This window comes from Methylosinus sp. sav-2 (assembly GCF_004366495.1).
Taxonomy (GTDB): domain Bacteria; phylum Pseudomonadota; class Alphaproteobacteria; order Rhizobiales; family Beijerinckiaceae; genus Methylosinus.
In genome coordinates, this window is record NZ_SOEJ01000004.1 from 226742 (window position 1) to 269140 (window position 42399).

A 42399-nucleotide genomic window follows, 5' to 3' on the forward strand; every position below is an offset into this window, starting at 1 on the left:
GAAGCCCGTGTGATGATAGTAGACCTTCTGGTCGCGCTTGCGGCCGGTGAGGATCACCTTGTCGGCGTTCACGACGATGATGTTGTCGCCGTCGTCGACATGGGGGGTGAAGGTCGCCTTGTGCTTGCCGCGCAGACGCAGCGCGATGAGGCTGGCGAGGCGGCCGACGACGAGGCCCTTGGCGTCGATCAGCACCCATTTCTTCTGCACTTCGGCGGGCTTCGCCGAATAGGTCTTGCCAAACATGGGAGAGCTATTTCCGTTCTTTACGGGTCCACGCCCGTGGGATCGCTGCGTGATAAGCGACCGCGCCGCCCCTGTCAAACGGAATCGGGCGCCCGTGAGCGCCCGAAAAGCCCGCATTTCCCGGCGATAGACCGCATAGGTATTATCATACCTGCAATCTCACGGCATGACGATCGGCTTGCCGCGCGGGAATTTGGCGATTGTCGCCTCGTCTATGTTGAGATGCTGGGCGACCATGGCCGGCGGCGTATGGGTCAGCCAATCGACGAGCGAGACGTCGCGGAAATGCGCGGCGCGGAACACTTCCAGGAATTGCAGCTCGCCGTCGCCCACATTCTGCACGTAATGCCCATGGGCGCGCTTCACATAGCCTATGTCGCCGGCGTGGAAATCCTGCGTCACCGCCTTCGGCCCGGCGTCGAACAGCGTCATGCGGCCATGGCCTTTGATCCAATATTGCCATTCGTCGCCATTGGGATGCCAATGCATCTCGCGCAGCGCGCCCGGCGCGAGCGTGACCAGCGCCGCAGCTATGGTGGAGGAGACCTTGAAATTGTCGCTGTCGGCGACGCGCACCTCGCCGCCTTTGGTCTTCTTGGCGGCGGCGCTGCCTTTCAGCGAGAATGTATAGGGATAGGGCGGCGCCCCCTCCCCTTGCGCCGATGAGGCCTGATCCGCGGCCAAGGGACCGGGGACCTCGCCTTGGAAAATATAGAGCTGATTGAGCGGGATATTGGCGAAGGTCTCGGCCGGGAGGCCGAAATTGGCGGCGAGAATCTCGGGCGGCGTGTGGGCGATCCAGTCGGTCACGAGCAAGGTGTTGTATTCGGTCGCCTTGCCGTCGTCGAAACAGAGCAGGAACTCGCAGCCGTCCGGCCCCAGCCCCTGCAGCGAATGCGGCTGGCCGGCGGGGAAATACCAAATGTCCCCTTCCTTCACATCGGAGACATAGGCGCGGCCCTGATCGTCGAGCACGGTGATGCGGCAGGAGCCATAGGAGACATAGCCCCATTCGGCGGCGAGGTGCCAATGCATCTCCCTTATCCCGCCGGCCGTCAGCCGCATATCGACGCCGGAAATCTCCTCGGCGATGGCGAAATCATATTGCGTCACCTGCCGCGCCCAGCCGCCGTTCTGCACGCGCTTCGGCGCATTGTTGAAGGAGGCCCAGAACATGGGCATGTCGCTAACGTCGGTGGGCGGCGGAAACTGAGCCGAAGGAAACTGCCCGCCGATCGCCTCGCTGCGGGGGCCGGGATCGGTGAGGCTGGCCTTGTTCTGCGCATTGATCGCGCCCTGGGGCGGAAGATCGGGATTGCCGAAGGAGGGGATCGGGCGGCGCGCGGCGGTCTCGCGCTTCGATGCAGTGGCCATTTGCTTCTTTCTCCGGGGGAAAAGGGAAGGCGACCGCTTCTGTCAGATTGCGCCGACAGCGCGAGGGTCAACGGCGCGGTGAAAAACGCGGCGATCGCTAAAATCCGAGCGTTCAAATTGGCGGGTGGGCAAAAAGGCCTCGCGCATTCTCGGCCTCGATGGCGAGGGACGCCGCAGCGGCGGGCTGCGGCGCTCCACGCCGGCTTCGGGGGGTCGCGTGGCCTATTTTCTCATTCGCGTCTTGAGTCCGCTCGCTCTGGCGCTCATCGTCTTCAGCGCCTCGGCCGCGCGCGCGGAGGTTCCGCGCGCGAGCTTCGTCGTCACCGGCGAGCCGACCTCCATTCCCTATGGCTGGATGGATTTTTGCGGCCGCCAGCCGCAGGAATGCCGACAGACGGTCCTGCCCGCCGCCGATCTCGATCTCTCGCGTGAAGCCTGGGCGCGGCTGAACGAGATCAATCGCGCGGTGAACGCCTCGATCCAGCCGCTCTCCAATCTCGAGCATTGGGGCACGATGGCCGATCATTGGGATTATCCCATCGACGGCAAGGGCGACTGCAAGATCTACGCGCTGCAAAAGCGCCGGCTGCTGATGGAGCTGGGCTTTCCGCGCCAGGCGCTGCTGATGACGATCGTGCGCGACAGGAACGACCAGGGCCATGCGATTCTGACAGCGCGCACCAATCGCGGCGATTTCATCCTCGACAATCTCACCGACGAGCTGAAGCCCTGGGACGCGACCGGCTATCGCTTCGTGAAGCGCCAGTCGCAGCAAGACCCGAATGTGTGGGTGACGATAGAGACGCGGCGGCGCATCGGCGCGCGATAACGACCGCAAATTCCCTCTCCCGCGAGTGGGAGAAGGAGACTCGCCTCTTTTTTCAAGGACTCTTATTTCGGCTACTGCTCCTAGCGTATAGTCCCCCTGCGCCTCTCAGCGCATCGACGCAATCGGAGCCCGATTCTTTGACCACCCCTCCCCGCCGACTGGTGACGCCCGAAAAACGCGACGACGATCCGGACGCCTCGCTGCGTCCGCTCTCGCTCGGCGATTTCACCGGCCAGGAGGCGGCGCGCAAGAATCTCAAAATCTTCATCGAGGCGGCCAAGACGCGCGGCGAGGCGCTCGATCATGTGCTGCTCGTCGGTCCGCCCGGCCTCGGCAAGACGACCATGGCGCAGATCGTCGCCCGCGAGCTGGGGGTCAATTTCCGCTCCACCTCCGGCCCGGTCATCGCCAAAGCCGGCGATCTCGCGGCGCAGCTCACCAATCTCGAGCCGCGCGACGTTCTCTTCATCGACGAGATCCATCGCCTCAATCCGGCGGTGGAGGAAATCCTCTATCCGGCCATGGAGGATTTCCAGCTCGATCTCATCATCGGCGAAGGCCCGGCGGCGCGCTCGGTGAAGATCGATCTCGCCAAATTCACCCTCGTCGGCGCGACGACGCGCGCCGGCCTGCTGACGACGCCGCTGCGCGATCGCTTCGGCATTCCGATCCGGCTCAATTTCTACACGGCGGAAGAATTGGAGCTGATCGTGCGGCGCGGCGCGCGCGTGCTCGGCGTCTCCATGAGCGAGGATGGCGCGCGCGAGATCGCGCGGCGCTCGCGCGGCACGCCGCGCATCGCCGGCCGGCTGCTGCGCCGCGTGCGCGATTTCGCCATCGTCGAGAATGCGGGACAAATCACGCGCGAGCTCGCCGACCGCTCGCTGGCTCTGCTCGAGGTCGACAGCATAGGGCTCGATGTGATGGACCGCCGCTATTTGGAAATGGTGGCCGTCAATTTCGGCGGCGGCCCGGTGGGGATAGAGACGATCGCCGCCGCCCTCTCCGAGCCGCGCGACGCGATCGAGGACATTATCGAGCCCTTCCTGCTGCAGCAGGGTTTCTTGCAGCGCACGCCGCGCGGCCGGCTGCTGACGCCGCACGCCTTCCGCCATCTCGGCCTCGCCGAGCCGTCGCGCCCGGCGGCGCAATTCGGAATGTTCGACGAAGAGGAAGATTGAGCGAGGGCCGCTTCCCCAAGCTCTCAATCACTCACTCACGCACGGCCGCCGCATCGAAATCCAACAGCTCGTTCGTATAAGTCTCGCGCACTTCCGAGACCGGCTTGCCGTCGCCGCCATGCACGATGGCGCGATGCTCGAACAGCGCGTGCGGCGGATCGAGGTCCGCCTTCTTCGGCCGCTCCCGCATGATCGCCTCGCGCGTCTCGCCTTCCCAGCCCGGAGGCAGCGGCGACCATCGCATCTCCGCCGAGAATGTGCGGCGGAACGGCCGCAGCGGCGCGATCACCTTGCCGAAGGGCGCGTCGCTCGTCTCCAGCGCGCGATTCATCTCCGGCGTCAGCCGCGAGGGCACATACCAATTGTCGGCCTCGGAAAGCGTATGCGCGCCGCAGCGAAGAGCGACGCGGCGATATTTCACGGGCTCGTCCGCGCCGACCGCCAGCCGCTCGCGCTGCTCGGCGCTCGGCTCGGCGACGGTGCCCGACGCGACGCGCGCGACGATCTTCGGCTCCGCGGCCATGTGATGGTCGGCGCACCATTTCTCCAGCACCAATGTGGCGCTGCGGCCGGCGAGCAACTCGGCGTTCAGCGTCTCGACCAGCGCCAGCGCCTCGAGACGGCCGACGAAATCATCCGGCCAGGGCGCGCGCGCCAATGCCGGCGCCGCCGACAGAAAAGCGAGCCCCGCGAAAGCCGCTCGTCTCATCCTCGCTCGCATCACAGCGCTCCTCCGCCCGGTCTCGATGTGAATAGCGCAAGCAGCCGCCCCTGTCCCGCGTCGCAGACGGCGGCGATTTCGCGGCGGCCGTGTCGCTGCGTGGCGACTCTGTGACGCTTCGAAGGTATTCCGGCGAAGTCCGTGTTTTTGCTTACTGCCAAGCTTGTGAACCGCAATGCCCTCGCATAGTCCTAGTCACGAACGAGACAAGAGGACGCGATGAAGAACGTCGAATATCGTCTTTTCGCGGCTGCCCTTTGCTTGGCGGCTGCGCCACTATCCTCCTCCACCGCGGAAGCCGGCGTCACCCAGCAGGCGAAATTCTCCGCCGCCGCGCGGCTCGAGCCGACGAAAGTGCTGGTGCTCGGCTCCGAGCGCCGCGCCAACGCCGACCAATACGCCGCGCGTCAAAAGCTCGACGCCGGCTCGCTGAAGCAGTCGCACGCAGCTTCCGGACTCATCCAATGCGGACGCGCGCATGGCGCCGGGCAGCTGACGCTCTCCAACAATGTCATCACCACTGCGGCGCATGTCTTCTTCGACGAGCGCGGCGCCAAGCGCGCGCGCGTCTGCCAATTCGTCACCGAGGTGGATGGCAAGAAGCGTCGCATAGCGGTTGATATGTCGTCGATCGTCGCCGGCTCCGCCAAGCCCTACGCCGTCAAGGCGATCAATGATTGGGCGGTGGCGCGGCTCGCGCAGCCGCTCGACGATGTGAAGCCCTATGAGCTCGCCGATCAGCTCGCCGTCGAGCAGACGGTGGAGTTCGTCTCGCGCGGCCATTCCGATTGGCGCGACGCCGAGACAATGTCCTTCGAGGCCTGCCGCCTGCGCGCGCAGACCAATCAGCTGAAGGGCGGCGCGCGCGAGTTCGCTTTCGATTGCGGCACTGGCGACGGCGCCTCCGGCGGCGCGGTTCTCGCGGGCGAGCAGCGCGCCAAGCTCGGCGCCATTCTGGTCGGCTGGCGCAGCAATGATCCCTCGCACATCGGGCCTTATTCGACGTCGAATTACAATTTCGTCGTCTCGGTCGAAGGCGCCTTCCGCGAGGCGGTGCTCGCCGCCGCCGGCAATGGAACGCCGCCCGCCACCGCCAGCGCGACGCCCGCCGGCGAGAAGGCCGAGGGCGACAAGGCTGCGGACAGCGAGCAGCGCCGCTCCGCCGGCCGCGACTGACAGCAAAGGGATTTGCGAGCCTGAAGGCTCGCGGTCCAGGGCGCGGGTCGGACCGCGAGCCTTCAGGCTCGCATCCCGGACCACGCATTCAAAACGCCCGGCGTCGCTCTCAGCGGCCGCCGGGCGTTTCGATTCCGCCCCCGATTCCGCCCCATGAGTCCTTCACCGCATCGAAATGCGCGGAAGCGTCATAGGCCGCGACGGAGAGGCCGAGCTGCTGCGCCGACAATCGGCCCATCGCCGCCAGCACGGCGTAGGAGGCGACGACCCGGTCCCGCTGCGCGACCACCAGCGCCAGACGCGCGCCGAGCAGCTCCTGCTGCGCGTTCAAAATCTCCAGCGTGGTGCGCTTGCCGGCCTTGGCCTCCTCGCGCACGCCCTCGAGCGCGCGCTCGGCCGCGGCGATCTGCGCGCTGGCGGCGGCGATCTGCGCCTTGGCGGCCTGCAGCCCGCCCCAATTGGCGCGGGTCAGCGCCATCAGCTCGGCGCGCGCGGCGTCGACGTCGAATTTCTTCTGCCCCGCCGTCTCTTTCGCCTGGCGCAGCCGCGCCGAGGTCCCGCCGCCGGAATAGATCGGCACGGATAATTTGCCGAGCACTTGCGCGCCGAGCGCGCGATTGCCGCGGCCGTCGATATCGGACTCGGTGTAGACCTTGCCGACCATGGAGAGGCTGGGCAGAAAATCGCTCTCGATCACCCTTATGTCGAGATCGGCGGCCTCGGCGTCATGCTGCGCCGCGCGCACCACCGGATGCTCGGCGAGCGCGATGCGCTCCGCCGCCTCGCGCGATTTCGGCAGCAGGCGATCGATCGGCTCGGCCGGCGCGAGGCGCCGCGCCTCTGCTCCCATGATTTGCGCATAACGCGCGAGGCCGGCGTCGAGCTCGGCGCGCGCCGTCGCGGCTTGCGAGCGGCCGGCGGAGAGGCGCGCCTCGGCTTGCGCAATGTCGGTCGGCGTGATCTCGCCGGCCGCATAGCGCTCCTTGGTCTGGCGCAGCTGCTCCTCGAGCACGGAAACATGGTTCTGCTGCAAGCGCAGCGCAGCGGTGTCGCGTAGCACGTTCATATAGACGGAGACGGCCTCGAACAGCAGGCGCTGCTCCATGAGCCGCAGCCGCTCGCGTCCCGCATGCACATTGGTCTGCGCGGAAAGCGCGGCGTTATGCGTGCGAAAGCCGTCGAACAATGGCTGCTCGACGCTGAGCACGGCGGAACGCGGCGGCCCGCCGCGATTGTTCTGAATGCTCTCGACCCAGAGCGGCTCGAGACGATTGCCATTGTCGTATTCGAAGGACTTCTGCACCGAACGCCGCCGCTCGACGCCGAGAAAGGCGTCGGTCCTCACGCTGGGGCGGAATTGCGCGAGCGCGCGCGGCACATTCTCGTCATTGGCGCGCTGGCCGGCGCGCGCGGAATTGATCGTCGGATTGAGCTCATAGGCGCGCGCCAGCGCGCCGGCGAGGGTTTCTCCCGAGGCGGCGGCCGGCGTCAGCAGAGCGAGCCCCAAAGCAAAGACGGAAACGCCTCTCATGCGTCGGCGCCTCGCGGCTCGGCGACGACATCCTCCTCCGGCGCAACAACCGCTTCATCGCGGCCGAACAGCGCATAGAGCGCCGGCAGCACGAAGAGCGTGAGCACCGTCGCGCTGACCAGCCCGCCGATCACCACTGTCGCAATGGGCTTTTGCACCTCCGCGCCCGTGCCGGTCGCAAAGGCCATGGGCAGAAAGCCGAGCGAGGCGACGAGCGCCGTCATGGCGACAGGACGCAGGCGCGTCATCGCGCCTTCGACAATGGCCTCACGCGGCGCGCGGCCCTGCTGCACCAGCTGCAGAATATAGCTGCGCATGACGAGGCCATTGAGCACGGCGACGCCGGAGAGCGCGATGAAGCCGACCGCGGCGGAGACCGACATGGGCATGCCGCGCAGCCATAGCGCGGCGACGCCGCCGGAGAGCGCCAAAGGCACGGCGCTGAACACGATGAGCGCATCACGCGCCGAGCCCAGCGCCGAATAGAGCAAGAGGAAGATGAGGAAGAAGCACAGCGGCACGACGAGAACGAGCTTTTGCCGCGCGGCGGCGAGATTCTCGAACTGGCCGCCCCAGGAGAGCCAATCGCCGGCGGCGAGCGTGACTTTCGCTTTCACCTTGTCCTGCGCCTCGGAGACGACGGAGGCGATATCGCGCCCGCGCACATTGGCGGTGACGACGACGCGGCGCTTGCCATTCTCGCGCGAAATCTGGTTCGGCCCCTCATGGAAGGAGAAGGAGGCGACCTGCTTCAGCGGCACGGTGCGCGTCTGCCCCGTGTCATGCCCGCGCACGGAGACGGGCAGATTCTCGAGCGCGCGAATGTCTCGGCGCAATTCGTCCTTCAGACGCACGATGATCGGAAAGCGCCGATCGCCCTCGAAGACGACGCCGGCGCGCTGACCGCCGACAGCAGCGCCGATGACGTCCTGCACTTCCGCGACGCTGAGGCCGAGATGCGCGATCTCGGTCTTGTCGATCTTGATCTCGAGGAAGGGCAAGCCCGCGATCTGCTCGACCTTCACATCCTCGGCGCCGGAGACGCCGCGCAGCACGCCGGCGATCTGCTCCGCCTCCTTGAGCATAGGCTCGAAATCCTCGCCGAACACCTTTACCGCCAGATCGCCGCGCACGCCGGCGAGCAGCTCGTTGAAGCGCAGCTGAATGGGCTGCGAAAACTCATAGAGATTGCCGGGCAGCTCGGAGACATGGCCGTCGATGCGGCGGATCAGCTCCTCCTTGGGGAGCTTGGGATCGGCCCATTCCTCGCGCGGCTTCAAGAAAATATAGGTGTCGGTGAGATTGGGCGGCATGGGGTCCGTCGCCGCCTCCGCCGTGCCGGTCTTGGAGAAGACATAGGCGACCTCGGGCGCGCGATGAATGGCGTTCTCGACGTCGTTCTGCATCGCCTGCGATTGGGTGAGCGAGGCGCTCGGAATGCGGCCCGCCTGCATCGCGAGATTCTTCTCGTCGAGCGTCGGGATGAACTCCTGGCCGAGACGCGCGGCGAGCAGCAGCGCCAGCAGAAAAGCCCCGGCGCCGATGGCGATGGGCCTGCGCGGCGACGCGATGGCGCTCTGCAAGCGCGGCAAATAGGCGCGCTTCAGCGCCGCGATGAATTTGTTCTCGCTCTCCTCGACGCGGCCGGAGACGAGAATGGCGATCATCGCCGGCACGAAGGTGAGCGAGAGAATGAAGGCGGCGGCGAGCGCCAATATCACCGTCAGCGCCATGGGGTGGAACATTTTGCCTTCGACGCCCGAAAAGGACAGCAGAGGCACATAGACGAGGATGATGATCGCCTGGCCATAGACGGTCGGTCGGATCATCTCCACGGCGGAGGCGATCACCGTCTGCAGCCGATCCTCGAGCGAGAGCGCGCGGCCGAGCGCATGGCGCCGCTCGAAGAGATGACGCAGGCTGTTCTCGGCGACGATCACCGCGCCATCGGCGATCAGGCCGAAATCCAGCGCGCCCATGCTCATGAGATTGGCGCTGATGCGGCCATAAACCATGCCGGTGGCGAGCAGCAGCATGGTGACGGGAATGACCAGCGCGGTGATGAGCGCCGCGCGGAAATTGCCGAGCAGCAGAAACAGCACGACGATGACCAGCAGCGCGCCCTCGGCGAGATTGGAGGCGACCGTGCGGATCGTCGCATCGACGAGCACGGTGCGGTCGAGAATCGTCTTCGCCTCTATCCCCGGCGGCAGCGACGCCCTTATGACGTCGAGCTTGGCGCCGACGGCGGCGGAGACCGAGCGGCTATTGCCGCCGATCAGCATCAAGGCCGTGCCGATGACGACCTCCTCGCCATCCATGCTGGCGCTGCCGACGCGCATCTCGCGGCCTATGCCGACCTCGGCGATGTCCTTCACGCGCAAAGGCACGCCATTGCGCGTCGAGACGACGACGCGTTCAATATCGTCGATCGTCTCCAGACGGCCGCCGCTGCGCACCACATAGCCTTCGCCATTGCGCTCTATATAGCCGGCGCCGCGACTCTGATTGTTGCGCTCGAGCGCCGTCGCCACATCGCCGAAGGAGAGGCCGAGCGAATAGAGCTTCATCGCATCGGGCCGCACGTCGAACTGCTTCACAAAGCCGCCGAGGGAATCGATGCTCGCTATATTGGGCACGGTTTTGAGCTGCGGCTTGACGATCCAATCCTGCACCGTGCGCAGATAGGCGGCGCGCTCGAGCTCGTTGCGCAAGAGCTGCCCGTCGGGCGTCAGATAGGAACCGTCATTCTGCCAGCCCGGCTCGCCGTCGAGATATTTGCGGCCCGGCGTCTTCGGCGCATAGCGGATCGCCCACATATAGATTTCGCTGAGGCCGGTCGCGATCGGCCCCATGCGCGCCTCCACGCCGACGGGGAAATTCTCCTTGGCTTCCGCGAGCCGCTCATTCACCTGCTGGCGCGCGAAATAAATGTCGAGCTTCTCGGCGAACACCGCCGTCACCTGCGAGAAGCCGTTGCGCGAGAGCGAGCGCGTATATTCGAGGCCGGGAATGCCGGCGATCGCGTTCTCTATGGGGAAGGTGATCTGCTTCTCGACCTCGGTCGGCGACAACGCCGGCGCGATGGCGTTGATCTGCACCTGATTATTGGTGATGTCCGGCACGGCGTCGATCGGCAGGCGATCGAGCGATGAGGCGCCAATGAGGCAGGCGAGCAGAGTCAGCAGCGCGACGAGCCACCGCTGGCGAACCGAAAAGGCGATGCAACGCTCGATCATCTACTGTCACACATTCCCCGTCGCGCGCCGCCGTCATCGACGAGGCGGGCGGTCAGTCCAACCCTTCGAGCCGCGACTTGCCGAGCTCCGCCTTCAGCACGAAGACATTGGTCGCGGCCGCCTGCTCTCCCTCCTCGATCCCGGAGACGATCTCGATCGCCTCATTGTCGCTCGCCCCGGTCTCCACCTTGCGCTTCACGAAGCCTTCGGGCGTGCGCACGAAGACGACCGTCTCGCCCTCGAAAGTGAGCAGCGCCGAGCGCGGCAGGCGCAAGCGCGCGTTCTTCTCCTCGAGGGTGATGCGCGCCGTCATCGCCGTGCCGGGACGAAGAGCGAAATCCGCATTGGGGAAAGAAGCGACGGCGCGGCCCGAATGCGTCTCATGGTCGAGCATGGGGCCGATGAAGACGATGCGGCCCTCGGCCTCGTCCTCGCCGTCATGCGAGAGGCGCACGCTCTGCCCCTCGCGCACCGACGGCAGGTCGGCGATGGCGACGGCGATATCGGCGAAGACGGTGGAAAGATCGGCGACGACATAGATCTGCGCATCGCCGCCGACCGGCTGGCCGAGATCGGCGCGGCGCTCGATCACCTTGCCGGAGATGGGCGCGCGAATCTCCTTGCGGCGCAATTCGCCGACTGGCTGGCCGGCGAGAGCGGCGATCTCGCCTTCCGAGAGATCGAGCGCGGCGAGCTTCTGCCGCGCCAACTCGACGCGGAGCTTGGCCTCCTCATAGGCGCCGCGGGCTTTCAGAAAATTCTGCTCGGCGGAGATCTTCTTGTCGAAGAGCCCCTTCTCGCGCTGGAACAGCGCCGATTGTAGATCGAGGCCCACTTTGGCGGCGAGATAGTCGCTCTTGGCGTCGGCGACCTCGCGGCTCTCGACAATGGCGATCACCTCGCCTTTCTCGACCGGATCGCCGAGCCTCTTGCGCAATTCTGCGACCGCGCCGACGACCTTGGCGGCGACGCGACCGATGCGGTCGGGATCGACCGAGACGACGGCGGGAGCCGCCACATCGCGCGTCAACACGCCGGGGGCCGCCGCGACCGTGGCGATCTTGGCGGCGGCGATCTGCTCGACCGTCAGCTTGACGAGGCCCTCCGCGCCCTTGGCGGCAGCGCTCTCGGCGGCTTTCTCGCCAGCGGCGAGCAACGCGCGAATCGGCGCGGAGATTTGCGGAAACAGCGAGCCGAGCATGGCGCTCGTCAGCGTTGCGGCGACGAGGCGCAGAGCGCGCGAGCGCCCCGAATTAGAAGTGCTCCAAACAGGAATGACGCTCGGCCGTCGCGCTTCTGCGTCGGTCGGAACGACGTCGGATACCGCCAGTCGGCGGAGCAAGTGGGCCAAGTCTCGCGCGCGCATCTCGAGACTTCTTTAACCCGTACGGCCGGCTGCGTCCACGCCAGAGCGCCGGAAAAATGGGCGCCGCGCCTGCTTCTCGAACAGGAATCACGCGCAGGACTCACGCGAACGAAAAAAGCCCGGCGCGATGCGCCGGGCTCCTCTCCCCCCAATGTCGGAAGAGATCAGTATTTCGCGACCACCGGAGCCGGCGCGCCGAACAGATTGCAGTGATAGTTCAGGCCGACGCGAACGGAGTGGAACGTGTTCTCCACGCCGCGCTGGCCGACGAACAGCACGGGCGGGAAGGTCGGGGTTCCGATCGCATTGCCGCGCTCGAGCTCCGTGTAGAGATACTCGACCTTGGCCGACCAGCTCGGCAGAAAGGCCCATTCCACGCCGCCGCCGGCGGTCCAGCCGGTGCGCGTGCCGGACTCGGAGCCGAAGGCGGCGAAGCCGGCGCCATCCGCATAAGAGAAGGTCGTCGAGCCCTGGCCATAGGCGAAGCCGCCCGTGCCATAGACCAGCAGGGTCGGCAGAACGGCGTAGCCGACGCGGCCGCGCACCGTGCCGAACCAGTCGAGACGCTGATTCACGGTCACGCCGGACGGCAGCAGGCCGAAGCCGAAGCCGCCGGTGGAGCCCTTCAGATCGGCGCCCTGGAAATCGGCCTCGAGGCCGACCACGAAGCCCGTGCCGGCGAACTGATAATTATAGCCGAGCTGCACGCCGCCGAGCACGCCGTCGGCGTTGGAGGCGCCATAGGACCAGGCCGAAACCGGCAGCAGGCCGAAGGACGACAGGCCGCTGACATTGTTATTGTCGGTCCAGCCATAGCCGATGTTCACGCCGGCGTAGACGCCGGTCCAGCTGAAGGCCGGCGCGGCCGGAGCGACGAAGGCGGGCGCGCCCTTCTGCGACGGAAGGTCGGCCGCGAAAGCCGGAGCGGCGGCGATGGCCAGCGCGATAGCGCCAACGGCGGAAAGAGTCTTCATAGGTTCCCCTCACAGGATCAGTGCGACCGTCGCTCGTGTCCGTTGCGCCCCCCGACGCCGGAACCGAGCGGCCGCTGGTGTTGCCGATCGAGCGTGATCTAGGCCCCGGTGCAAAGCCGCGTCAACGCTGGCAGCGCCAATTTGCTTCGCCGCTGCTCCGATTTCATTATGGTTGTGACAATTTCGTCACATTGAATACGCTCTATCGAAATCTATGCTTGACATCTTGGAATGCGCAGATTTCCACTTGCGCGAATCGTGATAGTGTCTAATTTATATAATATTATCAATTATATAATACAGCGACCACGACGCGCCGCAGCAGCGGAGGCGCAGAGGCGGCCGCCGAAGACGACGAGCGCCATAGAGGCTCGAACAGCGAATGTGAACAAGCGCTTGAAGATAAGTCGCGGCGCGATGGAAGCATCGGAGATGAATATCTCGCCCCGTGCAGCGAGTTTCGCCATCCGAGAACGACTCTTCTTTCAATGATTTGCGCGCTATCAGCCGCCGCGCCGCTCGCGCCGCAGCCGCTCCCAATAGTCGAGCCGCTTGGCGATCTCGCGCTCGAAGCCGCGCTCCACCGGACGGTAGAGATTCTGCCGGCCGAGCGCCTCCGGCCAATAATCCTGTCCGGAGAAAGCGTCCGGCTCATCGTGATCGTAGCGATAGCCGTCGCCATAGCCTTCGCTCTTCATCAATTTGGTCGGCGCATTGAGGATGGTCTTGGGCGGCATGGGCGAGCCGCTCTCCTCGGCGAGGCGGCGAGCGGCCTTATAGGCGACATAGCCGGCGTTGGATTTGGGCGCGGTCGCCACATAGAGGACGGCCTGCGCGAGGGCCAGCTCGCCCTCCGGGCTGCCCAGAAAATCATAGGCGTCCTTGGCGGCGTTGGCGACGACCAGCGCCTGCGGATCGGCGAGGCCGATATCCTCCACCGCCATGCGGACGATTCGCCGGGCCAGGAACAGCGGATCCTCGCCGGCGACCAGCATTCGCGCGAAATAATAGAGGGCGGCGTCCGGGTCCGAGCCGCGCACGCATTTGTGCAGCGCGCTGATGAGATTGTAATGGCCTTCCTGCGCCTTGTCGTAGATGGGCGCGCGCCGCTGCACGATCTCGGCGAGCCGGGCGCGATCGAAGACCTCGCCCTCCCCCGCCGCGCGCCAGACATCCTCGGCGAGGGTCAAAGATGCGCGGCCGTCGCCATCGGCCATGGCCACGAGAGCGGCGCGGGCGTCCTCATCGAGCGGCAGGGGCTTGCCCTCGGCCTGCTCGGCGCGCTGCAGCAGCTTCTCGATCGCCTCGGCGCCCAGCGACTTGAAGGTCAGAACGCGGGCGCGCGACAACAGCGCGGCGTTGAGCTCGAAGGAGGGATTTTCGGTCGTCGCGCCGATGAGCGTGACCGAGCCGTCCTCCATCACCGGCAGGAAGGAATCCTGCTGGCCGCGGTTGAACCGGTGAATCTCGTCGACGAAGAGCAGAGTCCCCTGCCCCATGCCGCGACGGGCGCGCGCCGCCTCGAAAGTCTTTTTCAAATCGGCGACGCCGGTGAAGATCGCCGAGATTTGCACGAAGGAGAGATCGGTCTCATGGGCGAGAAGGCGCGCCACCGTCGTCTTGCCGGTGCCGGGCGGCCCCCAGAAGATCAGCGAGCCGATCGAGCCGGAGCGGATCGCGCGCGTCAGCGCTCCGTCCGGGCCGACGAGATGGTCCTGGCCGGCGACTTCCTCCAGCCGCTGCGGACGCAGGCGGTCGGCCAGCGGATGCGGCGCATTGCGATCGAGCCCGGCGGCGGCGAACAAATCACTCATGGGGCGCCTTTATAGACGATCGTCGGCGCCGACGCCCCGCCCGCGCGCCCGCGCCGGCTTAGTTCGTAGTTTCCGAACCTTTACCTTTGCCGGGGCCTATTTAACCGCCGGTTAACCATTCGGAGGCTATTACGATTCTGTAAAATTCTAGCGACCTTCCCCTGTTCTCTCGTGGCGTCCTGGCGGCGTAGGAGCCCTAAACTTTCAACCACAGGTCGATCAGCATGCGCACTATCGCATTCGTCACGCAGAAGGGCGGCGCCGGAAAGAGCACGCTCGCTAGCAGCATCGCCGTCGCCGCAAGTTGCGCGGGCGAACGTGTTTTCATTATCGATTTGGATCCGCTCCAATCATTGGTCAAATGGTCGAAGGCGCGTGAGGCGACCGATGTTCCGGTCGAGCATGTGCCGCCGGCCAAGCTCGGCAAAGCGCTCGCCGCGCTCGAGAAGAAGGGCGTCACCCTCGTCGTCATCGATGCGCCCGGCGCCGACAGCGAATATTCGGACGCCGCCATTCGCGTCGCCGATCTCTGCATCATTCCCGCGCGCCCCAATGTCTTCGATCTGTGGGCATGCGAGCTGACCCGCGCCAGCATCAAGGACAAGAAGAAGGATTACGCCTTTCTTCTCAACCAGTGCCCGCCCGCGCAGCAGAACGCCCGCGTCGATCAGGGCGCGCAAGCGCTGCAGTCGATCGGCGCGCTGCTCTCCCCCATGGTCTCGGCGCGCGTCGATTATCAGGAGGCGGCCCGCCTCGGACTCGGCGTCTGCGAGCTCAATCCGGAGGGCGTCGCCGCCCAGGAGATGCGCGAATTGTGGCAGTCGGTGAAGCGCCGCCTCAAGAAGGGCTTCACGCCCGTGGCCGCCGCCAAGCCGGAGACGAAGGCGGAAGCTCCGGCCAAGGTCGAGGCGAAGCCTGCCGTCAAGGCGGAAGCCAAGGTCGAGGCCAAGGCGGAGGCGAAGCCTGCGGCCAAGGTCGCCGCCAAAGCGCCCGAGAAGGCCGCGCCCGCCAAGCCGGAGAAGGTCGCGGCCAAGGCGGAGCCGCAGCCCGCGGCGCGCAAGCAGACCGCCGCCGAGGCCGCTGCGGCCGAGAAAGCCGCCAAGCCGCAGGCCAAGCCCGCGGTCAAGAAAGCGGCCTGACGCAAAGACGAACCGCGCGGTCGCCGCGCGGTTCCTCGCCCAAAAGTCAGCCGATCTCGACGATTTTGGCGCTGTGGTGGATCACCTCGACGCCATCGCCGACGCTCTTGCCGAGCAGCGCCTTGGCGAGCGGCGCGACATAGGGGATGAGCCCTTTGGCGGGATCGGCCTCGTCCTCGCCGACCAGGCGAAAGCTCTGACGCTTGCCGGTCTCGTCCTCAATGACGATGCGATGGCCGAAGCGCGCCTGCTCGTGATCGGCGATCGGCCGCACGACCTCGGCGGTGGCGCGCCGCGCCGACCAATAGCGCAGATCGCGCGCCGCCCGCGCCACGGCGCCCTTGTCGTCCTTCGCCTGCGCCGCATCGAGCTCCCCATGCAGACGCGCGAGCTCCGCATCGATCATCGCGAGGCCCTCCGGCGTGACGAGATTGCGATACGGGCTGATGGGACGATCGGGCAGCTCCTGGCGGAGCTCGTCGTCGTCCTGCTCTTTGGTGAAGGCGCTGCTCATTTCATCACGTCCTGTTCGACGCCGCTGCGCGTCAACCGATCTCGATCACCAGCCGGCCTCTGATTTTGCCGGCGACGATCGATCGCGCGCGCTCGAGCGCCTGCGCGAAAGGCGCCGTCTCGGTCATTCTCGCGAGCAATCCTTTGTCGAGATCGCGCGCCAATCGTTCCCAGCCCATGCGTCGCAAGGGCAGACTGGGCCGAACGCTTTCGACGCCGATGAGCGAAACGCCGCGCAGGATGAACGGCGCGACAGTCGTCGGCAGCTCCATTCCCTGCGCATTGCCGCAGGCCGCGACGACGCCGTCGATCGAGGTCTGCGCCAGCACATTGGCGAGCGTCACCGAGCCCACCGTATCGACGCCGCCAGCGAAGCGCTGCTTTTGCAACGGCTTGCCGGGAACGGAAAGCTCGGCGCGATCGACGATCTCCGACGCGCCCAGACCTTTGAGATAGGATTCTTCCTCGGGACGTCCAGTGGATGCGACGACACGCCAGCCGAGCGCCGCCAGCAGCGCCACCGCCACGGAGCCGACGCCGCCCGCCGCGCCCGTCACCACCACCGGCCCGCGCGAGGGCTCGAGCCCCTGTCGCTCCAAGGCCATCACGCAGAGCATGGCCGTGTAGCCGGCGCTGCCGATCGCCATCGCCTGATGCGGCGTCAGCCCCTGCGGCAAATGCACCAGCCAATCGCCGCTGACCCGCGCGCGCTGCGAGAAACCGCCGAAATGCTGCTCGCCGAGCCCGCAGCCGCCGGCGATCACTTGCTCGCCCGGCCGGAAATTCGGATGGCTCGAGCGCGTGACGACGCCCGCGAAATCGACTCCCGGAATCATCGGAAAGCGCCGCACCACCGGCGCCTTGCCGGTGACGGCGAGGCCGTCCTTGTAATTGACGGTGCTGTGCGTGACCGCGACATCGACGTCGCCCTCCATCAGCTCGCTGTCGGCGAGCTGCGCATAGGCGGCGCGATAGCCGGCCTCGTCCTTGTCGATGCGTATGGCGGTGAATGCGCTCACTTTTCCAAGTCTCCTCTCTCGCCGAGACGCGACGTGGCGCGCCGCCATCCGTGTCTATACGTAAAACTCTATGTAAACGAAAGGTTTCTAAAGCAGGACATTACCAAACATTAAGTTGCTTTTCGGCTGCCGAGAACGAATTGTCTAAGCGTCAAGTCCACCCATTCCCCCCAGGTGAACGCTCATGAAGAAACATCTCCTCGCCGCCGTCGCTGCGGTCGCTCTCACCCTTCCGCTCTCGGCTGGAGTCTTTGCAGAGCCGGCTCCCGGCGAGCATCATCATCCCCAATTCTCGGCGGAGGATCATGCCGCCTTCACCGACGCCAAGATCGCCGCTCTGAAGGCCGGCTTGAAGCTCACCCCCGCCCAGGAGAAGAACTGGCCGGCGGTGGAAGCCTCGCTGCGCGATATCGCCAAGGCGCGCGCCGCCCGCTTCGCCGAGGCCAAGGACAAGATGAAGGAAATCCACGAGCATCGCAGCGTGATCGAAGGCTTGCAGTGGCGCTCCAAGGCGCTCGCGGCGAAAGCCGCCGAGACGGAGAAGCTCGCCGAGGCGGCCAAGCCGCTCTTCGACAGCCTTGACGACGCCCAGAAGCGCCGCTTCGCCGTTCTGCTGCATACGATCGCCAAAGGCCCGCATCACGGCCATGAGTGGGGCGGCCCGCACGACGGCCCCGAGCACGACTGACGCTTCTCTAGAAACCTCGACGCCCCGCACGGCATTCGCCTGCGGGGCGTTTTCGCGTCAATAGGCGCGCTCGACGCAGAAATCGACGACCTCGAGCAGCGCCGACTTCCACGGCGAGGCCGGGAAAATCTCCAGCGCATCGCGCGCGATGGCGCCGTAGTGGCTCGCCCGCTCGACCGTGTCCTTGATGGCGTCGTGCTTTTTCATCAGCGCGCAGGCGGTCTCGACGTCGCCGTCGTTGATCTCGCCCTTCTCCAGCGTGCGGCGCCAGAACTCGCGCTCCGTCTCCGAGCCGCGGCGGAAGGCGAGCACGACCGGAAGCGTGATCTTGCCCTCGCGGAAATCATCGCCGACATTCTTGCCGAGCTTGGACGATTGTCCGCCATAGTCGAGCGCATCATCGATGAGCTGGAAGGCGATTCCGAGATTCATGCCATAGCTGCGGCAGGCCGCCTCGTCAGCCTTGGAGCGGCCGGTCAGCATGGGGCCGACCTCCGCCGCAGCGGCGAACAGCTCCGCCGTCTTGGAGCGGATGACCGCCATATAGGCGTCCTCGGTGGTCTGCGTGTCCTTGGCGGCGTTGAGCTGGAGAATCTCGCCCTCGGCGATGACAGCGGCGGCCTGCGACACGACGGAGAGGCAGGAGAGCACGCCGGGCTCGACCATCATCTTGAAGGCGTGGCCGAGCAGAAAATCGCCGACCAGCACGCAGGTCTCATTGCCCCACAGCATTCGCGCGGCGATCTTGCCGCGGCGCATGTCGCTCTCGTCGACGACATCATCGTGCAGCAGAGTGGCGGTATGCATGAACTCTATGCCGGCCGCGAATTTGATGTGACCGTCGCCTTGATAGCCGGACATGCCGGCAGTGGCGAGCACGAGCATCGGCCGCAGGCGCTTGCCGCCCGCAGAGATGAGATGATTCGCGACCTCGGGGATGGTCGTCACGTCCGAGCCGGTGCGCTGCAGGATCAGCTGGTTGACGCGCTGCAGATCGGGGCCGATCAGCGAAAGCAGATTATCGAGGCCGGCGGACTTTTTTTCCTTTTCCTCCAGCGGTATGACGATGCCCACGTAGACCCCTTTGGCTTGCCTCTGTCGAATGTGAAGGGAACTTAAGGCTTTGCAGGTCTCGCGGCAAGCCGGGATGCGCGCAGGCGCCTCCCGCGCCAAAAGCCTCGCCCGCTCCGCGGCTCGTCGCTGCGGAGGCGGCGTCTCCTCCGTGCGCAGACCAAATCGGCGCAGATCATGAGCGCGCCCGCCGCGCCGCGCGCCGACGGCTTTCTCGGCGGCAAATTGCGGCTGCTGCAGCCCTCGCGCGGCCATAGGGTGGGAACGGACGCCATTCTGCTCGCCGCCGCCGCGCCACGCGCGCTCGGCGGCCTTTTGCTCGACATAGGGGCCGGCGTCGGCGCCGTCGGCCTCATCGCCGCGCTGCGGGCGCCGCTGGCGACGATCGGCCTCGTCGAGATCGACGCTTTGTCCGCTTCGCTCGCGCGCGAGAATGTCGCGGCCAATAGGCTCGGCGAGCGCGCGCGCGTTTTCGAATGCGATGTCCTCTCCGCCGCCGCGCGCCGCGCCGCCGGGCTCGAGGGCGCGAACGCCGATCTGATCCTCACCAACCCGCCCTATCTCACGCCGGGCCGCGCGCGCGTCTCTCCCGATCCGCGACGCGCGCTCGCCCATATGAGCGCGGGCGGGCTGGAGCCCTGGCTGCGCGCCTGCGTCGCGCTGCTGCGCCCGGGCGGCGCGCTCGTGATGATCCATCGCGCCGACGCCCTGCCCGATTGCCTCGCCGGCGTCGGCGCACGGCTCGGCTCGCTCGCACTATTGCCGATCGCACCGCGCGAGGGCGAAGCGGCGACGCGCATGCTGCTGCGTGGCGTCAAAGGCTCGAAGGCGCCGCTGGCGCTCTACCCGCCGCTGATTCTGCATGGCGCCGACGGCGCCTTCACGCCAGAGGCCGAGGCGCTCCATCGCGGCGACGGCGAGCTGCCTTGGCCGTTCTAGGCTATCACATATGTATATACCACAGATGGACTAATTGTTGCGGCATAGCTGAGACTGTGGCTATATTCTAGGTATCTCTACGCAGTCGCGCTGCTCGGCAGGCGCTAAAATCACATTTTTCTAGTATGTTAGAGGCACTAATGCACCATAAGCGGCTCGTCGGACGCAATCCATCGCTCGAGGCTTCCAAGCTCGTTCTCGCTCTCATTCTCGCGGCTTCCGCCTCACGCGACGCTGCGCGCGCCCAAGCGGCGCCGGAAACTGCGCAAATCCAGGACGTGCGCGTCGGCGCCGACGTCAATGACGCAGGACTGACGCGCCAAGAGGAGAAGGTCCTCGTCAAGACGCCGCGCTCCGGCGATTTCGTCAGCGGCCAGAAGGCGCAGGTCGAGCATTTGGAGCGGCTGTCGGATTTCTCGCAGCTCGTTCCCAATTATCGTCCGAACGTCTCCAACCCGCAGACGTCCCGCCCCGCCATTCGCGGCGTCGGCCAGGGCGCCGGGACCGGCAATGGCTCGGAGAACGACACCGGCTTCATCATCGACAATGTGTTCTGGAAGGCCGTCGGCTTCCAATGGTCCGATTTCGTCGAGATCGAGAATTTCGAGCTCGGCCTCGGACCGCAGGGAACCGCCGGCGGCAAGAACACCACTGTCGGCAACATCATCGTGCGCACGCAGCTGCCATCCTTCGAGCGCAAGGCGACATTCGAGACCTCCTTCGGCAATCACACGCATCTCATCGAGAAGCTGAATGTGACCGGGCCGATCATCGACGAGAAGCTCGCCTATCGCGTCACCTTCTTCTACGACAAGGACAATGGCTTCGTGAAAGACCAGGTCACGGGCGCAGGCATTTCTAACGCCAATCGCTGGGGCGCGCGCGGGCAATTATATTACGTCGGCGAGGACGTGACGGACAGGCTCATCTTCAGCTATGCGCGATCGGCCGAATACAACAATAACAATAGCGGCCCCTTCTCCGACTCGCTGCAGATTTTCGCCAATGGCACAGTGGCGTCGAGCTATTCCTCGACGCTCTTCAGGCGGCTCGGCCGCATGGTCCTCACTTTCGATCGCTATCGCCCCTATTACACTCATCTCGGCACGCTGAGCTCGCGCACGATCACCGCCTCCAACGAGCTGAATTGGCAGATCGGCGAGAACACATTCACCTCGATCTCCGCCTGGGGCGAGTTCCGCCTGCTTCCCTACAATAATACCGGCAATCAGCTGATCGACATCAGCGACAGCCACACTAATCAATGGACCGATCAATTTTCGCAGGAGTTTCGCCTCACCTCGCCCAAGGATCAGCCGCTCGAATGGAGCGTCGGACTCTTCGGCCTCTATGAGAAGGTCTTCAACTACAGCGAAACGGAATATGGCTCGGACGCCGCGCAATGGTTCGGCACGCCGACGACCGACAAAGGTCTGCTGTGGGGCGTCGATTATCATACGAACGGCAAGGCGCTGACGATCAACGGCGCCGCCTATGGACAGGCCACCTATCACGTCGACGAGCAGCTCGCTCTGACCTTCGGTCTGCGCAACGGCTATGAGGTGAAGGGCGGATCGAATTTCGGCTGGATACAGCCCGGCTATCTCAGCGGCAATTTCACCTTACAGCAATTGGCCAACGCCGTGCGCGGCGCCAGCTCGACCCAGCAATTCTTCGACACCGGCGGAACGTCGAAGGGCGCCAATCTGCTGACCGGAATCTTCAATCCGTCCTATCGCTACAACGACAATATATTGGTCTATGGGCTCGTCGGGCGCGGCGAGAAGGCATCCGCCGTCAATTTCGCCGTTCCGATCTACGAATCGACCAACGCCTTCAAAGGATTTCAGCCGATCCTCACCAAGCGCGAAGTCTCCTGGGACTATGAGCTCGGCGCCAAGACCAATTGGTTCGACGGCAAGCTCATCGCCAATATCAATCTCTATTGGAACGATCTCTATAATTTCCAATCCAATCAGACCGACACCAGTTATGTCGACGCGACCGGCGCGCCCATCCGCTCCACCTATCTCGGCTCCGTCCCGCATGTGCGGCTGAAGGGCGTCGAATTCACCGGACGGTGGAATCCGATCGAGCGCTTGTGGATCAACGCCTCCGGCGCCTTCACAGAGGCGCGCTATGTGAGCTATCCCGACGCGGCGCCGCCGGCGGACTGGATTTGGACGACCAATATCAACGGGGTGAAGCCGCCGCTCACCATCTCGCGCTCGAACACGCGCTGGGAGAATCTGCCGATATGGGCCTTCAACATCGGCGCGAATTACGAGCATCCGCTCGGCGCCGCCTTCGCCGAATGGGGCGAATGGACCAAGCAGCCTGTGACGGCCTTCGGCTATGTCAATGCGAGCTGGTCGGACAAGATCCTCTTCACCAGCCCGGTCGCGACCAATACTTATTGGCAGGCGCCCTTCACCATTCTCAACACCGGCTTCGGACTGCGCAGCGACGACGAGCGCTGGAGCATCTCGTTCTGGGTGAAAAACCTGCTCGATCGCCGCGAGGTCACCAACGCCACGACCTCCACCAACACCAACGCCGCCAACAACAATAGCGGCTGGTCGCCCGGCTCCGCGACGACGCCCGCGACGATGGCCTTCACCAATCAGCCGCGCAGCTTCGGCGGCAGCCTGCTGGTGAAGCTCTACTGAAGCGCAGCTCTCACGCCGCGAGATCGGCCACCACCGCGTCGAGCACGGGAAACCCTTCCGAGCTCACGCGGATGCGATTGTCGCGGGTCAGCTCCACGAGCCCGTCGCCGATCAGCTCGGCGACGCGCGATTGCGACAGCTTCTTGCCGGTGAGGGCGAAGAAGCGCGCGGGATCTATCCCCTCGCGCAGGCGCAGGCCCATCAGCAGAAACTCGTCACCCTCCTGCTCCGCGGACAGCAGATCGTCCTCGACGAGGCCATGGCCCTCCGTCTCGACGCAGGTGAGCCACATTTCCGGATGCTTCTCGGTCGCTTGGGCGCGGCGGCCGCGCGGCGTGATGAGCCGCCCATGCGCGCCGGGGCCGACGCCGGCATATTCGCCATAGCGCCAATAGACGAGATTATGCCGGCATTCCGAGCCGGGCCGCGCATGGTTGGAGACCTCATAGGCCGGCAGGCCGGCGCGGGCGGTCACTTCCTGCGTCACGTCCCATAGCGCGCGCTGCGTGTCGACATCGGGCAGATCGAGCTTGCCGGCGTCCACCATGCGCTCGAACATCGTCTCCGGCTCAATGGTGAGCTGATAGAGCGAGACATGCTCCGTCACCCGCCCCAGAGCGAGTTCCAGCTCCTTGCGCCAGGCCGCCGGCGTCTGCTGCGGACGGGCGTAGATCAGATCGAACGAGGTGCGCTCGAAAATCTTATTGGCGACATCGAGCGCGGCGAGCGCCTCCGCCACCGAATGCTGGCGGCCGAGCGCGCGCAATTCTATGTCGTTGAGCGCCTGCACGCCGAGCGAGGCGCGATTGACGCCAGCCGCCTTGAAGCTGCGGAAGCGCGAGGCCTCGACGCTGGTGGGGTTCGCCTCGAGCGTGACCTCGCAATCGGCGGCCATGGGCCAATGATCGGCGATCGCTCGGAGGATCGCCTCCAGCGTGGATGGGAGCATCAGCGAGGGCGTGCCGCCGCCGAAGAACACCGAGCGCACCTCGCGTCCCGGCGCCAGAGCGGCGCGATGGGCGATCTCCGTGCGAAAGGCGTCCACAAAGCGATCTTCATCGACCTCGCCCTTGCGGACGTGGCTGTTGAAGTCGCAATAGGGGCACTTCGACAGGCAGAACGGCCAGTGCACATAGACGCCGAAGCCCGGGTCGAACGCGTTTCGAATCGTCGCAGCCATGGGGGCTTTATGCCACGGTAGGCCGAGAAGGTCACGCTGCTGAAACGCGGCCGGAAGCTTTGCCGGGACGAATGGTTTCGCATTGCCGCATTGAAAGGCGTGAAAGCGGCGTTAATTGCCGCTTCGCGGGACGTCCCGCTCGAGATGCCGCGCTGGACATGACCTATTTTCTCAGCTTTTACGGACTTTGGCTCGCCAGCGCTTTCCTCGTCGGCGCCCTCTCCGGCCTCGCCAGCCTGCGCCGTGCGGACGACGATCCCTCGTTGCTGCGCGAAGGAGACTTCTTCCTCGCGCTGACGCTGTGCCTCGTCGCCATTCTCGCCAAGGCCGCGCTCGGCCGATTCGCGCTCTATCTCGAGGGCGTGTTCGCGCTCTACGCCGCCTTTCTGGCCGGGCTCGGCGCGGCGGCGCTGTGGTCGGGGCCGATCGCGCGCGATCATCTCGGCTGGCGCATCGGCGCCGGCATGGTCGCCGTCATCGCCATTCTCGCCAATAGCGAGGCGGCCAAGAGCCTCGAGGATGCGCTGGGGCATCGCCTCGGCTCGCTGGTGCAGCGGGAGGGCGGCGATCCTTTGAATTTCGAGGTCAGCGGCCGCGATGTCTTCCTGCCCGCCGACGCTTCCGGCCATAGGGCGCTGGCCGAGCGGCTGGCGAGCGCCGCCGGCGTGCGGACGGTCTGGCGGGTAGACTCCCTCTCGCCAGACGCCGCCTCCCAGCGCGAGGAGGCGCTCGCCGCCGTCTCAGCGGAGCAGGACGCCCATCGCGCCGCCGCGGCCGCCTGGGCGGAGCGCGAGCAGGAGCGTGTCGCCGCCGCCCTCGCCGCGCCGCCCCGGCTGGTCGAGGCGCCGTCTCCCCCCAAAAAAGGCCGCAAGGTCTCGGAAGGCCGCTCGGCCGAGCGGTCCGCGCCCCCCGCCGCGCCGCCGCCGCCGCCGGCCGCGCTCGTCTGGAACAGCCCCAATGACCCGACGCTGCCGGCGCCGGAAGGGCCGAGCCTGCCGCCGCCCGCGTCCGCCGAGGAAAGCTCGCCCTGCCGCACGGCGCTCGCGGCGCTCGCCGCATCGGACAAAATTCGCTTCTCGGCCAAGAGCGTCGCGCTCGGCGCGGGGGCGGAGAAATTCCTCGCGCGGCTCGCCGGCTCGCTGAAGCAATGCCCGGATGCGACGCTCGAGCTGCGCGGCCATTCGGACTCGGTCGGCTCGCCCGAGGACAAGCGCGATTTGTCACAGCGCCGCGCTCGCGCGGTGTTCGACTATCTGCGCCGCATCGGCGTCTCGCGCGAGCGGCTGACCAGCGCCGGCGTCGGCGACGAGCAGCCCATTGTCGCGGGCGATGATCCCGCGAGCCGGGCGGAGAATCGGCGGGTGGAGATTCTGCTGCGCTGAAGCGCCCGCTTTTGTCGGAGCCTCGGCGCGAGCGACGGCCTTGCCGCTTCGCTCGAATCTCCCCAAAATGCAATGGAGCCTTGGATCGAGGCCAGGGCGCTCGGGTGAAGGTTTCCTCATCCTGAGGAGCCGCGAAGCGGCGTCTCGAAGGACGAGGGAACCTTCATGCGCGGCCATCTGGAACTCCCCATCGCGCTTCGAGACGCGCCCTTCGGGCGCTCCTCAGCATGAGGGGGAGGATTATTGACCTTCACCCGATCGCCCTGGGATCGACGCCGTTGTTTTCGGCGACGGACGTCGAACGGAGGCTTCCATGCCCAGAACCAACTCACGGCAAGAGCAGCGGCGGCTCGCATCTGAAGCATTGACGCGCGCAAAGCTCGCGCGCGTCCTTCACGAAGCCCCTGCCCGCCGCAGCGCCCAGGGGCTTTCCTCATGTCAGGCGAGGCAGGCCCGCGCCAAAGCCTGAAAGGCGCGAGCCCGATGCGACAGCGCGCGCGAGCCGTCGCCCGGCAACGCATGCTTTTCGGCCGACATCATCTCGCCGAAGGTGCGATCCAATCCATCCGGCAGAAAGATCGGATCATAGCCGAAACCCTTCTCGCCGCGCGGCGGAAACACCAGCACGCCATCGACGCGGCCCTCGAACTCTTCCACATGTCCGTCCGGCCAGACGATGGCGAGCGCGCAGATGAAATGCGCGGCGAAAGGCGCCGTCGCGCCGCGCTCATTCAGCTCGCGCTCGACGCGGCGGATGGCGGCGGAAAAATCGCGATTGTCGCCGCCCCAGCGCGCCGAATAGACGCCCGGCGCGCCATCCAGCGCATCGACGCAGAGACCGGAATCGTCCGCGAAGGCCGGCAAGCCGGTCGCCGCGCAAGAGGCGCGCGCTTTCAAAAGCGCATTGCCGGAGAAGGTCGTCTCCGTCTCCTCCGGCTCGGCGACGCCGAGCTCGCCGGCGGAGACGGCGTCGACGCCATGCGGCTCGAGCAGCTGGCGCAGTTCCCAGAGCTTGCCGGGATTATGCGTCGCGATGACGAGACGACCTTCGATTCTGCGCGTCACGCCAGCGCCGCCTTCTGCATTTGCACGAGCTTCTCGATGCCGCCGCGCGCCAGCGTCAGCATGGAGCCGAGATTATCCTCGGAGAAAACGGCGACTTCCGCTGTCGCCTGCACCTCGACGAGCCCGCCCGAGCCGGTGATGACGAAATTGGCGTCGGTCTCGGCGGTCGAGTCCTCCGTGTAATCGAGGTCGATCACGGGAGCGCCGTTGCAGACGCCGCAGGAGACGGCGGCGACATGGTCGCGCAGCGGATTGTCCTTGATGATGGAGCGCGAGCGCATCCATTGGAAGCAATCATGCAGCGCCAGCCAGGCGCCGGTGATGGAGGCCGTGCGCGTGCCGCCGTCCGCCTGGATGACGTCGCAATCGACGACGATCTGACGCTCGCCCAGCGCCGGCAGATTGGTGACGGCGCGCAGCGAGCGGCCGATGAGACGCTGAATCTCCTGCGTGCGGCCGGACGGCTTGCCGGAGGTCGACTCGCGGCGCGTGCGCGTATGGGTGGCGCGCGGCAGCATGGCGTATTCGGCCGTCACCCAGCCCCGCCCCTGCCCGCGCAGCCACGGCGGCGGCTTGTCCTCGAGCGTCGCGGCGCAAAGGACATGCGTGTTGCCGAATTTGACGAGGCACGAGCCCTCGGCGTAGCGGGCGACGCCCCGTTCGAAACTGACGGGACGCATTTCGTCTGGCGCGCGTTTGCTCGGCCGCATGAAGGCTCCTTGCTAGAGAAGCGGCCTTAGTAACGCGGTTCGGCCGCCAGTGGAAGCCGGGCGGACGGGCAGCCCGCGCGCGCCGGCCCGCCGGTCAGGCTCTGCTGTATTTCTCGAAGAGACGATCGGCGTTGGACCAGCCGGCCGCCGCCATGACGACCTTGACGTAATCGGCCGCTTTCGCGCCGAAATCCATCTGATAGGCGTGCTCGAACATGTCGAGCACGAAGATCGGATCGCCGCCCGCCAGACATTGCGTATGATCATTCGCCCAGCTGTTGACCAGCCGCCCGCCATGCTTGTCATAGGACAGAACCACCCAGCCGGAGCCGCCGCCGAGCGCCTTTCCCATGGCGACGAATTCGGCGCGCCAGCGGTCGAAAGAGCCGAAATCGCGGTCGAACGCCGCGGCGAGCGCCGCCCCCGGCTTGCCGGAGGCGCCGAGCCCGGCGAAATAGACCTCGTGCAGGATCATCGAGTTGGCGGCGATCAGCTCTTCGCGCTTCAGCCCGTTGATCTGAAATCCGGGGGCTTTGTCGAAATCGACGCCAGAGAGCTGATCGAGGATCGCATTCAAACGCTTCACTGCGCCGATGTAATTATTTTCGTAATGCGAGACGAGGATCTTCTCCGACATTCCTTCGACGCGCTGGGGATCGAAGGCCATCGGCTTCGGCTGATGGACGACGGCGGCGCGCTTCACGACGGCGGCTTTCTCCTCGGCGCGCGCTGCGCCGGCCGCCAGTGCGGCCCCGGTCGTCGCCGCTGCGCCCAGAAATTGTCTGCGATGAAAATCCTGCGTCACGCTCAGCCTCCTCGAACCGACGATCTTTCATTCTCCGCGCGCCGGAGCGAATTTGCTCCGAATGACATTCGGCCGCTTCGCGGACGGAGGGGGAGATCGTCTCAAAGTGAATTATCGCATAATTGAGCGCAGGAACGACCGATTTCTCGCCGCCGCGCCGGATTACGAAAATCGCCTATGGAGGCCTGGGAGAAATGACGAAACGCCTGCCCGATGAGATCGCCGACGCCTTTTCCTTCCAAGCGAAGGCATGCCGCGATCTCGCCTCGCCCTTCACCGCCGCGCTCTGCGAGACGCTCGCCGCCGGGCTCGACGAGAGCAGCGCCTTCGGCCGCAGGATTTGCGCCTGGGGTCCGCGCGCCAAGGCCGATGCGCTGGCGCTGCGCGCTTGCGGCGCGCTGCATTTTCTGGCGCGATCAGGCAAGGCGCGCGCGCTCGCCGCCGTTTACCCGCCCCATGCGCTCGATGAAGCGCGGCTCGCGCGCGAGGTCGCATGCGCGATAGAGGCGCATGATGATTTTCTCGCGGGCTTTCTCGATCGTCCGCCGCAGACCAATGAAACGGGCCGCTCCAGCGTTATTCTAGGCGGCGCGCTGATCGTCGCCGCGGCGACCGGCCTGCCGCTGGAGACATTCGAGATCGGCGCCAGCGCCGGCCTCAATCTGCATTTCGATCGTTATGGATATGATCTCGGCGTCGGCGCTTTCGGCGATCCTTCCGCGCGTCTTCGCCTCTCCTGCGACTGGCGCGGCGCGGCGCCTTCGCTCGATGCGCCGTTGCAGATCGTCGCGCGCGCCGGCTGCGATGTCGATCCGCTCGATCCCGGCGACGCCGCGCATCGCGCGCGGCTGCTCGCCTATGTCTGGCCGGATCAGAACGCACGTCTAACGCGCATGGAGACCGCGCTCGCTCTCGCCGCTCTGCATCGCGAGCGCGTCGAGCGCGCCGACGCCGGCGATTGGCTCGCCGCGCGACTCGCCGCTCCACCTCACCCCAATGTCACGCGCTTCGTCTATCACTCGGTCGTCTGGCAATATTTGCCGCTCGAGACCAAGCGCCGCGCCACCGCCGCTCTCGAAGCCGCAGGCGCCGCAGCGAGCCGCGAGACGCCGCTCGCGCGGCTGCAAATGGAGGCCGACGGCGACACGCGCTCCGCCGCGCTCACGCTGACGCTCTGGCCGGACGGCGAGAGCTTTGCGCTCGGCCGCGCGGATTTTCACGGGCGCTGGATCGAGTGGAGCGGCGCCGTCCCGCATCCCGCCGCATAGCTTTCGCCCTGCTCGCATCCATCCGGCGCCGCAGCGCTTTTCATCGCTTGCGCGCCGACCCATGTGGTGGGAGCATCAACCTCGACGGAGCCGACAAGGTTTCCACTCGCCGGCGCCGGGAACGGGAGCAGGACATGAGTGAAACGAGAACGTCCGGCGCGGCGCGAGCCGAAGGCGCGCGACTGATCGCGCTTGTCGGCCCTTTTCAGAGCGGCAAGACCAGCCTTTTCGAGTGCCTGCTCGCGCGCTGCGGAGCCGTGCAGCGGCAAGGGCTGGTGCGCGACGGCTCCACCGTCGGCGACGCCTCTCCAGAAGCGCGCGCCCATGCGATGAGCGTCGAATGCAACATCGGCCGCGCCGACTATCTCGGCGATCGCTACACTTTCGTCGATTGTCCCGGCTCGGTCGAATTCACCCATGAGCAACGCCGCGTCCTCGCCGTGGCCGACGCCGCGATCGTCGTCGCCGAATCCGATCCGCGCAAGCTGCCCGCCTTGCAGCTCGTGCTGCGCGCGGTGGAGGAGGCGCGCGTTCCGCATTTTCTGTTCCTCAACAAGATCGACTCCGCCACAGGCAATCTGCGCGACTCGCTCGCCCTGCTGCAATCGGCCTCGCGCACGCCGCTGCTGTTGCGGCAAATCCCGCTTTGGAACAATGGCATTGCGGTCGGCTTCATCGATCTCGCGCTGGAGCGCGCCTATGTCTATCGCGAGCACGCGCCCTCCGAGGTCGTCGCAATGCCCGACGGCAACGCCGTGCTGGAGAAGGAGGCGCGCTATTCCATGTTGGAGCGGCTCGCCGATTACGACGACGCGCTAATGGAGGAGTTGCTCAGCGACATAGAGCCGCCGCGCGACCAGATTTTCGACGATCTCGCCAAGGAGCTGCGCTTCGGCCATGTCGCGCCCGTGTTCATCGGCGCGGCGGAGCGCGGCGCCGGCGTGACGCGGCTGCTGAAAGCGTTGCGCCACGAGGCGCCGAGCGTCGCCGCGACCAGAGCCCGGCTCGGCGTCGCCGATTCAGGCCCCGCCCTCGCCCATGTGTTCCGCTCCGTCCATACGCCGCATGGCGGCAAGCTGTCGCTGGCGCGCGTGCTGCGCGGCTCCTTCTCCGACGGACAGACAGTGATCGGCTCATCCGGCGCGGAGGAGAAGATCAGCGGCGTCTCCTCCATGCTCGGCGCCACGGCGACGCGCCAGGCCAAAGCGGAGGCGGGCGAGACCGTGGCTTTCGGCCGGCTCGACGGCGTCGTAGCGGGCGAGGCTCTGCAGGATGCGCGCGCCGGCGCGCCGCCCGCCCCGGCGCCGCTGGCCGCGCCCCGCCCCGTCTATGCGCTGGCGCTGTCGGTCGGCGATCGCAAGGACGAGATGCGCCTCGCCGCCGCTCTGGCCAAGCTCATCGACGAGGACCCTTCGCTCGTCTTCCTGCATGATCAGGCGCTCGGCGAGATGAAGCTGCTCGGCCAGGGCGAGATGCATATTCGTGTCGCTTTGGAACGCCTCGCGACGCGCTATGGCGTGACCGTCTCCACGCACGGTCCCGCCATCGGCTATAAGGAGACGATCCGCCATCCGGTGAGCGTGCGCGGCCGCCACAAGAAGCAGTCCGGCGGCCATGGGCAATTCGGCGATGTGGTGCTGGAGGTGGCGCCGCGCGCACGTGGCGAAGGCTTCGCTTTCGCCGAGCGCGTCCATGGCGGCACTGTGCCAAAACAATACTTTTCCTCGGTCGAGTCCGGCTGCCGGGACGCGCTGGCGCGCGGGCCGCTCGGCTTTCCGGTCGTCGATGTGGAGGCGGTGCTGGTCGACGGCTCGTATCATAGCGTCGATTCCTCCGACATGGCCTTCCGCACGGCGGCGCGCATCGGCATGATCGAGGCGCTGGGCAGAGCCGAGCCGGTTCTGCTCGAGCCCATGCTCTCCGTGGCGATATTCGCGCCGAGCGAGGCGGTCTCACGCGCGACAGGCATTGTCTCGGCGCGGCGTGGGCAAATATTGGGCTTTGGCCCGCGCCCGGGATGGGAAGGCTGGGACGAGCTCGACGCGCTCATTCCGGAGGCGGAGATCGGCGATCTCATCGTCGAGCTGCGCTCGGCCACCTCGGGCGCCGGATTTTTCGAGGCCGCCTTCGATCATCTGACCGAGGTGGTCGGGCGACAAGCGCATGAGGTCGTGGCCGCGCGCAGCGCTGCGAGCCATTGAGAATGGCGCAGCTTCGACTCGTTTCGGGACGGGTCCTCTGTGGCGCGGTTCTTGATCGGCACAGGTGACGACGAAACATTGTCTCATTTTGACAATGTTCGCATTTGGTCCCATCCGATTGGCGGATCGAAGGCGAGCGGGCGCGCCCTGCAAACCGGAGATAGCGGCGGTCCATACTGGAATGAATAAATGCAGGCTGAGACCGCGACGGAATTCGTGACTCTTCGGTCGCGGAGCGAGCGGCTGTCGCGCCCTTCGGGAATAGAGGGCGCAGGAGATTTGCCGTGGGGCACGCATTTCTGCCAGTTCTTCGATGATGTCGACGATCTCCTCGACATTGTCGCGCCCTATTTCGCGGCCGGTCTCGCGGCCAATGAGCGCTGCATCTGGGTCGCCTCGCCGCCGCTGACTGTCGCCGCCGCCAAGACGCGCCTGGCGACGCTGGTTCCCGATCTCGAGGCCGATCTCACGCTGGGGCGCATCGACATCCTCTCCCCGGAAGAATGGTATCTTCGCGCCGGCCAGCTGGACGAGAACCGGCTGCTGGACGATTGGCGCTCGGCCCATGACTCGGCGCTGCGCGCCGGTTTCGACGGATTGCGCGCCAGCGGCAACGCCTTCGAGGTGGACGCCACGGACTGGTCGATCTTCATGACCTATGAGAACGGGCTCGCCGCCTTGCACGGCTCCGTGCGCATGCTGACGCTCTGCTCCTATTCGCTGCGGCTGATCGGCGCGCCGGAGATCGTCGAGGTGATCGCCCGGCACGAATTCGCGCTGATCCGCCGCGGCGGCCGCTGGAAGACGATCAAGAGCCTCGACTATGAGCGCGCGCGCAAGGCGCTGCGGCAGAGCGAAGAGCATTTCCGCCTGCTGGCCGAGGGCGCGCCGGCTTCGGCGATCTTCTCGCTGGACCGGCAAGAGCGCATCGTCGCCTGGAGCGAGGCGGCCGAACGCATTACCGGCTGGAGCCGCGATGAAATTTTGGGGCGCCGCCTGTCGATCCTTCATTCATCCGACACGCAGGAGGAGCTCGGCGCTCTCGTGGCGCGCAGCGTCGTCAAGCGCCAGGAGCCGCGCCGGCGCCGGGACGGCTCGATCTTTCCCGCCGAGGAGCTGATCGCCCCGCTGCGCGACGACTCCGACAATCTCTATGGCTATGCGGTGATGCTCAGCGATCTCAGCGAGAGATCGCGCGCCGAGCAGGAACGCCGCGCGAGCGAGGCGCGTCTGCGCGCGATCGTCGAAGGCGCGGTCGACGCGATCGTCATCATCGACGGCGAGGGCGTCATTCACGCCGTGAATTCCGCGGCGACGCGGCTCTTTGGCCATGAGGCGGCGGAGGCGATCGGACGCCCGGTCGATATTCTATTTCCGGAGCCGTTCCACGACCCTCGTTTCGCGACGCTGGGCGCCGACGGGGCCGCGCCCGCCGAGGCGGAGCCCGAGCGCATCGGCCGCCGCAAGGATGGCTCGCTGTTTCCGCTGGAGCTCTCCGTCAGCGAGGCGGCGCATGACGGCGAGCGGCTGCTCGTGCTGTTCCTGCGCGATCTCACCGACCGCCGCCGGGCGGAGGCGCAGATGCGCAAGCTGCGCGCCGACCGGCTCGATCTGATGGCGCAAATGGCGGCGAATGTCGCCCATGAGATCAATCAGCCGCTCTCGGCGATCTCCACCTATCTCAGCGCCGCACGCCGCGTGCTGCGACGCGCCGAGACCGCGACCGCCGATCTCGAGCCGATTCTCGACAGCGCCGTCGCCCAAGTGACGCGCGCGGCGCAGATCATCAGCCATTTGCGCGGCTTCGTGACGCGCGCCGAGCCGGACAAGACGCTGCAGAGGCTGCACGACATCATCCGCGACGCCTGCGCCTTCACCGATATGGCGCGCAACCATGTCAAGGTCGTCACCACGCTCGATCTCGCGGCGGAGGATGACGCGGTGATCGTCGATCGCGTGCAGATTCGGCAGGTGCTGGTCAATCTGAAGCGCAATGCGCTGGAGGCCATGCAGGGCTCCGAGAAGCGCGAGCTCGTCATCTCGACCCGAATCGACGAGAGCGGCATGATCCGCGTCGATATCGTGGACACGGGCGCGGGCCTCGCCGATGAAGTGGCGGATGAGCTGTTCGAGCCCTTCACCTCGACGAAGAAGCACGCGCTCGGCGTCGGCCTCGCGGTCTCGCGCGCGATCGTGGAGGCGCATTACGGGAAGCTGTGGGCGGAGCAGAACCCCGGCGGCGGCGCGCGTCTGAGCTTCACTCTGCCGCTAGTCGATGATCGGCTGGAGGAGCCGGCCGAAGAGTGATCGGCGCTAGAGTGATTCCGGTTCAGATTGAACCGGGAGCGAATTCTGATCGATCGAACGATACCGTTCGATCGGAACGCGCTCTAGGGCGGCGATCCGCGGCTCTCACAGACGGAAAACGCCCCGAGCCCCTCATCCTCGCCTTCTCCCCGCGCGGGGAGAAGGAAGAAGACGAATATGGCGCGAGGCGATCTCGAGGCGCGCCCGAGCGCTCCCGTCAGGCCAGATACTGGCCGCCATTGATGGTCAGCGTCGAGCCGGTGATGAAGCCGGCGTCGTCCGAAGCGAGGAACACCACGGCGCGCGCGATCTCCTCCGGCTCGCCGAGGCGGCCGACGGCGATATAGGGGATGATGTGCTTGTCGAGCACGTCCTGCGGCACGGCCTTCACCATCTCCGTGGCGATATAGCCGGGCGCGATGGCGTTGACGGTGATGCCCTTGGAGGCGCTCTCCTGCGCCAGCGCCTTGACGAAGCCGATGTCGCCGGCCTTGGAGGCGGAATAGTTCGTCTGACCGGCCTGGCCCTTCTGGCCATTGATCGACGAGATGACGATGATGCGGCCGAAGCCACGGTCACGCATGCCGTTGATGACAGGGCGGGTGACGTTGAACAGCGAGTTGAGGTTGGTGTCGATCACCGCGCGCCACTGCGCCAGCTCCATCTTATGGAACAGACGGTCCTTGGTGATGCCGGCGTTGTTCACGAGCACATCGACCCCGCCCAGATCCTTCTCGATCTGCGCAATGGCGGCGGCGCTGGCGTCATAGTCCGACACGTCGAACTTATAGACCGGAATGCCGGTCTCCGCCTTGAACTTGTTCGCCGCCTCGTCATTGCCGGCGTAGGTCGCGGCGACATTATAGCCCGCAGCCTTCAACGCCTTGGAAATCGCCTCGCCGATGCCGCGCGTGCCGCCCGTCACAACCGCTGTTCTGCCCACCTCGTCCTCCTTCATCGAATTTTCAAAGAATTGGACCGCGAGCCTCTCAGGCGCGCGGTCCTTTTATATTTAGCGCTCGATCGTCAGGGCGACGCCCATGCCGCCGCCGATGCAGAGCGTGGCGAGGCCGCGCTTGCCGCCGCGGCGTCCGAGCTCATAGAGCAGCGTCGTCAGAATGCGCGCGCCCGAGGCGCCGATCGGATGGCCGATGGCGATGGCGCCGCCATTGACGTTGACGATCGCCGGATCCCAGCCGAGATCCTTGTTCACGGCCAGAGCCTGCGCGGCGAAAGCCTCATTGGCCTCGATGAGATCGAGGTCGGAGATTTTCCAGCCGGCCTTCTCCAGCGCCTTGCGCGAGGCAGGGATCGGGCCGGAACCCATGAGCGACGGATCGACGCCGGCGGTCGCCCAGGAGGCGATGCGGGCGAGCGGCGTGAGGCCGCGCTTGGCCGCTTCCGCCGCCGTCATGATGACGAGCGCCGCCGCGCCGTCATTGAGGCCGGAGGCGTTGGCCGCCGTCACCGTGCCGTCCTTGGTGAAGGCCGGCTTCAGCTTGGCGACGCCCTCGAGCGTCACGCCATGCTTGATGTATTCGTCCTGATCGACGATCACATCGCCCTTGCGGGAGGAGACGGTGAAGGGGACGATCTCGTCCTTGAACTTGCCGGCCTTCTGCGCCGCCTCGGCCTTGTTCTGCGAGGCGACGGCGAAAGCGTCCTGCTCAGCGCGGCTGATCTGCCACTTGGCCGCGACATTCTCCGCCGTGATGCCCATGTGGTAATTGTTGAAGGCGTCGGTGAGGCCGTCGACGATCATCGTGTCGACGAACTTCACATCGCCCATCTTGGTGCCGGCGCGCATGTGAGCGGAATGCTGCGACAGCGACATGGACTCCTGGCCGCCGGCGACGATGATGCTCGCGTCGCCCGACTGAATCTGCTGAGCGGCGAGCGCCACGGCGCGCAGGCCCGAGCCGCACACCTGATTAATGCCGAAAGCGGTCTTGTCCTGCGGCACGCCCGCCTTGATGGCGGCCTGACGCGCGGGGTTCTGTCCCTGCGCCGCGCCGAGGACCTGACCCAGGATCACCTCGTCGACGTCGGCGGCCTCCAATTTGGCGCGCTCGATAGCGGCCTTGACAGCGACCGCGCCCAATTCATGGGCGGGCGTTGAACCGAAAGCTCCGTTGAACGATCCCACAGCAGTGCGCGCCGCGGAAACGATCACGATCTCCGTCGTCATATCGTTCTCCTGATTGGTCGGGCTGGCGCCGGCGGACGCCGCTCGCGCACGTTGAGCATTTTGAGTCGCGGCTCGTCAAGCGCCGGACGCGGGCATCGTTGACGCGGCGCGTCAATTCTTCGGGCGGCGGAGGCCGAATTCGGCGGCGAGCCGCTCCAATTCACCCGTCTCGATCTCTGCGAGGCCGGGCTCGAGCAGCGCCCGCAGGCCGAGACCACGCAGCCGATCGACGAAGCCGACCGCCGCAGGATCATCCGCCTCTCGCCCGAAATAGGCGGCGACGCGGCGCGTCAACCCCTGCGCATGGGCGGCGAGGACGGGTCGCAGCTCATCCTCCTCGCTCGCGCCCAGAACGATGGCGAGAAAGAAGCGCATCCGCCCGCGTCCGAGCATGAGATTGCGCAGCGTGTCGAAAAGCTCGTCGGCCTCCTCGGCGGCGCCCGCGCGCTCGGCGCGATCATGCGAGGCCTGCAGCAGAGCGACGAAGAGATCGGCCTTGCGCGGGAAATAATAAGTGAGATGCGACTGCCGCACGCCCGCGGCCTTGGCGACGCGCGGCTGGGTCAGCGCCTCGACGCCGTCCTTTTCGACGATATCGAGCGCGGCGTTCAATATCCGCCGTCTGACGCTGATTTCCGCCGTCACTGCCGATCTTTCCGAGCCCGATGCCGGCTCCCTACCAAAAACCTGCTCGTCTGGGCAATGCGGCGGCGCGCCCTCGCCATCCCTTTCGCATGGGGCCGAGCTTTCGTCGTGGGACGCTTGCCAAACTTGTATTGGTAACTTACCAATAATTTTCGACGATCGAAATGGGGGGCGAGATGAGTTTTTTTCGGAGAGCCGGATGCGGCGCGGCGCTTTTTTCTCTCCTCCTCGGCGCGAACGTCGCCGTCGCGGCGGCCGGCGATGACGAAGCAGCCGTGAAACATCTCCTCATGCAGACCTTCGACCGTCCCGACTCGCCGCTCGCCGTCGAGCCGATCGTCATCGACGGCGACGTCGCCATCGCCGATTGGGCGCAGGGCGAGCAAGGCGGCCGCGCGCTGCTGCGCCGCAAGGACGGCAAATGGGAGATCTCGCTCTGCGCCGGCGACGCGCTGAAGCAGAGCGCCTCGCTCGAAAAGCTCGGCCTCGCGCGGCCCCGCGCCGAGGCGCTGGCCGCTTCGCTGGCGACGGCGGAGCGCCGTCTCTCCCCCGCCCTGCTCGAGCGCATGTCGCGATTCGACGGCGTGGTCGCTGTGGACGCCGCCGGCGGCCATACGCCGCTCGACCCGCATCATCGCCCGATTCCATGACGTCGCTCAGCCGACGTGCGCTGCTCGCCGGAACGAGCCTTCTCGCCGCCGCGCCCGCTCTCGCCGGCGCCGAGACGCAATTCCGCACTCTCTCGGTCGAGCAGAGCGGCGCCGGCGAGCCTCTTGTGCTGATCCCAGGCCTCGCCTGCGGCGCCTGGGCGCTGGAGGAGATCGCCCGCCGGCTTTCCCCGCGCTTCTCGATTCACGCGCTGACGCTGCCGGGCTTCGACGGCCGCCCGCCGATCGAGGCGCCGATGATCCCGCGCATTTGCGCCGATATCGCGGCCTATGTGGCCGCTCTGAAGCGGCCGCTCCTCGTCGGCCATAGCCTCGGCGCCTTCATCGCGCTGAAGACCGCGGCGGCGCATCCCAAGCTGTTCGGCGGAATTGTCACTCTGGATGGCTATCCGGTCTTCCCCGCCCTCGCCGGCGCGACGGCCGAGGAGCGCGCAGGCACAGCGCAGCGCCTCGCCGCGCAATTTGCCGTCGGCGCCGGCGATCCTGCCCGCTTTCGAGAGACGCTGCGCGGCTTTCTCGCCGCGCGCATGAACGATTCGCGGCAGGCCGAGCGTTTCGCCGAGCGCGCCGCGCGCAGCGATCCCGCCGCGACCGCCGCTTATGTCATCGAGATGCTGTCGGCCGATCTGCGGCCGGAACTCACGCGGCTCGACGCGCCTCTGCTCGCTCTGGCGGCGACCGATTCCTACCTCGCCGGCCGCAGCGAAGAAGAGATATCGGCCTTTTACGCCAATCTTCTCGCCAAGGCGCCGAAAGCCTCGGTCCTGCTCTTGCGCGAGGCCCGCCATTTCGTCGCCGTCGATCGTCCGGATGTCGTCGCCGCAGCGATCGATTCCTTCGCCGCCGGCCTGCGCCTCGGACGCGCCTGACTGTGTCCTCGCGGTCACAACCCTCGGAAATCTCCGTTGCGAGCAGCCGCAGGCGGCCGCTTCGGCTTGCCTCGCGACTATTGGTCAGTTACCAAGAAAACGAAAGCGGAACCGAGCGACGGTTCGCGCGGCGCGAGAGGCGAATGAACCAGGCGAAGCGGATGATCGAAGCAGGCCGAGGAGCGGCGCGCCGCTCGCACGCGCTCGCGACGATCCTCGCCGTTCTTCCGCTGCTGCTGCAATTGCTGTTCGCCGCGGCGCCTTTCGCCCACGCGACGAATGCGCGGGCGGAAATCGCGCTCGCCGCGCCCGATTGCGCGACGCAGGACCATCGCCAGGCGCCCACCGGCGAAGGCGCGCATTCGCATTGCTGCCTGCTCTGCGAATGGAGCCTGCGCGACGGCGTCGCCGTCATCGGCTCCTTCATCGTCACGGCTCTGGGCGCCGACGCGCATGCGACGCCGATCCGCGCGACCGCAGATCGCCCGCGACCTGCGCCGATCGGCTGGACGACATCCTGGTCGTCACGGGCGCCGCCACTTTTCTCCTGACAGCAACGCCATGCGGCGAAAGCCGCGTTCCGACTTGGCTTCGAACGGCGCGACGCCGTCTCAGGAGAAACTCTATGTATCGCAGCCTTCTTTCGCGCGGCGTCGCCGCCGGCGCGCTTCTTCTCGCGGCTCCCGCAGCCTTTGCGCAATCGGCGCTGCCGCCGATCGACATCGGCTCCGATGCGCGCTCCGCCAATGCGGCGCCGCAGACGGGCTCGCTCACCGCTCCCTCGGTCGCGGAGCAAAAGCGCCGCATCGAGCAGACTGTCGGCTCGGTCGCTTTCGTCGACGCCGCCTCGCCGGAAATGCAGACGCGCCATATCGCCGATCTGCGCGACGCGCTGAAGGACGTTCCCGGCGTCTTCGTCGATACGCGCTACGGGCAAGAGCTGCGCCTCTCCATGCGCGGCTCCAATCTCACGCGCGATTATCATCTGCGCGGCTTCGAGCTGCTGCAGGACGGCATACCGATGAACTATGCCGACGGCGGCGGCGATTTCTACGAGATCGACCCCAAATATTTCCGCTCGATCGAGGTCTATAAGGGCGGCAACGCGCTCTCCTTCGGCTCCTCGACATTGGGCGGCGCGATCAATTTCGTCTCGCCCACCGCGCGCACGGCGCTCGCGCCCAACATGCTCGCGATCGACGGCGGCAGCTTCGGCTCCATTCGCGGACAGGCGCAGGTGTCGCGCGTCATCGGCGACTTTGATTTCCTCGTCAACGGAACCTTCTCGCATTCGGACGGGTTCCGCACCCATTCGCAATCCGATTATGTGCAGATCAACGGCAATATCGGCTATCGCTTCTCCAACAACATCGAGACGCGCTTCTACTTCGGCGTCTATGACACAAATCAGCAATTGCCCGGCACGCTGACGCTCAATAATGCGCGCAGCAATCCGACGCTCGCGACGCTGCCCTATATCGCCGGCTTCGGCGCGGATGGTTTCGGCGCCGATCAGGCGCGCAATGTCCGCAACCAGCGCATCTCCAACAAAACGACATTCGAGACAGACATCGGCCGCATCGACGTCGACAGCTGGTTCATCCACAATTACCTCTATCATCCGATCTTCGTCGTCATCGAGCAGGAAGGCGAGAGCTGGGGCTTCGCTCCGAAGCTGACGACGAAATTCGAGATCGCCGGCCATAAGAACGAGCTGACCGTCGGCGGGCGCGTGTGGGGCGGCGGCTCCACCGATAATTGGTATTCCAATTACAATGGCGCGAAGTTCAATCCCTATGGCGCGCTACCGGCGAATTTCGCCAATGCGGCCTATTCCTTCCCGCCCTATTCCTTCAACGGCCTCGCGCAATTCGGCGCCGCGGGCACCTGCTTCGGCTTTTGCGGAACCTTCATCAATCCGGGGCTGAGCGCGCAGATCCGCAACAATCGCATGGCGGCGCTCAATCTCGAGGCCTATTTCGAGGATCGCTTCTATATCGCGCCGCAGCTCGCTCTGATGTTCGGCGCAAAAATCTTCAGCGACGATCGGCGCTATTCCGTGATCGGCGGCATTCCCTATGAGCCGCTCGCCAATCACACGGAAAAGAATTATCGCGGCGTCGTGCCCAAGGTCGGACTAATGTTCCAGCCGACGCCGGAGATTCAATTCTTCGCCGATATGACCGGCAGCCGCGACGTTCCCGATTTCATCGATCTGACGCAGGGCTTTTTCCCGCCGACGCCGGGCGCCTCCTTCACGCCGCTCGCTTCGCAAAAGGCCTGGACCGGCGAGATCGGCTCGCGCGGCAAATGGGATCGCTTCTCCTGGGACGTGACTTTCTATCACACCGAGCTGCAGGACGAGCTGCTGAAGTTCAGCACCAATCCCGGCGCGGGCGTGCCGGCGACGACCTTCAACGCCAAGCGCACCATGCATCAGGGCGTCGAGCTCGCCGCAAGCGTCGATCTGTGGCGCAACATCACTGCGCCCGATGATGTGCTGAAGCTCAGCCAAGTCTGGACATGGAGCGACTTCCGTTTCGTTGGCGACGCCAATTACGGAAACAATCCGCTGGCCGGCGTTCCGCGCCATGTGCTGCGCACGACGCTCTCCTACAGCCGGCCCGACGGGCTCTATGTCGCACCGTCGATCGATTGGGTTCCGGAAGGTTCTTACGTCGATTACATGCACACGCTGCAGACGCCCGGCTATGTGCTGCTCGGCGTTCAGGCGGGCATGAAGCTGCCCTATGGGCTCACCTTCTATATCGATGCGCGCAATCTCGCCGATCGCCACTACATCAGCGATGTGACGACGATCATCGACGCGCGCGCGTCGAACCCCGCGGCCTTTTATCCGGGCTATGGCCGCGCGGTCTACGCCGGGATGAAATGGGCGTTTTGAGTCTCGATGCGCGAAGCGATCCATTGGTGTCGCTTCGCGTATTCCTCTAATCGGCGCGAACGCAACCAAGCGCATGCAACACGATCGGCGCCTCACTCCATTGCGCAGAAAGCTGTTCGATGGCGGAGGAAATCGTCGTCTTCACGTCTTCGGTCACGCGCCACGATTCATTCACGTCATCGAAATACGACAAAGCTTTCAACGTAATCATCGCGGGGACCGCCGGACCGAACAAGGATTTGACGGCGGCGAGGCCATGCGCGAGGCTCTGACCTATCGCCAGCATAGCGGCAATGTCCTGATAGTCTTTTCCCTCTGCGCGATCGTGAATCACTTTCACTTTCAGCTTTACGGGCTCGTCGTCCCGTGAAACGCTCACGGTCAATGTATTCCTCTCGCTTTGCAGCACGGAAACCCTGCCGAATTTCTGCAGCACTGCAAGAAGCGCGCCCTTGGCGTCATCGTCGAGCGGAACGTCGGAGAAAAAATCGAAATCGACCGACGTGCGATGCCCGAGACGAAGCGCGATCGCGGTGCCGCCGTAGAGCGCATAATGGCGTGGTATCCGTGCGAGCAGTGGCCAGAGACCACGTTGCGGCGCGGGCAGCGCGTCGAGCAGAGGCGTCAGCATTGGCGCTCCATCACGCGAATCTCTTGCGCGCTTTCGGCGGCGCGCCCGGCCGGCCCAATCGATAATGCCAGAACGCCAGCGATCGGCTGGAGATCGCGCCCGGCGGCGGCGATTCGAGCACATCGACGAACAGCTCTGGCCCGATCAGCTCGAGCAGCTCATTGGCGTCCTCCCAGACGCCGAGCTCCATCACATTCACGACGAGGCCTCGCAAGCCGCTCGAGACGACGATCTCCGGCGGCGTGCCCCAAACATATTTCGCCGCCAGACGAAGCGTCGCGTCGACTCGCTCTGTCGCGCCCATTTTCGAAAATCCTTTCGGCGTCGCAGAAAAGCTAGCATCAGGACTGCGCGATGTCAGCATCGGCGGCGCCGCTGCTCGATGACAGACCGAGCGTCACGCCCTAGATTTGCGACAGGCTCGCCTCGGATCACGCCCCATGCCGCAGCAACGCTCCTGGCCGTTCTTCCCTTCGCTGCCGCATGCCATGCTGCGCTATGACGTCGCGGCCGGGCTGACGCTCGCGGCGATCGCCATACCGGAGCAGATGGCCACGGCGCGGCTCGCGGGCTTTCCGCCGCAGATCGGCTTTTTCGCTTTTCTCGCCGGCTCGCTCGCCTTCGCGGCTTTCGGCTCCAACCGCTTCCTCTCCTCCGGCGCGGATTCGACGATCGCGCCGATCTTCGCCGGCGCTCTGGCGCTGCTGGCGACGCGCGGCTCGCCGCAATTCATGGCGCTCGCCTCCTTCCTCGCTCTGCTGGTCGGCGGCATTCTCATTCTCGGCTTTCTGCTGCGCGCCGGCTGGATCGCCGATCTCCTCTCCGTTCCGGTAACGACGGGCTTTCTCGCCGGCATCTCGATTCACATTTTGATCTCGCAGCTTCCCGCGCTGCTGGGCCTGCCGAGCGTCGAGGGCAGCGAATTCTATCGCGTCGCCGAAATGGCGAAGCATTGGCGTGAGGCGAATCCCGCGGCCATCGCCATCGGTCTTGACGTGCCCCCGAAGTTTCATCCAGCGGCGAGTTGAGTCCCGGCGGTTGATACGCCCGCGGGCGTGGGGTGAGCAACAGGCGATCGGCGGAGCT

At 66.0% G+C, this 42399-nt stretch carries 35 protein-coding genes and 1 pseudogene (1 of these 36 running past the window's edge); 16 read left to right on the forward strand and 20 right to left on the reverse strand.

From position 1 onward, the window contains the following. Window positions 1–246, reverse strand: partial view of a 50S ribosomal protein L13 gene (rplM, locus tag EDE12_RS10885; protein WP_024880561.1) — the 5' portion only. The gene continues 243 nt to the left of window position 1, outside the view; the window shows 246 of its 489 coding nt (coding positions 1–246); its start codon is at window positions 244–246; the stop codon falls past the left edge of the window. A 159-nt stretch (window positions 247–405) separates the two neighbouring features. Then, the gene (locus EDE12_RS10890; RefSeq protein WP_026599024.1) at window positions 406–1620 is read right to left on the reverse strand and encodes a cupin domain-containing protein; all 1215 of its coding nucleotides are present in this window, start codon (window positions 1618–1620) and stop codon (window positions 406–408) included. A gap of 124 nt (window positions 1621–1744) precedes the next feature. On the opposite strand from EDE12_RS10890, the gene EDE12_RS10895 reads away from it, so the two are divergent. After that, window positions 1745–2449 carry a transglutaminase-like cysteine peptidase gene (locus EDE12_RS10895; RefSeq protein WP_026599025.1) on the forward strand — a complete coding sequence of 235 codons (705 nt, stop codon included), beginning with the start codon at window positions 1745–1747 and terminating at the stop codon, window positions 2447–2449. A 137-nt stretch (window positions 2450–2586) separates the two neighbouring features. Next, a complete protein-coding gene (gene ruvB / locus EDE12_RS10900) occupies window positions 2587–3630 on the forward strand; it encodes a Holliday junction branch migration DNA helicase RuvB (protein ID WP_026599026.1) in 1044 nt (347 codons plus the stop codon). Between the two features lie 31 nt (window positions 3631–3661). On the opposite strand, the gene EDE12_RS10905 is transcribed toward ruvB, so the two are convergent. Continuing rightward, window positions 3662–4339 (reverse strand): hypothetical protein, encoded by a 678-nt coding sequence (locus EDE12_RS10905; protein ID WP_166671850.1) that lies wholly within the window; start codon window positions 4337–4339, stop codon window positions 3662–3664. A 231-nt stretch (window positions 4340–4570) separates the two neighbouring features. On the opposite strand from EDE12_RS10905, the gene EDE12_RS10910 reads away from it, so the two are divergent. After that, window positions 4571–5527, forward strand: coding sequence for a trypsin-like peptidase domain-containing protein (locus EDE12_RS10910; protein ID WP_024880566.1), 957 nt, complete (start codon window positions 4571–4573; stop codon window positions 5525–5527). A gap of 109 nt (window positions 5528–5636) precedes the next feature. Here the strand turns inward: EDE12_RS10910 and EDE12_RS10915 are convergent, their stop codons facing one another. The 5 genes from EDE12_RS10915 to EDE12_RS10935 form a co-directional block, all read right to left on the reverse strand. Further along, a complete protein-coding gene (locus EDE12_RS10915; RefSeq protein ID WP_024880567.1) occupies window positions 5637–7058 on the reverse strand; it encodes a TolC family outer membrane protein in 1422 nt (473 codons plus the stop codon). After that, window positions 7055–10297 carry a CusA/CzcA family heavy metal efflux RND transporter gene (locus EDE12_RS10920; protein WP_026599028.1) on the reverse strand — a complete coding sequence of 1081 codons (3243 nt, stop codon included), beginning with the start codon at window positions 10295–10297 and terminating at the stop codon, window positions 7055–7057. Before EDE12_RS10920 ends, EDE12_RS10915 begins: the two co-directional genes overlap by 4 nt. A gap of 52 nt (window positions 10298–10349) precedes the next feature. Next, window positions 10350–11648, reverse strand: coding sequence for an efflux RND transporter periplasmic adaptor subunit (locus EDE12_RS10925; protein WP_245275780.1), 1299 nt, complete (start codon window positions 11646–11648; stop codon window positions 10350–10352). A gap of 179 nt (window positions 11649–11827) precedes the next feature. Beyond that, on the reverse strand, window positions 11828–12637 hold the full coding sequence (locus tag EDE12_RS10930; protein ID WP_024880570.1) for an outer membrane protein: 810 nt from the start codon (window positions 12635–12637) through the stop codon (window positions 11828–11830). A 503-nt stretch (window positions 12638–13140) separates the two neighbouring features. After that, window positions 13141–14451 (reverse strand): replication-associated recombination protein A, encoded by a 1311-nt coding sequence (locus tag EDE12_RS10935; protein WP_134188080.1) that lies wholly within the window; start codon window positions 14449–14451, stop codon window positions 13141–13143. A 224-nt stretch (window positions 14452–14675) separates the two neighbouring features. Here EDE12_RS10935 and EDE12_RS10940 point away from each other — a divergent pair, with 224 nt between their 5' ends. Then, window positions 14676–15590, forward strand: a complete 915-nt coding sequence (locus tag EDE12_RS10940) for a division plane positioning ATPase MipZ (protein WP_026599030.1) — start codon at window positions 14676–14678, stop codon at window positions 15588–15590. A gap of 46 nt (window positions 15591–15636) precedes the next feature. Here the strand turns inward: EDE12_RS10940 and greA are convergent, their stop codons facing one another. Together greA and EDE12_RS10950 are read right to left on the reverse strand one after the other, a co-directional pair. Beyond that, a complete protein-coding gene (gene greA, locus EDE12_RS10945; protein WP_024880573.1) occupies window positions 15637–16104 on the reverse strand; it encodes a transcription elongation factor GreA in 468 nt (155 codons plus the stop codon). Between the two features lie 31 nt (window positions 16105–16135). Further along, window positions 16136–17122 (reverse strand): MDR family oxidoreductase, encoded by a 987-nt coding sequence (locus EDE12_RS10950; protein ID WP_024880574.1) that lies wholly within the window; start codon window positions 17120–17122, stop codon window positions 16136–16138. Window positions 17123–17306: 184 nt separating this feature from the next. On the opposite strand from EDE12_RS10950, the gene EDE12_RS10955 reads away from it, so the two are divergent. Continuing rightward, on the forward strand, window positions 17307–17810 hold the full coding sequence (locus EDE12_RS10955) for a Spy/CpxP family protein refolding chaperone (RefSeq protein ID WP_024880575.1): 504 nt from the start codon (window positions 17307–17309) through the stop codon (window positions 17808–17810). 57 nt (window positions 17811–17867) lie between these two features. On the opposite strand, the gene EDE12_RS10960 is transcribed toward EDE12_RS10955, so the two are convergent. Beyond that, the gene (locus EDE12_RS10960) at window positions 17868–18884 is read right to left on the reverse strand and encodes a polyprenyl synthetase family protein (RefSeq protein ID WP_024880576.1); all 1017 of its coding nucleotides are present in this window, start codon (window positions 18882–18884) and stop codon (window positions 17868–17870) included. A gap of 174 nt (window positions 18885–19058) precedes the next feature. On the opposite strand from EDE12_RS10960, the gene EDE12_RS10965 reads away from it, so the two are divergent. Together EDE12_RS10965 and EDE12_RS10970 are read left to right on the forward strand one after the other, a co-directional pair. Further along, a complete protein-coding gene (locus EDE12_RS10965) occupies window positions 19059–19820 on the forward strand; it encodes a methyltransferase (protein WP_024880577.1) in 762 nt (253 codons plus the stop codon). A gap of 140 nt (window positions 19821–19960) precedes the next feature. Then, window positions 19961–22489 (forward strand): TonB-dependent receptor, encoded by a 2529-nt coding sequence (locus EDE12_RS10970; RefSeq protein ID WP_036291036.1) that lies wholly within the window; start codon window positions 19961–19963, stop codon window positions 22487–22489. A gap of 10 nt (window positions 22490–22499) precedes the next feature. Here the strand turns inward: EDE12_RS10970 and hemW are convergent, their stop codons facing one another. Continuing rightward, complete coding sequence (hemW, locus tag EDE12_RS10975) at window positions 22500–23669, reverse strand: radical SAM family heme chaperone HemW (RefSeq protein ID WP_024880579.1); 1170 nt, start codon at window positions 23667–23669, stop codon at window positions 22500–22502. Window positions 23670–23827: 158 nt separating this feature from the next. Between hemW and EDE12_RS10980 the strand changes: the two genes are divergently transcribed. Next, window positions 23828–25051: an OmpA family protein gene (locus tag EDE12_RS10980; protein ID WP_026599032.1), complete on the forward strand. Its 1224-nt coding sequence runs from the start codon at window positions 23828–23830 to the stop codon at window positions 25049–25051. A gap of 438 nt (window positions 25052–25489) precedes the next feature. Here EDE12_RS10980 and rdgB read toward each other — a convergent pair whose 3' ends face one another. The 3 genes from rdgB to EDE12_RS10995 all read right to left on the reverse strand — a co-directional run bounded on the left by rdgB (window position 25490) and on the right by EDE12_RS10995 (window position 27631). Next, on the reverse strand, window positions 25490–26116 hold the full coding sequence (gene rdgB, locus EDE12_RS10985) for an RdgB/HAM1 family non-canonical purine NTP pyrophosphatase (RefSeq protein ID WP_026599033.1): 627 nt from the start codon (window positions 26114–26116) through the stop codon (window positions 25490–25492). Next, on the reverse strand, window positions 26113–26826 hold the full coding sequence (gene rph / locus EDE12_RS10990; protein ID WP_026599034.1) for a ribonuclease PH: 714 nt from the start codon (window positions 26824–26826) through the stop codon (window positions 26113–26115). The genes rdgB and rph overlap by 4 nt, the downstream gene beginning before the upstream one ends. 94 nt (window positions 26827–26920) lie before the next feature. Continuing rightward, the gene (locus tag EDE12_RS10995; RefSeq protein WP_026599035.1) at window positions 26921–27631 is read right to left on the reverse strand and encodes a Fe-Mn family superoxide dismutase; all 711 of its coding nucleotides are present in this window, start codon (window positions 27629–27631) and stop codon (window positions 26921–26923) included. A 194-nt stretch (window positions 27632–27825) separates the two neighbouring features. Between EDE12_RS10995 and EDE12_RS11000 the strand changes: the two genes are divergently transcribed. The 3 genes from EDE12_RS11000 to EDE12_RS11010 all read left to right on the forward strand — a co-directional run bounded on the left by EDE12_RS11000 (window position 27826) and on the right by EDE12_RS11010 (window position 33407). Next, the gene (locus EDE12_RS11000; RefSeq protein WP_026599036.1) at window positions 27826–28899 is read left to right on the forward strand and encodes a DUF2332 family protein; all 1074 of its coding nucleotides are present in this window, start codon (window positions 27826–27828) and stop codon (window positions 28897–28899) included. 134 nt (window positions 28900–29033) lie between these two features. Then, a complete protein-coding gene (locus EDE12_RS11005; protein ID WP_026599037.1) occupies window positions 29034–31100 on the forward strand; it encodes an elongation factor G in 2067 nt (688 codons plus the stop codon). 189 nt (window positions 31101–31289) lie between these two features. Next, window positions 31290–33407, forward strand: coding sequence for a PAS domain S-box protein (locus EDE12_RS11010; protein WP_024880586.1), 2118 nt, complete (start codon window positions 31290–31292; stop codon window positions 33405–33407). Window positions 33408–33624: 217 nt separating this feature from the next. Here the strand turns inward: EDE12_RS11010 and phbB are convergent, their stop codons facing one another. The 3 genes from phbB to EDE12_RS11025 form a co-directional block, all read right to left on the reverse strand. Beyond that, a complete protein-coding gene (phbB, locus tag EDE12_RS11015) occupies window positions 33625–34350 on the reverse strand; it encodes an acetoacetyl-CoA reductase (protein ID WP_026599038.1) in 726 nt (241 codons plus the stop codon). A 69-nt stretch (window positions 34351–34419) separates the two neighbouring features. Further along, on the reverse strand, window positions 34420–35595 hold the full coding sequence (locus EDE12_RS11020; protein ID WP_026599039.1) for an acetyl-CoA C-acetyltransferase: 1176 nt from the start codon (window positions 35593–35595) through the stop codon (window positions 34420–34422). A 111-nt stretch (window positions 35596–35706) separates the two neighbouring features. Beyond that, a complete protein-coding gene (locus tag EDE12_RS11025) occupies window positions 35707–36240 on the reverse strand; it encodes a TetR/AcrR family transcriptional regulator (protein WP_026599040.1) in 534 nt (177 codons plus the stop codon). A gap of 275 nt (window positions 36241–36515) precedes the next feature. Between EDE12_RS11025 and EDE12_RS11030 the strand changes: the two genes are divergently transcribed. The 4 genes from EDE12_RS11030 (at window position 36516) to EDE12_RS11045 (ending at window position 40682) form a co-directional block, all read left to right on the forward strand. After that, window positions 36516–36890 (forward strand): copper uptake system-associated protein, encoded by a 375-nt coding sequence (locus tag EDE12_RS11030; RefSeq protein ID WP_245267345.1) that lies wholly within the window; start codon window positions 36516–36518, stop codon window positions 36888–36890. Next, the gene (locus EDE12_RS11035; protein WP_026599041.1) at window positions 36887–37777 is read left to right on the forward strand and encodes an alpha/beta hydrolase; all 891 of its coding nucleotides are present in this window, start codon (window positions 36887–36889) and stop codon (window positions 37775–37777) included. Before EDE12_RS11030 ends, EDE12_RS11035 begins: the two co-directional genes overlap by 4 nt. 143 nt (window positions 37778–37920) lie before the next feature. Further along, complete coding sequence (locus EDE12_RS11040) at window positions 37921–38328, forward strand: hypothetical protein (RefSeq protein ID WP_026599042.1); 408 nt, start codon at window positions 37921–37923, stop codon at window positions 38326–38328. 74 nt (window positions 38329–38402) lie between these two features. After that, complete coding sequence (locus tag EDE12_RS11045; protein ID WP_026599043.1) at window positions 38403–40682, forward strand: TonB-dependent receptor; 2280 nt, start codon at window positions 38403–38405, stop codon at window positions 40680–40682. 46 nt (window positions 40683–40728) lie between these two features. On the opposite strand, the gene EDE12_RS11050 is transcribed toward EDE12_RS11045, so the two are convergent. Both EDE12_RS11050 and EDE12_RS11055 read right to left on the reverse strand, forming a co-directional pair. Next, complete coding sequence (locus EDE12_RS11050; protein WP_051592511.1) at window positions 40729–41313, reverse strand: nucleotidyl transferase AbiEii/AbiGii toxin family protein; 585 nt, start codon at window positions 41311–41313, stop codon at window positions 40729–40731. Between the two features lie 10 nt (window positions 41314–41323). Beyond that, entirely contained in the window at window positions 41324–41617 is a 294-nt protein-coding gene (locus EDE12_RS11055; protein WP_024880595.1) for a hypothetical protein, read from the reverse strand. Between the two features lie 184 nt (window positions 41618–41801). On the opposite strand from EDE12_RS11055, the pseudogene EDE12_RS11060 reads away from it, so the two are divergent. Next, window positions 41802–42305: pseudogene (locus EDE12_RS11060) on the forward strand (SulP family inorganic anion transporter); the annotation flags it as partial. Window positions 42306–42399: the final 94 nt, after the last annotated feature.

Bases quoted from the DNA above. Each gene is read 5' to 3' on its own strand.
- EDE12_RS10890 (WP_026599024.1), bottom strand. From the start codon at position 1,620: ATGGCCACTGCATCGAAGCGCGAGACCGCCGCGCGCCGCCCGATCCCC.
- EDE12_RS10905 (WP_166671850.1), bottom strand. From the start codon at position 4,339: ATGAGACGAGCGGCTTTCGCGGGGCTCGCTTTTCTGTCGGCGGCGCCG.
- EDE12_RS10910 (WP_024880566.1), top strand. From the start codon at position 4,571: ATGAAGAACGTCGAATATCGTCTTTTCGCGGCTGCCCTTTGCTTGGCG.
- EDE12_RS10915 (WP_024880567.1), bottom strand. From the start codon at position 7,058: ATGAGAGGCGTTTCCGTCTTTGCTTTGGGGCTCGCTCTGCTGACGCCG.
- EDE12_RS10920 (WP_026599028.1), bottom strand. From the start codon at position 10,297: ATGATCGAGCGTTGCATCGCCTTTTCGGTTCGCCAGCGGTGGCTCGTC.
- EDE12_RS10930 (WP_024880570.1), bottom strand. From the start codon at position 12,637: ATGAAGACTCTTTCCGCCGTTGGCGCTATCGCGCTGGCCATCGCCGCC.
- EDE12_RS10935 (WP_134188080.1), bottom strand. From the start codon at position 14,451: ATGAGTGATTTGTTCGCCGCCGCCGGGCTCGATCGCAATGCGCCGCAT.
- EDE12_RS10940 (WP_026599030.1), top strand. From the start codon at position 14,676: ATGCGCACTATCGCATTCGTCACGCAGAAGGGCGGCGCCGGAAAGAGC.
- greA (WP_024880573.1), bottom strand. From the start codon at position 16,104: ATGAGCAGCGCCTTCACCAAAGAGCAGGACGACGACGAGCTCCGCCAG.
- EDE12_RS10955 (WP_024880575.1), top strand. From the start codon at position 17,307: ATGAAGAAACATCTCCTCGCCGCCGTCGCTGCGGTCGCTCTCACCCTT.
- EDE12_RS10965 (WP_024880577.1), top strand. From the start codon at position 19,059: ATGAGCGCGCCCGCCGCGCCGCGCGCCGACGGCTTTCTCGGCGGCAAA.
- EDE12_RS10970 (WP_036291036.1), top strand. From the start codon at position 19,961: ATGCACCATAAGCGGCTCGTCGGACGCAATCCATCGCTCGAGGCTTCC.
- hemW (WP_024880579.1), bottom strand. From the start codon at position 23,669: ATGGCTGCGACGATTCGAAACGCGTTCGACCCGGGCTTCGGCGTCTAT.
- EDE12_RS10980 (WP_026599032.1), top strand. From the start codon at position 23,828: ATGACCTATTTTCTCAGCTTTTACGGACTTTGGCTCGCCAGCGCTTTC.
- rph (WP_026599034.1), bottom strand. From the start codon at position 26,826: ATGCGGCCGAGCAAACGCGCGCCAGACGAAATGCGTCCCGTCAGTTTC.
- EDE12_RS11000 (WP_026599036.1), top strand. From the start codon at position 27,826: ATGACGAAACGCCTGCCCGATGAGATCGCCGACGCCTTTTCCTTCCAA.
- EDE12_RS11005 (WP_026599037.1), top strand. From the start codon at position 29,034: ATGAGTGAAACGAGAACGTCCGGCGCGGCGCGAGCCGAAGGCGCGCGA.
- EDE12_RS11010 (WP_024880586.1), top strand. From the start codon at position 31,290: ATGCAGGCTGAGACCGCGACGGAATTCGTGACTCTTCGGTCGCGGAGC.
- EDE12_RS11020 (WP_026599039.1), bottom strand. From the start codon at position 35,595: ATGACGACGGAGATCGTGATCGTTTCCGCGGCGCGCACTGCTGTGGGA.
- EDE12_RS11035 (WP_026599041.1), top strand. From the start codon at position 36,887: ATGACGTCGCTCAGCCGACGTGCGCTGCTCGCCGGAACGAGCCTTCTC.
- EDE12_RS11040 (WP_026599042.1), top strand. From the start codon at position 37,921: ATGAACCAGGCGAAGCGGATGATCGAAGCAGGCCGAGGAGCGGCGCGC.
- EDE12_RS11045 (WP_026599043.1), top strand. From the start codon at position 38,403: ATGTATCGCAGCCTTCTTTCGCGCGGCGTCGCCGCCGGCGCGCTTCTT.
- EDE12_RS11050 (WP_051592511.1), bottom strand. From the start codon at position 41,313: ATGCTGACGCCTCTGCTCGACGCGCTGCCCGCGCCGCAACGTGGTCTC.
- EDE12_RS11055 (WP_024880595.1), bottom strand. From the start codon at position 41,617: ATGGGCGCGACAGAGCGAGTCGACGCGACGCTTCGTCTGGCGGCGAAA.